Below are 55,575 nucleotides of genomic sequence, written 5' to 3' on the forward strand. Positions count from 1 at the left end.
GTCGTCGTCAAGCCGCAGAGGCCGGTAAGATGGTTCAATCTATTAGTGGTTTGATAAACAAGCGTGTGACTGACGCTTGGATTCGTCCGCCAAGTGCGCGTAATGGTATGAAAACAACTTTGCGGATCAATTTTTTGCCGAATGGCGAAGTGTCTAATGTGCAAGTGTTGAAGGGAAGTGGCGATGCTATTTTTGATAAGCGAGCCATGGATGCAGTTTACAAAGTAGGTCGTATCGAGGAGTTATCAGAGATTGAGTCTTATATCTTTGAGCGTAATTTCAGGCAAGTCGATTTGTTGTTTAACCCGCAAGATTTGAGAAACTGATGAAAAAAAATATTTTATTTGCCCTTTTTGTGGCGTGTATGACGATAGCATTGCCTGCAAGGGCTCAACTAGTGATCGAAATTACCAGCGGTGCTGATCAATTGCTGCCAATTGCAGTGGTTCCATTTGGCTATTCTGGTACGTCGCCATTACCAGAAGATGTGGCTGGAATTGTCGAATCAGATCTACAGCGTAGTGGGGTTTTTGAGTCTATTCCGCGTGAAAACATGCTGAGTTTACCTAACTCTTCACAAAATGTTTTTTACCGTGATTGGCGCTTGCTGCAAGCGGATTATGTATTGGTTGGTGGCATTGAAAATAATGGTAATGGCACGTTTCGTATATCTTACGAACTGTTAAATGTACTTACCCAAAGTCGTGTTGGTAAGCGCGAAGCGTTGGATGTAAAGCCTAGTAATTTTAGAGATGCGGCGCACTTTATTAGTGATAAAATCTATGAACAGCTGACAGGTATTCGTGGCGCTTTCAGCACACGAATTCTCTATGTAACGGCTGAAGGTGATCGTGCTGCTCCTACTTATAAACTACAAGTAGCGGACGCCGATGGGCATAGACCTCAAGTAATTGTAAGTTCTAAAGAGCCAATCTTATCGCCATCATGGAGTCGTGATGGCCGTAACATTGCGTATGTTATGTTTCGCAACCGTCGACCTAGTATATTTATTCAAGAGCTTGCTACTGGCAAACAGCAGCAATTGACTCAGTTTAGGGGGTTAAACGGTGCACCAGCTTGGTCGCCAGACGGTAAGAAATTGGCATTAGTCTTATCCAAAGATAATAACCCTGAAATCTACACCTTGGATATTGCGACTCGTCGACTAGAGCGGATGACAAATCATTATTCAATTGATACTGAGCCGACGTGGGAGCCAGATGGTCAAGGTATTATTTTTACTTCTGATCGCGGTGGTAACCCGCAAATTTATCGATTAGATGTTCGTACTAAAAATGTTGAGCGTGTGACGTTCGAAGGTAATTCAAATACGCGTGCTCGTATGACGCCAGATGGTCGTTACTTAGTGACTGTTCAGAAGAACGACGGTAACTACCATGTTGCTTTACAGGATATGAATACAGGGCGAGTGCAAATACTAACGGAAACCTACTTAGATGAGTCGCCAAGTATTGCGCCGAACGGCAGTATGGTAATGTATGCTACCTCTGATCGTGGAAAGGGCATCTTGTCAGTAGTTTCAGTTGATGGTCTTGTTAAATATAGGCTACCATCAGCTCAAGGAGATGTGCGCGAACCTGCTTGGTCTCCCTACTTTAAATAATAAAGCACTTTTAAGGAGCTAATAATGAGTGTAACAAAACTAGGTAAGTTTGCAGTGATTGGTTTGTCTGCAGCTTGGTTGGCGGGTTGTAGTACTACGGCGTCTGATTCAGACACTTCTTCTATGGCGAGTGAGGGTTCTGAAGCAGGCACAAACACTTCTGACTCAACTTATGCTGCTGGCGAAGACGGCTCACTATCAAGTGTTATTATGGATGATCAAGCGGCTGCGCAACAAAACGCTGATCTTCTGGCTGGTGTAGCGACTGTGTTCTACTTCGATTTCGATAAATCTATTGTTCGTCCAGAAGCTCGTGAAGCACTTGCTAAACACGCACAGTTTCTGATGGATAACCCAGATGCGCGTATCGTTCTTGAAGGTCATGCTGATGAGCGTGGTACTCGTGAATACAACATGGCTCTTGGTGAGCGTCGTGCGAAAGCAATCATGCGTTACCTAACTATTCAAGGTGTTCCAGCAGCACAAATTGAAACCGTTAGCTTTGGTGAAGAAGTTCCTGTTGCTTTTGGTCACGATGCTTCTTCTTGGCAGCTTAACCGTCGTGTAGAGGTTCGCTACGAGTAATGAATACTCGCTTTAAGATAAGCTCCCTTGCATTGGTGCTGACGTTGTCAGCACCAATTGCAATGGCCAACACGGCAAATGGTATTTCTGCAAATGTCGCGGCAGATCTTCTGTATCAATTAGAGATGTTGCAGCAAGAAGTTTCCCAGTTGCGTGGTCAAGTTGAGCAACAAAACTACGAATTAAGTAAGCTTAAGTCCTTATCAAAAGAACGCTATATTGATCTTGATAAGCGTTTATCAACGTTGTCTACTCAAGCTGCTCCAGCAATGCTCAATAACTCGACGCAAACCGCTGTTGCTTCAAGCAGTCCTGTATCGGGTCAGCAAACAGGTGGTAATCGTAATTCCTCTGTGAAGAGTTTGGCTACGGCGCCTATAAAGCTTGATGAACCGAGTGCAGAAGCTAAGGCTGCCTATAATTCTGCATATGCATTGGTTAGAGAGCGTAATTTTGAAGGTGCTCAAACGTCCCTACGCGCGTTTGCCGACAAGTATCCTAGTAATATATTAACGGGTAATGCCCATTATTGGTTGGGTGAACTCGCGCTAGTGTTGGGTAATCAGGGTGAAGCTTTAGTTCAATTTAAAACTGTTCAAGATTCCTTTTCGGGTCATTCAAAAGTGCCGGATGCGATTTATAAACTTGGTATAGTAAATGATCAGCTTGGTAATTCGACATTAGCCAAAGACAGTTTGAATCGTGTGATTGCAAACTATCCAGATTCGAATGCAGCGGCATTAGCAGCTAATTATTTGAATGATATGAAATAATTTCTTGCATTCACCAGTGAAAGCTGTAGTATACGCGGCCGTTGGGTCGTTAGCTCAGTTGGTAGAGCAGTTGACTTTTAATCAATTGGTCACTGGTTCGAATCCAGTACGACCCACCATATCACTCCAACAATGCCCATTTCCAAGGGGTTAATCAATGTCTGAATTAATCGATAAAGCCGCGTTACGCGATACAGTTCAGAAGTATCTGTCTGAAGCTGAAGAATCGCTTAAAAAGCCCGTCATTGATAATCAAGCTTTGCGTGATGAAATCAAAACGCTCTTGAAAGAAAAAGATGCCGCTTTAGTAGCCCACTATTATACCGAAGATGCTATTCAAGAGCTTGCCGAAGAAACCGGTGGTGTTATTGCAGATTCATTAGAAATGGCTCGTTTTGGCGCAGAGCATCCAGCTAAAACACTGGTGGTTGCTGGTGTAAAGTTCATGGGTGAAACGGCGAAAATCTTAAGTCCTGAAAAAACTATTTTGATGCCTACTTTAGAGGCAACGTGCTCTCTTGATATCGGTTGCCCAGAAGATGAATTTAACAAGTTCTGTGATCAACATCCTGATCGTACTGTTGTTGTTTATGCTAACACTTCAGCTGCGGTAAAAGCGCGTGCGGATTGGGTGGTTACTTCTGCAATAGCCTTAGATGTTGTGCAGTATTTGAGTGATAACGGCGAAAAAATAATTTGGGCGCCAGATCAGCATTTAGGTCACTATGTTCAGTCTCAAACGGGCGCTGATGTGTTGTTATGGGACGGTGCGTGTATTGTTCATGAAGAGTTTAAAGCGAAAGGTATTCTTGACCTTAAAGCTATTTATCCTGATGCTGCGATCTTGGTTCATCCTGAATCGCCTTCGTCAGTGGTGGAAATTGCTGATGTTGTTGGTTCAACGTCGCAGCTACTAAAAGCAACGAAAGAAATGTCTAACGACACCTTTATCGTGGCAACTGACCGTGGCATCTTCTACAAGATGAAGCAGGCATCACCTGATAAGCGTTTCGTTGAAGCCCCAACGGCAGGCTCTGGAGCGACATGTCGCAGTTGTGCACATTGTCCGTGGATGGCTTTGAATTCATTAGAGTTACTGCGTAATGCACTTCGCGATGGCACAGATGAAATCTTTGTTGATGAGACTGTTCGAGTGAAGGCATTAAAGCCGCTGCAACGTATGCTTGATTTCAAAAAGGGCTGAGTGCATTCGCTAATAATACTTAAAAGCAGCCAATCGGCTGCTTTTTTATGCGTTCTAATCAAGTCCTTCACGCTTCTGTGCTTCAAGTATTCGTTCAAGATGCAATTTCACCGTTTCCATGTGTTGCTTTCTTGTGCCGCTGGATTGTTTTATAGAGCGGTTTATTAGATTCATTGCGGGTAGCTCTTTACCATATTGAAATTCGAGTAATGCGTGGTTAAAAAGTGCGTAGGGTGTATCGTTCTGTTGCTGGGCTACAGCGATATTATGTCGGTATACCATACGGTTCTGGTAATTCAGTTGTGAATCACTCGTTTGCAGGTAATCTAGGTCACTATCTAACTGTCCTGCTAAATATTGGAACGTAAGGTCTTCAGGAGCAAATGACAGTCGATTTCGAGCAATAGATTGTGCTTCTTCTTTTTTGTCGACGGTAAGATAAGTGATGACTTTTAGGTAGTCGGTAAATTCATTTCGAGTTTTAATACGACGTAAGTTTTCTAAAGCTGACTCATTATAATGTAACAAAAGTTGAGTGAGCGTTAATGCATAATAATATTCATTATCTGCGTTTATATTTCTGCGTAAGAAGCTCTGATATCCTGTATTTTCTAATGCTGCTCGATAAGCCAGTAGGGTGGCTCTAAAAAATTGAAATGATGGTGATGATGGTTGAAATAATATTGATTGTTGCTCTTCACCGGTCAAGCTATCACTTAAACGGCTTTGTGGTAGAGGGTGGGTTGATAGGAATTCAATTCGATTTGAACCCATAGACTCTTTCATTAAGCCTGCTAAAAGATCATTCATGCCACTTGTTGGTAAACCGCTTTGCTGTAATAACTCGCGTCCACGTCGATCTGCTTCTTGCTCATGGGAGCGAGAATATCTCAGCATGTTTTCTTGTTGGTTGGCTAGGCCTCCAAGCCAAAGAGCAGAAGTAGTTTCGCCGTCACCTGCTGTCGCTGCAGCAGCCCCCGCAAGCAATAATAACAATGACTTTGCTTGTTCATTCCTTTGGTTTTCAAGCGAACGCTGGTAATGATGTAGCTCTAAATGGGATATTTCGTGAGCAAGCAGTCCCATAAACATGTTTTCATTGTTAATCAGTCTTAGTATATCGGAGTAAATGAAAAGGTGGCTACCTGGTATTACAAAAGCATTCATTTGGCTGCTATTTAATAGTGTGAGTTCAATTGTTTTATCGTTTAAGCCGGTATTTGGTATCAGATCAGCAATAGCTTGACGAAGGTAGTTATAGGCGGGAGGGAACTCTATAAGTCCTCTACTTCCATTGATTTTTCGAAACCAATACTGCCCAAGAACATAACTTGGGTTTGATAGGCTTCTCTCGTTCTCGTAACGCGCTAGATCGGGCAAATCATGGGAGTTGGCTAAAGAAAGAGGTATTGAAAATACAAGACTAATTGATATAAGTAGCTTGCTGATTTGTAAAAAAAAATGTCTCATAGTGGCCTGAGTTTAAAAGCGAGAAGAAAGATGCTTGATACACAGCAGTATGACGTAATCGTAGATGCAAAAGAAGATCGTTGTCCAATGCCTTTACTAAAACTTAAAATGGCATTGGCGAAAATGTCTGCCAATCAAACCGTGTGTGTTTATGCGAACGATGAAGGTTCTCTCAAAGATATTCCACATTTTCTTGCGTTAGTTGGATTGCCCTTAGTTGAACAGGGTGAGAGGGAGAGCACCTATTACTTTGTAACCTGTAAGCAAGAGTCGTAACTATGATTCGGATCCTTGATAATCTAATGACGCGCTATCTCAGTAATGAAGAAGTGGTCATTTTCATTCTTTTACTGATTTCAACGCTGCTAGTTGTAGCGTTCTGGGGCGGGATTTTAGCGCCCGTGTTCATTGCTGTTGTATTTGCTTTTCTTTTGCAGGGACTAATAAATCGCTGTAAACGTCTAGGATTGAGTCACAATGTTTCTGTCACGTTAGTTTTTATAGGTTTTCTTGCAGTGTGTGGCGCATTTATTGGTGTGATGGTGCCAATCATTTGGCGACAGGCTGTTCGATTTATTAATGATTTACCTCGTATGTTTGGCGATCTACAAGCCTTTGTACAGAGCTTGGCTCAAGAACACTCTAGCTATGTCAGTCAAGGTTCAGTAGATGAGGTTGTAAGCCTTGTGGCGGCTGAAGCGGCTACACTTGGGCAATGGTTGCTTTCGTATTCTTTGACTAGCATTCCGTCGTTGTTTTCACTGATGTTGTATTTGGTGTTGGTGCCGTTGGTCATGTTCTTTGTGTTGAAAGATCAAGTTAAAATAGTAGCTTACATGACGTCATGGTTACCGAAAGAGCGTCAAATGATGCAGAGCATTTCTCACGAGATGAATGACCAAATCGCTAATTATATACGCGGTAAAGTGATTGAAATGGTCGTGGTAGGCGTGGTGACCTTTGCTGTGTTCTGGTTTTTTGATTTGCGGTATTCTGCGTTGTTAGCGTTGTTAGTTGGCTTATCGGTACTAATTCCTTATATCGGAGCTGCTGCTGTCACTGTGCCGGTGGTCTTGGTTGCCTTCTATCAATTTGGTGCGTCCAATGAATTTTGGTATGTTTTTGCGGCATACTTTGTTGTTCAGGCTCTTGATGGTAACGTTTTAGTGCCTTTGCTATTTTCTGAGGCAGTTAACTTACATCCATTAGCCATTATTGTTGCAGTATTATTTTTTGGGGGCATTTGGGGTTTTTGGGGTGTGTTTTTTGCCATTCCACTGGCTACGCTTGTTAAGGCTATTATTAATGCTTGGCCGAGAGTTCAGGGCGATAAGTTGATTGCGCCATCAGGTCACTCCTAAAGAGTAACAAAATACTAAAAGCCGAGCCCCGTTCAAGGCTCGGCTTTTTTGGTTTTAAATAAGGTTAAATAATCTGTGCTGTATGCTCTTTTGTTTTGACTTTCTCGATGATGTTTTCAAGGTTGCCGTTTTCATCAATGATGAATGTTGTGCGTACAGTCCCCATAAACTCTTTTCCCATGAATTTTTTTAGTTTCCATGTGTCGTATAGATCATGAACAGATTTATCTTCATCTGAGATGAGAGTAAAGGGTAGCTCATTTTTAGCGATAAAGTTTTGATGGCGTTTTTCTGTGTCTGGGCTGATACCTAGCACCACGTAACCAGCATCAGTTAATTCTTTATGATTATCTCTTAGATTGCAGGCTTGCGCTGTACAGCCAGGTGTGGAGTCTTTTGGATAAAAATAAAGCACTACTTTCTTGCCACGGTAGTCACTCAGTTTGACTGGATTGCCGTCTTGATCTTTTGACGTAAAGTCTGGTGCTGGTTGACCTATTGTTAAGCTCATTTTCTGCTCCATGTATGGGTGATTTTCGTCTTTGAATACGTATAGAAATGACAAATTGGATGCTAAGTGTACTTGATATCCTCGTTCGACTAAATATTGCCTTTAAGTTGTGTTGTATAGGGGGTACGTGAGCGGTAGACTATGCACGCTTAATTCAATGTGGAGATGTATGAATGATTACTGGAAGCTTAGTTGCGCTTATCACACCAATGACACTGGATGGTAATATCGATAAGCAAAAGCTAGATGAGCTCGTAGAGTACCATATCGCTGCGGGTACCCACGGCATTGTTGCGGTTGGTACAACCGGTGAATCTGCCACATTAACCTACGATGAACACGCTAATGTTATTCGCCAAGTGGTTGAAAAGGTTAACGGTCGTGTACCTGTCATTGCTGGTACAGGGGCTAACTCAACTCATGAAGCGATTGATCTTACTCAGCGAGCAAAAGATGCAGGTGCCGATGCATGTTTGCTAGTCGTGCCTTATTACAATCGACCAACGCAAGAAGGCATGTTTCAGCATTTTAAAGCCATTGCAGAAGCAGTCGATATTCCTCAGATTTTGTACAATGTTCCAGGTCGCACTGTGGCCGATATGTCTAATGAGACCACTCTACGTCTTGCAGGTATCTCCAACATCGTTGGCATAAAGGACGCAACGGGTGACCTAGAGCGAGGAAAGCAGTTAATTGAAAATGCTCCCGAGGGCTTTGCAGTCTACTCTGGCGACGATCCTACTGCAGTTGGATTAATGTTGTTAGGTGGTAAAGGCAATATCTCGGTCACAGCAAACGTTGCACCTAAGCAAGTTGCTAAGGCCGCTGAATTAGCTATTTCGGGTGATGCGGAGCAAGCACATAAAGTTGATATTGGTATTAGTGCATTGCACAGTGCTCTATTTGTTGAACCGAATCCGATCCCTGTTAAATGGGCCGCTGCGCAACTTGGTCTCTGTGAATTAAGTATTCGACTGCCATTGACAGAGCTGTCTTCTCAATACCATGATGCGGTTAATGAAGCACTTATTGCTTCGGGTATTAAGGATAATTAATTATGAACAAACAGATCAAAAAACTGGCCATGCTGGGAAGCTTAGCTTCAGTTGTAACCTTGTCTGGCTGCTCTAATGTTGTTACTGATCATGGTTTGGATTACCAAGATGCGCGCAGCAGTGAGGTTGAGTTAAAATTGCCACCGGGTCGTCATGATGTGACTGATAAGCTGATCATCCCAAATGAAGATCGTATTGCAAATTTAGATGCGAAAGGTGAATTCGAAGCACCAAGAGCGCCAAAGCCTTATTTGCCAATGGCCTACGTATCGATGGTTTTAGGTCAGTATGATGTGACGTTTGAGATACCAACTAATTTATCGCAATCAAAGCTGTTGCTCAGCAATTACTTCGCGTCTTTCAGTGGTAAAACTGTTGTTTTTAATCAAGTGAGTGAAACTGAGTTAGTCAGTGCGCCTATCCAGTTTAAAGAGCAAGGTACTTTGTCGAAGCTCTGGAATAGCATTACACGCCTTGAGCCTGAAAAATATCGTTTAACGATTGATTTTGTGCCGAGAAAAAATGCAACCGAAGCAAGGATTCAACTGATTAAAATTTCAGAACAAGGCGAATCCTTAGTGGATCTTACTTTAGATGAAGCCAGCGCTAGTCAAATGGTTGATGCTTGGTCACATATCTCTAAAGACTTGACTACAGAGACAGCATTGTTATCGAAGCAAGGGCAAAAGCCGGTTCTTAAATCTCGTATCTGGACGAACCAAGACGGTAAGTTGGCACTTTTTCTTGGTAAAGAAGCAGATTTAGCCTCCTTAAATAACTACATTCGTAATACATCTGGTGTGCACATTACTAGTGAGACACCGCCAGAATTATCACTAGTCCCTCAAGATAAACTTGCTCGAGTTGGTGATATTGTAGATTTCAAAGTGCCGCTAGGGCCAATTGGTACGAATGAAGAAGTTGTTTTATTTAAAGTGCGTCGTCGAAATTTGGACGATGTCAGTTGGACTGAGCGTAGCTACCCTTACGACTTAAAACGCCAACAGGAAGGCTACTTTTTAACGATAGATGCAGGCGCAACGGAAACCCCAACGTTGACGACTTATCGAATTCTTTCGCTGTTAGCGAAGTAACTAATCCCCTCACAGTATTTATTGGAGATTCTCCACATGGAAAAACGACAAGAGCTATATGCAGGTAAAGCAAAATCGGTATTTCGTACCGATGACCCTGATAAAATGGTTCTAGTATTCCGTAACGACACGTCTGCGTTCGACGGTAAAAAAGTAGAGCAGCTTGATCGTAAAGGCATGGTAAATAACAAATTTAATGCCTTCATTATGAGTAAACTAGAAGCCGCCGGCATCCCGACACATTTTGAAGCACTATTAAGTGATACAGAATGTTTGGTTAAATGCCTTGATATGATGCCGATCGAATGCGTTGTACGTAATGTTGCTGCTGGTAGCTTGTGCCGTCGTTTAGGTGTGACAGAAGGTCAAGAGCTAGCGCCACCAACATTTGAATTGTTCTTAAAGAACGATGAGTTGGGTGACCCTATGATCAACGAATCTCACGTTGAGTCGTTTGGTTGGGCCGAGCCTGAGCATCTAGCTAAAGCAAAAGAGCTTACATACCAAGTCAATGATGTGCTTAAAGCATTATTTGCTGAAGGCGGCATGATCCTTGTGGATTATAAGCTTGAGTTTGGTTTGTTTAACGGTAAAGTCGTGTTGGGTGACGAGTTCTCTCCAGATGGTTGTCGTTTGTGGGATGCTGAAACCAAAGAAAAGCTAGACAAAGATCGTTTCCGTCAGGGTCTTGGCGGCGTGATTGAAGCTTATGAAGATGTTGGGCGTCGTATTGGCATCGATTTTGATGCGTAATATTCGCTAATCACAAGAAGGGGCTTTATGCCCCTTCTTTGTTATGGACCATTTTAAATGAACTTATTGCCTATCAAGATTGGTTTACGTTATGCCCGAGCAAAACGTGCTAACCATTTTATCTCTTTTATTAGTTTCTCTTCGATTGCTGGAATTGCCTTGGGTGTTGCCGTGTTGATAACGGTATTGTCGGTCATGAACGGTTTTGATCGAGAGTTAAGGCAAAGAATTCTTGGAATGGTACCTCATGCGACTGTTTGGGGTAACCCTACCTTAGTTGATTGGCAAACAATGGCTGCACAAGTTTCTACTATGCCTGGGGTTAAAGCGGTTGCGCCCCATATTCAAGCTCAAGTGATGTTTCAGTCTAATCGTGGCGTACATGGTGCTTTATTGAATGGCATTGAACCGATCCAAGAGGCGAATGTTTCTATCTTGCCGAATCATATGACAGCAGGCGACTTGGGTGCCCTTAAGTCAGGTGAGTTTGGAATTGTGCTTGGTGAGCAGCTTGCACGTATGTTGGGCGTTCGTCTAGGCGACAAAGTGACCGCTTTAATGCCAAAAGCCAATGTGTCAATTGCAGGTATAACGCCTACCCTAAAGCGATTTACGTTGGTAGGTACATTCAAAGTAGGTGCCGAGCTTGATTCAAGCTTGGCATACATTAATATTCATGATGCAGCTCGTTTAAAGCGTTACGACTCTGAGGCTGTTGAAGCATTGCGCATTTCTTTTGACGATTTATTTGAAGCTCCAAGTAAAATTTGGGATATCGCTCGTCTCATTCCAGGTCAAAATAAAGTCAGTGACTGGACTCGTACACATGGTAATTTGTTTCAGGCGATTAAGATGGAAAAAACCATGATTGGGTTACTCCTTCTTTTGATTGTAGCCGTTGCCGCATTTAACATCGTTTCAACTTTGGTAATGGTCGTGACGGATAAGCGTACTGATATTGCAATACTTCGAACCATGGGGTTAACCTCTGGTCAAGTCATGTGGGTATTTGTGGTTCAAGGTATATTTATTGGATTCTTGGGAACTCTAATTGGGTTGGCATTAGGTGTCACGGCCGCCTTGAATGTAAGTGATGTCATTGCTTGGTTAGAAGGAGTTTTGAATACTCAGTTCTTAAGTGGCGATGTATATTTCATTAATTATTTACCGTCACAGCTTGAGTGGACAGATGTTCAGTATATTGTAACCTCTGCCTTTAGTATGACGGTTTTAGCGACACTTTACCCTGCATGGCGAGCATCAAAAGTGGATCCTGCGGAGGCGTTGCGTTATGAGTAATGTAGTATTAAGTAGTCAGTCTTTAGGCAAGCAGTATCGTGATGGTAAGCGTGATGTCCAAGTGTTCGAAGATATTAACTTTGTACTCAATAAAGGTGAGGCGGTTGCTATTGTTGGCAGTTCAGGTTCTGGTAAAACGACATTACTAAATCTTTTGGCTGGGCTAGATAAGGCCACCACTGGTGCTGTTGAGATCGAAGGGCAGGCATGGGATGCGCTAAAGGATGCAAAGCGTTCAAAACTTAGAAATGAAAAGCTAGGGTTCGTATACCAGTTCCATCACTTGCTACCTGAGTTTAGCGCAGTTGAAAATGTTATGATGCCGTTGCTGATCGCTGGAGAGAAGAGTGTAAAGGCAAGGCTTATAGCCGCACAATTATTATCCGATGTTGGTTTATCTGAGCGTTTAGACCACCGTCCAGCTCAGCTGTCTGGAGGTGAACGCCAGCGTGTTGCCATTGCTCGTGCACTTGCTCACGATCCTGCTTGTGTACTGATGGATGAGCCGACAGGTAACTTAGATGAGACAACGTCTAAGGAAATTCAGGAATTAATAGTTCGTCTGAAACAAGAAAAGAATATGGCCTTCTTGATTGTTACTCATGATGAGAAAATGCTTGCTTGGATGGATCGTGCTTATCGGTTGAGTCAAAAGACACTAAATTTGATTTAACATTTCAGAAAGAAAAAGCATTGAGAGATCAATGCTTTTTTTATTTGATCTTACGGCGCCGATTTTTCCAGCGTTTGATAACGTGCAAACGCCATAGAAGTAAGATAGAAACATATGCAATACCGCCTGCTACAAAACCCGCTACAATAGATCCTACGTATAAGGGTATCCAGATATGTTCTAATTGGCTCCATACCCACTCGACTGACACTTGAAACTCAGAATCGATACCATTGCCAACTATCCATGTACCAATTAAATAATTCACGTAAAATACAAAAGGCATGGTAATAGGGTTTGTGACCCAAACCAACGCTATCGATAACGGGATGTTGGCGCGCAATGGAATGGCAAATAGCGCCGAAGCAACCATTTGAAAAGGCATAGGGATAGCAGCCCAAAATATTCCATTCCAGAAGGCCTTAGCGACAGAGCGGCGTGATAAATGCCAAAGGTCGGCTTCATAAATTTGTGCCCCTAAAATCCCTAATGCTTTACTCTGTTTAAGCTTTTCAGGATTCGGAACAAGTTTCTTAAGGTAACGCTTTGGCATAATCACTACTTAGGCTAGACATGGACAAGGAGGTCCTATGCTGCTTTTAAATATTTGCGTGCTGGTGGGCGCCGTGCTTACGCCTCCATCGCTCCGGTGGATGTATTCTACTCATATCGCCATGTTATGTCTCTATCAAATCCATCGTAAAGACTGGTGGGGGATGATATTTGTCTCTATTTCCATAGTTTCCCTGATTAGCAGTAATCCATGGAAAGATTGGGGAGTTGAGGATAAAGCAGATCTATATTATTGGAATGTCACGAAGCTGTGTTTATTGATACCTTCCTCTTCTGAAGTGAATTGGGTATACGTTAAATCTAAATCAGGCGAGTACAGGTCACGCAGTTGTGATGAGAACGATACCTCAGACACCCTTATTCCTATAAAGCCCTATTTTGCTGAATTATTTGGAAGTTATCCATCTCATAGAGCATTCATTAAGGGTGCTGATGTGATGGTTTATATTGATCACGGTATAAACCATCTAGATGAACCAAGTGACCTTGATCAATATCCTAGTTGGCGCTTTGCCTACTCGATTATACGTGGTGACAGAAGGGCATGGGATGAAAGGGACCATTGGCTGATAAACTATCTCGGTTTAACGCATCTTTTTGTTGTGTCTGGCTTGCACATCGGTTTCGTGAGCCTGTTAGTGGTGTGGGTGTGTCGCGTTATTTGGCGTCATCTAGGGGTTGTGCAAAGATTGTTTTATCAACGTGCTCGTCTTGAGTTTGTCGCGGTTGTTCCTTTTTGCTTGTTTTACGCATTGTGGAGTGGTGCAGGAGAGCCTGCTATACGTGCATGCTTAATGGCAGTCATGTTTTTTGCGCTACGAGCAAAGGCGCAACATGTTGCTTTACTTCCTATTTTGCTTTTCAGTGCTTGGCTAATGTTATTGCTTTGGCCTGGGCGTGCTTTAGACCCTTCCTTTTGGTTATCTTTCTCTTTTGTGGGCCTTATTTCCCTTTTGATATTGCGGCTTGAGCGGTACAGTAGGTTATTGATAATGCAATGTTTTCTATGCTTCTTCGCGCTAATTCTGACTCTTGGTTGGCAGCAAAGCGTGAGTGGTTTAACGATTTTGGCTAATATTATCATGGTGCCGTTTGTGGCTGTAATTTGGTTTCCTGCCTCCTTGGCGTCTTACGTCTTGAGTGAATGGTTCTCGTGGACTTGGTTATATGGGCAATTAGACAGATGCTTAGTTTGGTTTTTTGGAGCTATAGAGCCTTACCTATACGGAGAGTTGTTTTGGTTGCCAAGGGAAGATACTTCAGTTTGGGTGAAACTAACTCTCATTTCCATCACTGTTTTCGCCGTATACTGGTACCCATTACGGCGAAGTATTTTAGTTCTTGGCTTTCTTAGTATTACTGCAGTATCGCTCTCTGTTGAGGAAGTGCAGTGGCGTTACTTATGGCAAAAAGATCGTTACGGTGTCATTCAGTATCGTAACCATGGAGGTGGTGTACTATCGTACAACAGTAATTCGTTGGTTAAGGTAGGCGGGATTGATGTAGTGATCAATCTACCTAAGTCTCAAATTGCTCATAAGGCAATGAAAGAAGTGTGGCAGTTGGCGATCACAAACAGAGGTTCTGTTGCCTCGGATGTCTTGTATAAAATGAATGTTCCAACCATTGAAATGTTAGAAGGTGAGAAAATACGTTTCTATCTCGATAGCGGTAAATGGAGAGTGATATCTTCCACTTGCTATCATTTACTAAATGTTGTGAAAACAGTTGCTTGCGAGCATGCCGAATTGCTTGAGAGTGTGTTAAATTATTCGCAAATTGATACAGGAGGTCTCGGTGTTAGAGCTTTTTAAATCCGGCGGCGCATTTATGTGGCCGTTATTGTTGTGTTCTATTCTTACGCTCGCCATTGTTCTAGAAAGATTCTGGACACTGCGAAATAGCCGGGTTGCTCCACGCTCGCTTTTATCTGATGTTTTGGCTCGATTGCGTGAGGATCGAATGACCTTAGACTACATTCGCTCTATGCAAGCTAAGTCCGGCTTAAGCTTTATCTTTGCTTCAGGTTTGCTCAATTCAAAACATGGACGACGAGCTATGAAAGAGAGTATTCAGGAAGCAGCTAATCATGTGATTCATGAGCTTGAGCGTTTTATGAGTACGTTAGGTACGATTGCAGTTATTTCTCCCCTTATTGGTTTGCTAGGTACAGTCGTCGGTATGATTAAGGTCTTTAATGTATTGATGGAGCAGGGCGCAGGAAATACACAGTTATTGGCTGGTGGGATTTCTGAAGCGCTTTTGACAACTGCGGCAGGTTTAGCAGTCGCAATACCTGCATTGGTTTTTCATCGTTACTTTGCCCGTCGAATCGATGAATTGGTTGTCAACATGGAGCAACAGTCTACTAAGCTTATTGATGTTCTTAACGCCGATGGTAAAGAGTAGCAGGGGAACGATTTGAAATTTCGCCGACAAAAGATTGAAGACGTCCACATAAATTTAACGCCTCTAATTGACGTTGTATTTCTGTTACTTATCTTTTTTATGGTCAGCACGACATTTAAGCAAACCACTGACTTAACTATTGACCTCCCAACTGCTTCAAATGGCGCTGCTTCGGTTGTTTCGCAAAACCCAGTAGAAATTACGATTACGCAAGATGGCCAATTTGTCATTAATGGTCAAACTCTAATCAATGAGCGTACAGATACTTTGGTGCAAGGCTTGAAAGAGTCATTTCAAGATGATTTTGAACGCCCTCTGATTGTAACTGCTGACGCTAACGCTTCTTATGAGATGGTTATGCGGGTATATGATGCTGCTGCTCAGCTTGGAATTTCTAAGCTCGCTCATACCGCTCAGAAAGAGACGGGATTGTGAGTTTAGAGCAATCCCTAACACGCTCTTGGTATGGTTCATATGGTTGGACATGGGCTTTAACACCTCTTCTATTGCTAACAGTGCCAGTGATACAGTGCAAGCGTAAAAAATATCTTGCTCAACGACTATCAATAAGTTACCAGTCCAAATTGCCTGTGATTATTGTTGGTAACATTACGGTTGGGGGAACTGGAAAATCGCCTATGGTGATCGCCTTGGCTGACTGGCTCAAGCAGCAAGGGTATTCGCCAGGTATCGTAACGCGAGGCCATAAACGATCGTCAGATGAGGTAATGCTTGTCGGTCACTCTTCAAGTGCTGCAGACGTTGGTGATGAGCCGCTAATGTTGTTTCGCCGCTCAGATTGCCCTGTTGCAGTCTCTACTAAACGTGTTCAAGCCATACAAGCGTTAGAGCGGCTTGAGCATGTGGATGTCATCATCAGTGATGACGGTTTACAACATTATGCTATGGATCGAAATATCGAAATAGTGATGGTGGATGCCAAAAGAGGATTAGGAAATAATATGTTGCTTCCTGTTGGTCCCTTAAGGGAGCCTGCCTCTCGTTTGAACCATGCTGATTATATTTTTAGTATTGGTGATGAGCCTAAGCTGGATATTACGCAGCACTATTTTCATGGAAAGCTGGCTTTAAATCGACTCGTGCATATCAAAGATAAGGCACGCACAAGACCTTTAACGGACCTAGGCTGCAAATCTTGGACAGTGGTTGCAGGGATCGGTAATCCAGCACGCTTTCTAGAAACCTTAGAGGGTTATGGCTTGCCACACAATTCTACAAATCATTTTTTTTCAGATCATCACCATTTTATGCGTAGCGATTTATTGCCTTTTGAATCTGTCATAATGACTGAGAAAGATGCTGTAAAAGTTGAAGGCTTTGCCAACTCAGAGGATGATTGGTGGTTTGTCGCTGCAGAGCTTGAATTACCGCTCGAGTTCACTCGTCAACTAGATGAGCAAATCAAACAAGTCATTAAACAGAAGAAATAACATTATGAATAAAGCACTTTTAGAAATTTTAGTTTGTCCAGTAACTAAGGCACCATTAACTTTGAATGAAGAAGGTACTGAGCTGATTAGCAAAGTGGGCGGTATGGCATATCCGGTTCGAGATGGCATTCCAGTTTTGCTTGAAAGTGAAGCGCGTACTTTGAGCGCAGATGAGCGTTTAGACGATAAATAGTTACTATGATGAAAGTACTTGCTGTTTGTTTAGGTAATATTTGCCGCTCGCCAGCTGCGCAAGGCATTTTAGAGCATCTTGCTAGAGAAAAAGGATTGGATCTTCAAGTTGAGTCTTCTGGTACGGCGGCTTATCACGTCGGTAAACTACCGGATGCACGTTCAATTAAAATACTGAAATCTGTTGGTATAGATATAACCCAGCAACGCGCACGACAAGTTTGTGTTGAGGATTTCAATGAGTTTGATTGGATTGTTGCAATGGACAGCGAAAACTTGACTAATTTAAAGCATATCCAGCCCTTAAACAGTAAAGCGAAAGTGGTGATGTTTGGTCGCTATCGTAATGGAATTGATTTTGGTGAAGTGGATGATCCTTATTATGGCGGTGACTTAGGTTTTGAAGCCATGAAAGATCAGCTCTTTACTATTGCAGAAGATTTTTTGGCAAATGCTTATGAATGAGCAAAAGCTCTCGGACTCGCCAGAATGGATATCTCACAAGACTTCTCTGCAATCTTTCAATACCTTCGGCTTTGACTATCAAGCTGAGTTCTTGGCGGTTGCAGAAAGCATCGAGCAGCTTATTGCATCGGTAAAGTGGGCTAAGTGCCATGATTTGCCCGTTACGGTAATAGGGGGAGGCAGTAACTTACTTATTAAAGGTGATGTCGTTGGTCTGGTAATTGTGAACCAAATCAAGGGGGTTGCGGTTAAGTATTCTGATGATGCCTTCTCAGAAGTGATCTTTTCGGCAGGTGAAGCTTGGCATGACTGTGTTACTTGGTCGGTTGATCGTGGGCTTGGTGGTATTGAGAACCTAGCGTTAATTCCGGGCACCGCAGGTGCTGCTCCTGTTCAGAATATTGGTGCTTACGGTGTTGAAGTCAAAGATGTTTTACAGCGGGTTACTGCTTTAGATATAGAAACATTAGAGTTGGTTGAAATTGAGGCGAATCAATGTGGTTTTGCATATCGTGAATCTCGATTTAAACATGAGTGGAAATCTAAATACATCATTACGTCAATGACGGTTAGACTGAGTGCGGCGCCAACGTTAGTGCTTGAGTATGGTGGCTTATTGCAAGCTATGCCTTCGTCTCCGAGCATTAGGGATGTTTTTGAAACAGTATGTAATGTGCGTAAAGAAAAGCTTCCTGACCCTACTGAGGTAGCGAATTCAGGTAGTTTTTTCAAAAACCCGGTGGTCAGTGATGTTGTTTATCAGTCTATTCGAACTCAGTACCCTGAGGTCGTTGCGTTTGCGCAAGGTACACAATGGAAGCTTGCAGCAGGATGGCTAAATGATCGGGCAGGATGGAAGGGATACCAAGAAAATGGTGTGGGTGTATACCCAAAGCAAGCGTTAGTATTGGTTAATTACAATTGTCAAAAAGCGGATGCCTTGTTGGCTTTAGAAGCAAAGATCAAAGCATCAGTGTACAAGACATTTTGTGTTGAGTTGGAGCGTGAGCCTGTTCTATTAGGAGGGTCGGTGTGACCATCAGAATTGGTGTGATGGATTCTGGAGCGGGCGGACTAACCATTCTTCAGTCCATCCATGCCGCCATTCCTCAAGCGAATCTTATTTATTTTGCAGACCAGGCGAATGCGCCTTACGGTCAGCAAACATCGGTCTTTATTACGCGACGGCTCATAGAGATAGCAGATTATTTTATTGCTCAAGGGTGTCAAATGATGGTGATCGCTTGTAACACGGCCACAGTGGCCGGCATCACTGAGCTTAGACAATCTATTTCTATTCCTGTCGTTGGTGTGGAACCTGCTGTTAAGCCGGCATGCAGTTCCAGTATATGCAAACGCATCACAGTGCTTGCCACGCAAGGGACGAGTATCAGCAAGCGGTTAAACGATTTAATTGATACTTGGCGTTTTGATACAGATGTTGAGGTTTTGGCTAGCTCCAGCTTGGCCACCTTAATAGATAGTATGCCTACTAGTTTGAGTGAATTAAAAGAAGAGGTTGCTCGTATTGCGGAGCAGGTCCTTAGTAATAAGTCTGATACCTTGGTTTTGGCTTGTACACATTACCCATTAGTGAAAAACCTGTTTGATGAAATATTGCCATTAGTGTCGATTGTGGAGCCGAGTCGAGGTGTGACGGCTCAAGTACAGAGACTGATTGACATTCATGGTATGTCGTTAGAAAAAAATAACGAAGGAGGGGTTAGCATTTTGACCAATGGCTCAATTCATCTTCAAAGGTCTTTGTCTTATTGGATTAACTCTTTAATAACCCGCGTTACGTATATCCAAATCTGAAACTGGTTAAGTGCTGGGGCATTTTAAAGACCAGTCGCTTGTTTAATAATTCAAACAAAAAACGCCAGCTAATAGAATTAACTGGCGTTTTTTAGGGTCTGTAGAAATTGCTATTCAGAGGCGCTTTCTGTTTCCCCTTGACTAGCATTAGTAGACTCTTCACGAGCTAATCGAGGGTCATTCTTAACTCGACCGCTACGACGTTGACGACGTTGTTGCGCAGCTTGATCGCGCTTGTCTTGAAGTTCTTGCTTGGCTTTCTCTTGTTGTTCAAGCAGAGCTTTTGGCAACTGAACATCAGTTTTCTTCTCTTCAGAAGCAGGCTTGGCTGCCTTACGGCCGCGAATTGCACGAGGTTTACGTACCTTTCGCTCAGTATCTGCTTGTTCGGAAGAGTCAGCTTGAGTTGTTTCTTCGGTCGAAGTTGTTTCTTCGGTCGAAGTTTTTTCTTCGGTCGAAGTTTTGTCTTCGGTCGAAGTTTTGTCTTCAGGTTGACTGTCTTCAGGTTGACTGTCTTCAGATTTGACCGGATCAATGTACTCAGCTTTTTCTTTCACTGCTACAGGTACTGCTTGAGCTTGCTCAATAGTAACTGGTTTAGCTTCAGGCTTAGTGATTTGATCTGATGTGTCAGCTGATTCTGATACCTGTTCTGGTGCTACATCTTGAGTTGATTCAGTCTTTGTTGGAGCTATATTTGCTTCTACAGAAACTTCATTAACCGTGTTAGGTTGCTCTGTTGTTGCAGTCTGTTTAGGTACTGCTTCAGCGTTGTCAATCTTATTCATGTCAGCTTTAACAGTCATTTTAGGCTTTGTTGTTTTCTCATGGTTGTCAACAATGCTTTCATTAGACGCCGTTTCAGTAGTTTTTGGTGTGGCTGATTCTGACTTGGCCTTAGGTTGTGCTTCTTCCGTTAAATCTGATGCCGCTGCCGCTTCTTGTTGAGACGCTTTAGAATCATCCTGATTGGTTGGCTCAGTCGTTTTTACCGATTCATCAGTAGAAGTGGGTTCTGGGCTTTCAGTCGATTCAGTAGGGCTTGGAGCCTTATTGGTGTTAGCTTGTTCATCAATTGATTGCTCGTTGTTGCTCTGTACGTCGTCTTGCTTGTTGTTATTGCGGCGCGATCGACGTGAGCGACGAGGCTTGCGTTCGGCTTTGGTGTCAGAGCTTTCCGAGCTATTAGCGGCTGCTTGATCGGCTACTGCTTGTGCTTCTTTAGCATCTGATTCAACTTTAGCTTGTTGTTCTTGAGCTAGCTCAATTTCGTCTTTAAGCTTACCGTTACGACGTTTGTTGTCATTCGGTTCACGTTTACGTTCTTGGATCTCAGGTTCAGGGCGACGAGGTTTTAACTTAGTAGGAGCATCTTTCTGCTCTTGCTTGTTGTTAGGCTTGTCTTGTTTGGTTTGAGCCTGATCGCGCTTAGAGCGATTTGACGTATCTTTATTTGAATCTTTAAAAGACTCTTTGTTTGAGTTGTTACCATTTGTGTCTCTATTGGTGGGCTGCTGAGACTTCGCTTCAGCTTGAGCACGACGAGACTGACGTGTTGATTTGGCTTTTTCTTGAGCATCGTTTTGCTGCTCTGACGCCTCTTTTTCATGCTTACGTGCAGGACGACGATTACGCTGGCGGTCACGTGGTGGTTTGCGCTCTTCAGAAGAGTGCTTAGCATTACTTGTTGGTTTAACCGCTTCTTTCTTAGGCTCTACTTTTTCAGAGTTTTCTTCGGCACTGCCAAATAGAGCATCTAAAATACGTTTGAACAGGCTAGGTTTCTTAGTTTCTGCTTTAGCTTTAGGGACGGTCTCTGCAGGTGTTGGCGCAGGCGCAGGCGAAGCAGGCGCGATGCTGGTTACCGCTGCTTGAGGACGAGACTGCTCATTAGGCTGGCGAGGTTCGTAAGGCGGCTGCTCAGGCGTATCGACTAAATCGTAGCTGCTATCATCCTCTTCCATAACGGCATTGTCGTCACGAATACGTTCAACGTGGAAATGAGGTGTTTCCATGTGAGGGTTGGGTACAAGAATGATATGTACTTGATTACGCTTTTCGATTTTTGCGATGTTAGTGCGCTTCTCATTCAACAGGAATGTAGCAACAGAAACAGGAAGAATGGCACGAATCTGAGCGGTACGTTCTTTGGCACATTCTTCTTCGATTAAGCGAAGTACAGATAATGCTAAAGACTCTACGTCACGAATAAACCCTTGGCCATTACATCGCGGACAAACGATACCGCTGGTTTCGCCAAGCGATGGGCGTAGGCGTTGGCGCGACATTTCCAATAGGCCAAAGCGAGAGATGCGGCCAATTTGTACACGCGCACGATCGGCTTCTAGAGCCGCTTTCATGCGATTTTCAACCTCTTTCTGGTTGCGAACGGGTGTCATATCAATGAAGTCGATGACTACAAGTCCACCAATGTCTCGAAGGCGCAATTGACGAGCGATTTCGTCTGCTGCTTCAAGGTTGGTTTGAAGTGCTGTTTCTTCGATGTCGCCGCCTTTTGTTGCGCGGGCAGAGTTGATATCGATAGAAACCAGTGCTTCAGTTGGATCGATAACAATAGAGCCGCCTGAAGGAAGGCGTACTTCGCGTTGGAATGCCGTTTCAATTTGAGTTTCAATTTGGAAACGATTAAAGAGAGGTGTTGGCTCACTGTAAAGTTTAATACGGCTCTTAAAGTGAGGCATCACTTGCATGACAAAGTTCATCGCGTCTTGGTAGACGTTCTTTTCGTCGATCAAAACTTCACCAATGTCATCACGTAGGTAATCACGAATAGCGCGGATGACGATATTACTTTCTTGATAAATCAGGAAAGGAGCAGGGCGATCTGCAGCCGCTTTGGTGATCGAGTCCCAAAGTGTTTGTAGATAGTCTAAATCCCATTGAAGTTCTTCAGTAGAGCGGCCAACACCTGCAGTACGAACAATTAGTCCACCATTGTCAGGTACGTTAAGGCCAGACATCGCTTCTTTAAGCTGTGTGCGGTCATCGCCATCAATGCGACGAGAAATACCACCAGCACGAGGATTATTTGGCATAAGTACCAAATAACGACCCGCTAAGCTGACAAAAGTAGTCAGTGCAGCACCTTTGTTGCCACGCTCTTCTTTATCAACTTGAACAATGACTTCTTGACCTTCCGTCAAAACATCTTTGATGTTGAGGCGGCCATCTGAATTTGTTTTCTTAGAAAAATAAGTTTTAGAGATTTCTTTTAAGGGCAGGAAGCCGTGTCGCTCAGCACCGTAATCAACGAAAGCGGCTTCAAGGCTTGGCTCTATTCGAGTGATTTTACCTTTATAGATGTTTGCTTTCTTCTGCTCTCGAGATCCTGATTCGATATCTAGATCATACAGGCGTTGCCCATCTACTAACGCAACGCGCAACTCTTCTTGTTGAGTTGCGTTTATTAACATTCTAATCATTAACTGTGACTCTTTTTAATGATCAGGAAATTCTAAGTTCATGAAATGTAACGATTTTATGAATTCGTTCAGACGATTCAGTCACAATTTATAGGCGCGCCACAATGCCTTGATGTAAGGATGACGTCGCTCTTTTCTGTGTTGCTGTAATGCGTGTTTCAACTATCGGTCAACATGAAAGGTGCTGATCTAAATAACGGATTCAATAGTAAACTGTTACACCTATGAACCGATTCACTGATTCATGAGGTTTATTATATAAAAATTAACTTTTTGCCCAGAGGTAAGAAATGACCAAAGTGTCGCTTTGGTTATGGCTTCTCATTCGTTACAATTGATTCTTCGAGGCTTTCTGTTGCCTCTTACCCTCTGCGGATTTGAATATAACAGTAAAATCTAAGTGCTTCAATTACATAGGAAACCATTCTTTTGTCAGCAAGTGAAAATAATGGCGCTTCAGAGCGTCCACAGGTGCGTTTTGTTACTATTGACGAGAATAATCATGGTCAACGTATCGATAACTTCTTAGTAACTTTTTTAAAAGGAGTGCCTAAGGGGAAGATCTATAACTTACTGCGTAAAGGTGAGATCCGTGTCAACAAGAAGCGCATCAAGCCTGATTTCAAGCTCAGTAGTGGAGACAATATCCGCATCGCACCAATTTTTGTGGCGGAGCCGGGTGATAGGCCTGTCGTTGCTGAAGGGCTTAAAAAAGAAATTGAAAACCGTATTATATACGAAGATAAAGGTTTAATTGTCGTTAACAAACCCTCAGGCTTGGCGGTACATGGTGGTAGTGGTCTAAGTTTTGGTTTGGTAGAGGTTATTCGCCAAATGCGGCCGCAGGAAAAATTTATTGAGCTTGTTCATCGACTTGACCGTGATACATCTGGCTTAATTATGATTGCGAAAAAACGCAGTGTGTTAAAAATATTGCATGCAGCCTTACGAGAAAAAGAAGGGGTCCAAAAAACTTATCATGCACTAGTCTTTGGTTCATGGCCTAAGCGAAAGCTACAGGTCAATGCGCCGCTTCTTAAAAACGAGCTTAAATCAGGTGAGCGCGTTGTGAAAGTGCATACGGATGGCAAAGAATCGCTGACTCGCTTTAAGGTGCTGCGTAACTTTGAAGGATATACCTTTATTGAGTGCGAACCTGTGACAGGTCGCACGCATCAGATTCGTGTTCATGCGCAATTTGCTGGGTACTCGATTGTAGGTGATGATAAATACTCGCCAAATGAGGCTAACATACTAGCTAAGTCGTTAGGTTTTAAACGATTGTGTTTGCATGCAGCCCGACTTGATATTGATTATGAGGGTATTAAGTTGACCCTAGAGGCGCCTATTGAAGATGCTTGGAAGGACGCAATGTCGGGCTTGCCGAGCAAATACTAAGACCGTTTAATTGGTTATTACTTGTGGTGTGGTTTAAAGGGGCATGCGCCCCTTTTTTTATGGGATCATAATAGTAGCTTCGCCAGTAACGACTTTTTTGCCGTTAACTAAACAAGTGGTTTCAATGATGGCGCGACGGCGGCGCTCATTGAGTTCTTTAACGGTAACGGTAGTTGTGACTGTGGCTCCAATAAATACTGGTGCGCGAAATTTTAATGATTGCTCAAGGTAAATGCAGCCTGGTCCAGGTAGTTTCGTGCCAATAGCGGCCGATATAAAGCCGGCTGTTAGCATGCCGTGTGCGATCGGTTTTTCAAAGCTAGTTGTGGCTGCATAGTCTGCATCCAAATGAACTGGGTTTGTGTCGCCGGTAACTTGAGCAAATGTTTGAACGTCTTGTTCTGAAACTGTTTTTTCGATGCTTGCGCTTAAGCCAACGCTTAGTTCTTCAAATGAGTAGCTCACTATTAAGTCCTTATTCCTGTAAATATCGCTATGGTACACTCGCTGCAATGTTTACTTAAGCGTTCTGCCTATTAAATTCGACATCTCGCATGAAAATTTCAGTTGAGCAGAACATTTGCCGTTATACTGTTGAAATATGGAGCGTTAAATGGCTTGGAATGAAGAAGACGATGTAAATACAAAGTCAAAAGAACCTATGGCCGATAATAAACACATTGAAAAAGAGTCTACCGATTCAAAGTTAGTCGATGCCTTAAAGGAAGTGTTAGGTGCGCAGGTTGTTGAGCGTCGCAGACAAAGGCGTTGGAAGATTTTTTTCCGCTTTGTGTACTTGTTAGTATTTATCGGTATCGTCACTAGCATTTGGATGACTTCTGATGTGGATGATGTTACCTCAGGAGACAGTGTTGCCGTTTTGCGTATGCAAGGCACAATAGGTGCACAAAGTGAAGTAGACGCAAACGAGTATGCTCCTTTGCTTGATGAGATTTACGCTAATAGCTCCACTAAGGCTGTGCTTATTGAAATGAACAGTCCTGGTGGTAGTCCTGTACATTCTGGCATCTTACATGATGCTATTATGCAATATCGAACCTTATACCCTGCTATACCTGTTGTGGTTGCAGTTGAAGATATGGCCGCTTCAGGTGGCTATTATATTGCTTCAGCAGCCGATGAAATTGTTGTTGATAAAGCCAGTCTTGTGGGTTCTATCGGTGTGGTTTCTGGTGGATTTGAAGCCAGTGAGCTGATCAATAAGATTGGTGTGAAGCGTCGTTTGTTTACCGCAGGAGAAAACAAAGCCTTTATGGATCCGTTCTCTCCTATGAACGATGCGGCTATGCAAAGTTGGCAGAGAGTATTAGATGAAACGCATAAGCAATTTATAGCAGCGGTGAAACAGGGTCGTGGTGATAGGCTAGCGGATGAGCCGAATTTATTTACGGGTATGGTGTTTACCGGTTCTCAGGCAGTTGAGCTTGGTTTAGCGGATCAATTTGGATACTCTCAACAACTGTTGAATACGCAATTTTCTGACCTAACGCCGGTGTATTACACACCCTATAAAGAGCCTTGGGAGAAAGTTGCTAAGCAATTAGGGGTTGAGTTCTCTGCTGGCATTACAAGTTGGTTCTACAGTTTGCGCTAAACTTAGTTTTTTGTCGTGTTTATCTTAAAAGCAGGTACATCTTATATGTACCTGCTTTTTTATTTACGCTAGTGGGTTTAATCCGACTGCTCGTAAACTGTTGCATGTTTCGATCAATGGAAGGCCCTCTAGTGACGAGGGATCGCAACCTTCCATTTGTTCAAATAAGGCCACGCCTAATGATTCGCATTTGAAACTGCCAGCACAGTCTAATGGGGAGTCAATGTCTATGTAGTTCTGTATTTCGTGCTCAGTAAGATTTCGAAAAATCACAGAATAAGTTGAAAGACTATAACGGTTGAGCTGGTTGAATGTGTTGACTACATACAGGCCAGTAAGGAATTCGACCTTTTGACCGCTAAAGCGCCTTAGTTGCTCAATGGCATTATTGCGGGTATGGGGTTTGCCTATAATACTACCATTATAGGTGGCGCATTGATCTGATGTGATGAGAATACTGTTGTTGTCTAAAGTGCTATATAAAGCAAGCGCTTTTGCTTTGGTGATCCGCTCAATGTATTGTTCGGGTGCTTCGTTATCTAATCGACTTTCGTCAATGTTTGGTGTGAGTGTGGTGAATGCTAAGCCTAGTCGATTGAGTAGGTTTTGACGGTATTTGGAGGATGAGCCAAGGGTCAATTTTTGTGTCATAAAGGTCATCTAGTCTCTTGATTTGTCGAAAAAATAGGTAAATCACTTGTTGAGGCGAAATAATACGTAAAAAATGTCATTTATGCCTCAGTATTCTTTGACAAGGGTGGGACTTGGCAATATTATTCCCGCCATGTTGAATGACACATTACCCAAATACTTTGACCCTCGTAAATACGCTTTCAATGAAGTGAGTATTGAAGGGCGTTTATCACTCAGTCAATTTCCGGAGTTGAGCGCTACGCTAGCGTCAAATGAAGGGGATGCGTTTATTCATCTAGACTTTAGAGTGGATGAAGATAGGCGCTACATAGCGACTGGTTCAATTAAAGCAACTGTTCAAGTTGAGTGTCAACGATGCTTGGAGGCTGCTCCTGTTGATCTGGAGGTAGATCTTAGTCTGGCTTTTGTTTATGACGAAGACCATGCCAAGAATATACCTAGTGACTATGATCCCGTTGTCATGACCGATGGTGAGGTCGTTATCGCTAAAATGGTAGAGCAAGAATTGCTTCTTGCCTTGCCAATAGTTGCTTATCACCAAGAAAGTGGTTGCAACCCAGTAGCTCTAAAGTATGCATCGTCTACCGATGACGCACCGGATGACGAAATTAAACCGAATCCATTTAGTATATTGGCTGAATTAAAAGCTAAGAAAAATTAGGAGCTCCAAAAATGGCAGTACAAAAAAGTAAAGTGACTCGTTCACGTCGCGGCCAGCGCCGTTCACACGATGCACTAACTAACCCAACTTTATCTGTTGAACAGACAACTGGTGAACTTCACCGTCGTCACCACGTTTCTGCAGACGGTTTTTATCGTGGTCGTCAAGTAATCACCCCTAAAGGTGAGTAATTAGATACCCAATGATTAGGGTAGCTATTGACGCTATGGGCGGGGACTTAGGTCCCCGCATTGCATTTCAAGCAACAGAAAAAATTGTTGCCGCCTTCACTGATGTCGAGGCGCACTTCTACTATGATCGTCGGGAATTTGCTTTTCCTGAAGATTCGTCATCATCTCGAATTATTCCTGTCGCTTGTCAAGATTCCGTAACGTGTATGGAAGCTGTAGATCGTTCTTTATTTAAGCGGAATGAGTCGACAATTTATCGCTCTTTAGCAGATATGTCAGAAGCGAGCATAGATGTGGTCGTAACATTTGGTAATACTGCGGCGATGGTTGCATTGGCTCGTCACATTGTCGGTTTGCTAAGGCCAAAGTTGTATCCAGCTTTAATTCGAGAGATGCGACCTAATCCATTGAGGTGTTTGGTGGATTTGGGGGCGAATGTTCATTGCCCTGCAGAAATGCTGAATGGTTTTGCTTTGCTTGGTGCATCGTATGTAGAAGCGCTAAGTAATAATGCGGCGAATGTTGCATTGTTAAATGTTGGAGTCGAAACCAGTAAAGGTAGCTCGGTCATTAAAGAGTGCTATAAGCGACTTAGTGAGCAAGGCTGGCCAAATTTCTCGGGATTCGCTGAAGGATTTGAGCTGTTTTCAGGTGAAAAAAATGTCATCGTGTGTGATGGTATGGTTGGTAACGCAGTGCTTAAGGCCTCTGAAGGTTTGTTTGTATTTTTGCTGTCGCAACTGCCAAAGCATTCGGTCGATACGTCAGCCATTGAACGCTTGATTCAGGCTGAAAGTCGCCATGGCGCTTGCCTTGTTGGCATCAAAGGTAATTTAGTTAAAGGCCATGGTCGTTCTGATTTAGATGCCATGGTTGGTGCGATTGAGTACGGTATTGATATAGCTCGCACGAATTTATATAAAAAAATTGAAGCAAAGTTAACTCAACAGGGGGTGTTATGAATCCTTCATTAGCATTTGTGTTTCCTGGTCAAGGTTCACAACAGCAAGGTATGCTGTCTGACTTGGCAGAGAAATACGATATTATAAACGCTACTTTTGACGAAGCATCGGATGTGCTTGGTTACGACTTGTGGGATTTGGTTCAGAATGATGCTGAATCTTTGGGTCAGACAGATAAAACTCAGCCGGCTCTTTTAACGAGTAGCGTTGCGTTGTGGCGCCTTTGGGAGCAGCAAGGTGGTGAGCAACCTGCTTACGTTGCTGGGCACAGTTTGGGTGAATATTCTGCACTTGTCTGTGCTGGCGTTATTGCATTCAAAGATGCAGTGGAGCTTGTTAAATTACGTGGTGAATACATGCAACAAGCTGTGCCTTCCGGCACGGGAGCGATGGCTGCAATCATTGGTTTGTCTGATGAGCAGGTTGTTGCAGCGTGTGAGTCCGTTTCAGAAGGTGTAGTGAGTGCCGTCAATTTCAACTCTCCAGGCCAAGTGGTGATTGCGGGTGAAAAGGCTGCGGTTGAGATTGCTATGGTTAACGCTAAAGAAGCGGGTGCTAAGCGGGCATTGCCTCTTCCTGTAAGTGTTCCATCGCATTGCCAACTAATGGTGCCTGCTGGCGAGAAGCTTGCTGAGCGATTGAACGCCATCGAATTTAAAGAGCCATCAATTAAGCTGGTTCAAAATGTGTCTGCTGAAGCTGTGTCAGATGCGGCACAAATCAAAGCAAACCTTGTTTCGCAACTTAGTGAGCCCGTTTTATGGACCCAATCTATTGCCTTGTTGAACGAACTTGGTGTAGAAAAAACTGTTGAATGTGGTCCAGGTAAAGTTTTAACAGGTCTAAATAAGCGAATTGTTAAAGGTTTGGATGCCTTGGCAATCGGAGATGTGGCAAGCTTTGACGCTGCGACTGGAAATTAAAAAATTACTGGAGATAATTTGATGAGCAAAATTGCGCTAGTAACTGGTGCCACGCGAGGCATAGGTAAAGCCATCGCTCAAGCGCTAGTCGCTAATGGTGTTACTGTAGTCGGTACCGCAACTAGTGAAGCGGGTGCTAATAGCATTAGTGATTACTTAGGCGATAATGGTAAAGGTCTTGTGCTGGACGTTTCCAGCGATGAATCAGTAGAGGCTGTTATCAAGCAAATCAATGCAGAATTTGGTGCGCCGACGGTTTTAGTTAATAATGCAGGCATCACACGTGATAACCTTATGATGCGTATGAAGATGGATGAGTGGGATCAAGTGATCAACACTAACCTTACTTCTGTGTTTCGCGTCACAAAGGCTTGTCTTCGTGGTATGACGAAAGCTAAGTTTGGTCGTATTGTGACCATTAGTTCTGTTGTTGGCTCTATGGGTAACGCAGGCCAAGCAAACTATTCTGCAGCAAAAGCAGGACTTGAAGGCTTCAGTCGCTCTTTGGCAGCAGAGATAGGCTCTCGCGGCATTACTGTGAACTGTGTTGCGCCAGGCTTTATCGCGACAGATATGACAAAAGATTTACCTGAAGAGCACAAGGCAACTTTGGTTTCCAAAGTGCCGGCGGCGCGATTGGGTGAACCAGAAGAAATTGCAGCAGCTGTCGCCTTTTTGGCGTCTGATTCTGCGGGTTACATTACCGGTGAAACCCTACATGTCAATGGCGGCATGTACATGGCGTAATTTGAGTTGAATTTTGTAATGAATTCAACGAAAATACGTCTCCGGTTCATGATGAGAATCACGCCCAGTATGGGTGTCAAAAATTTATAAATATGCTCAAAGTGAGCTATTGACCAGTAGAGTAGGAACTTCTAATGAGTAGCATTGAAGAACGCGTTAAAAAAATCGTTTGCGAACAACTAGGTGTTAAAGAGGAAGAAGTGGTTGCATCTGCATCTTTCGTAGACGACTTGGGTGCTGATTCCCTAGACACAGTTGAGCTTGTTATGGCTCTAGAAGAGGAATTTGACACTGAGATTCCTGATGAAGAAGCTGAAAAAATCACCACTGTACAAGCAGCAATTGACTACATCAACGCTAACTTGTAATTCTCTGGTGTACTAAGTTTCCGAAAAGCCGCTTGTATTAGTTGTACAGCGGCTTTTCTTATTCTTACCCCTGTATTAAAGGGAGTTTTTCGGAGGAATCATATGTCTCGTCGTCGGGTCGTAATCACCGGTATGGGAATGGTGAGTCCCCTTGGCAATAACGTAAAAGATACTTGGGATAATATTATTGAAGGTAAAAGTGGTGTTTCTGAAATTGAGCACTTTGATGCCTCTCAATTCTCAACACGTTTTGCTGCTCAAGTAAAAGACTTCGATGCATCGCACTATATGAGCGTGAAAGAAGCTCGTAAAATGGACGTGTTTATTCAATATGGCATTGCAGCCTCCGTCCAAGCGATAGAAGATGCTGGTTTATCCCCTGATAGCGTTAATTTTAAGCGTATCGGGTGTGCTATTGGTTCAGGCATTGGTGGCCTGCCAATGATCGAAAAAAATGTAGAATTACTGAATGCATCGGGTCCTAAGCGTATTTCACCATTTTTTGTACCAGGTGCCATCATTAATATGATCTCTGGTCATGTGGCGATTAGATTTGGTTTTAAAGGTCCGAATATCTCCATCGTTACGGCATGTACTACCGGTACACATAATATTGGTATGGCAGGTCGTATGATTACTTATGGCGATGCGGACGTCATGATCGCAGGTGGTGCTGAGATGGCAATAACACCGCTAGGGATTGGTGGCTTTGGTGCAGCTCGAGCTTTATCTACCCGTAATGATGATCCTAAAACGGCTAGTCGACCGTGGGATAAAGATCGTGACGGGTTCGTTATGGGTGATGGGTCAGGTATTCTTGTATTAGAAGAATACGAACATGCTGTTGCCCGCGGTGCTAAGATTTACGCTGAGCTTGCTGGCTTTGGTATGAGTGATGACGCATTTCATATGACGGCTCCTCCTGAACAAGGAGAAGGGGCGTTGTCTGCAATGGTCGCAGCTCTTAATGATGCAGGTGCCCAGGCACAAGAAATTGATTACATCAATGCTCACGGGACATCGACACCGATCGGTGATTTGGCCGAAACGGAAGCGGTAAAATCGCTTATGGGGGCAGACGCTTCTGATGTAGCGATTAGTTCAACAAAGTCAATGACAGGGCATTTATTGGGCGCGGCTGGTGCAGTAGAGTCAATTTTTTCTGTGCTGGCAATCCGTGATCAGTTGGCTCCGCCAACGATTAACTTGTCAGAGCCTAGTGAGGGTTGTGACTTGAACTATGTTTCAATGACAGCTCAAAAGCGAAAAGTGGATCTTGTGCTAAATAACTCTTTTGGGTTTGGTGGTACAAATGGAACACTTGTGTTCCGTAAAGTATAAAAAAGCGGCATTAGCCGCTTTTTTATTAACTTAACTGTTTATTGCAAGGTTGTTCCTTGAGGCGCAGGTTGATTAGCCTCTATCATTTCGGCTATGTCCACGCTGTTCCCTGCTAGCTCTGCCTCGTAAAGTTGTTCATCAATATCTTGGTACAAGGCAAGTTCTTTATCTCCAAGAAAGTGTAAGCATTCACCGCCAATGAAATAGAGCAGCTCTCTATGCATTAATGGTACTAAATTAGGGTAGCAACGAATAAAACGACTGATTAAATCTTGTGCTTCAAATAAAAAGTTAGCGTTTCTCTGCTCTCCTTCATGGATAAGTGTGTTCCATTTATCCATGAAATCCAGCTCTTCTTCGGCCAATTCTGATCGGTTGAATGGGTCATGTTCTTGGATACGTTGATGAAGAGTTTGAAGGCGACTAATAATAAATTGAATTCTAGAACTCACGTATGCGAAACCTGTTTTGGTGGGTTTAAAGTGTATTAATACAAAGAAGGTTATTATGGCATATGCTATTGAAATAAAGGACCTCAAAAAGCGTTACGGTAATGGATTTGAGGCGCTGAAAGGGGTTGATCTAACCGTAGAGCAAGGCGATTTCTTTGCATTGTTAGGCCCTAATGGTGCCGGTAAGTCGACAACGATTGGGATATTGTGTTCTCTGGTTAATAAATCGTCGGGGCATGTTAGTATTTTTGGAGTCGATGTCGATAAGGATTTTGCGGGGGCAAAGCGTTATTTAGGCGTTGTTCCGCAAGAGTTTAACTTCAATGTTTTTGAGACAGTATTTAATGTTGTGGCAACACAAGCAGGGTTTTATGGTATCCCTGTCGATCTTGCAAAAGAGCGCGCTGAAAAGTATCTCAAGAAACTCGATTTATGGGACAAAAAAGACACGCAATCACGCATGTTATCTGGTGGTATGAAACGTCGATTAATGATTGCACGTGCGTTGATCCATGAGCCCAAGATACTGATTTTAGATGAGCCAACCGCCGGAGTTGATATTGAATTGCGTCGCTCTATGTGGGAGTTCATCAAAGAGCTAAACGAGCAGGGTACTACGATCATATTAACGACTCACTACTTAGAAGAAGCTGAACAGCTATGTCGTAATATTGCCATTATTAACAGTGGAGAGATCGTAGAAAACACCAGTGTTAAGGCGTTGTTGAAAACGATTAGTAGTGAAACATTTGTGCTGGATTTGGCTGATTCAATTGATTCCATTGAGCTACCAAATTATGACATTAGGATTGTTGCAGATGGTTCGACTATTGAGGTTGCGATAGATAAGGGACAAAACTTAAATGATGTGTTTGAGTATCTAAGTGCTAAACAAATTAAAGTATTAAGTATGCGCAATAAATCAAACCGTCTAGAAGAATTATTCGTCAAACTAATCAAAGGAAGTAACTAGCATGTCTTCAGGTGAGATTTGGATTGCCTTCTATACCATTCTGCGCCGGGAAATACGTCGTTTCATGCGTATCTGGCCTCAAACGCTGCTGCCTCCAGCAATTACGATGACTCTATACTTCGCTATTTTCGGAAATTTGATTGGTAGTAGAATTGGAGAAATGGGTGGTTTTAGCTATATGGAGTTTATTGTTCCAGGCTTAATTATGATGTCTGTGATTACAAACTCATATTCTAATGTTGCTTCATCTTTTTTTTCAGCAAAATTTCAACATAGTGTTCAAGAGCTACTAGTCTCCCCAACACCTAACTGGGTTATTTTGTTGGGGTATATTTTAGGAGGGGTTGCACGAGGCTTGTTTGTTGGGGCTGTTGTTACGGTACTGTCGCTATTTTTCACTCACATGCAGTTACATAATGTATTCCTAACCATACTGATAGTCTTTTTAACATCGGTTATGTTTGCTCTTGGCGGCTTTGTAAATGCGTTGTTTGCTCGAAGTTTTGATGATATATCGATTGTTCCCACTTTCATCTTAACTCCTCTTACCTATCTTGGTGGGGTATTTTACTCCATTAGTTTGTTGCCTGATTTCTGGCAAGGTGTTTCGATGCTTAACCCCGTGTTGTATATGGTAAATGCCTTTCGTTATGGCGTTTTAGGTGTATCAGACATTGACGTTACGTGGGCGTTAGTTATCATCACTGCTTTCATTTTAGGCTTGTTTTATATTGGACTTACTCTGCTGAATCGCGGCAGAGGCATTAGAAATTGAGGTGTTTTGCATGGGTTTTTTGCCCCTAGGACAGAAAACGGATTATGTTTCTGAATACGATCCAGGATTATTGTTTCCAATTCCACGTGTAGATAAGTGGCGTGATATGGGAATAGAATCTGAGCGTTTACCCTTCCATGGAGAGGATATTTGGAACGCATATGAGTTGTCTTGGTTAAATAAAAAGGGGAAGCCTATTGTAGCGATGGCGGAATTTCGTTTGCCTTGTTCATCGCCAAATATCATTGAGTCAAAATCTTTCAAATTATATCTGAACTCGCTAAATCAAATGCATTATGAGGATGTATTTGAAGTTCAGGAGCTACTTGAAAGCGATTTATCAAAGGCTGCTGGTGCGCCAGTTGGCGTGATAATTCGTGATGTCGACGCAATGGAGTCGTTGGTTGTTTTAACGCCAGATTACTGTATTGATGAACTTGATGTTGAAGTAGTAGAGTACCATCCTAATGCTTCATTGTTGACCAATAAGTTCGGTGGAGAGCAAGTTGAAGAACGTTTAGTGAGTCACTTGTTGAAGTCCAATTGCCCTGTAACAAATCAGCCAGATTGGGGGTCTGTTTTCATTGATTATCGTGGTAGCCAAATTGACCATGCTGGTTTGTTAAAGTATATCGCTTCATTCAGAGAACACACAGACTTTCATGAGCAATGTGTAGAGAGAATCTTCATAGATATCATGACTCAATGTAGGCCTGATAGTCTCGTTGTATATGCGCGTTATGTTCGTCGAGGGGGCTTGGATATAAACCCGTATCGATCAACTGAATCAATTGTGCTTGGCAACGACCGTTTGTCTCGCCAATAAGTGATTGGCACGTTACGTTTACTGTATTTAGCGTAACGTGCCTAAATATTTTTTCTCTAGATCTGAATAAGCTAATTGTAAGCGATCCATTTCTAAGCTTTTTTTGTTGTATTCTTTACGTAATGCCTTTTCATTAGATTCTGATATTTCATTTAGCAAGCTGTCTTTCATTTGCTGAATTTGGCTGATTAGATCTCTATTTTCTTCCCTTAGTGCTCCTAACTCACTTAATTCATTAGGCAAAGTGCTTGCGTCTGGATGACTTCTTGCATCTAATGCTCGCTGTTCAATTTGTGCTCTAAGCGAAGTATTATAAGCTTCAGCACTTTCAAGTTCTTGGGCAAGAAGTTGAACGCAGGTTTCAGACTCTTTAAGCACTTGCTCTAGCTTGCGTGCTTCTTGTTCTTGGACTTCAAAAGTATCGCTATTGTTGTCCTCTTTGAATAAAACAAATTCGCCAAGTAAGGATTCGAGTGCATCTCGTTTATCTGAGTTAATGCTTTGGAATTCAGTGTATGCAGAGCCCTCTATATCCGCCAATTTGGCATCAATCTCTTGTAGCAGTCGATCTTTTTCAGAAATGTCTTCTTTGAGGTTTTCAATAGATAGATTTGCATTATCAAGTTCAGATTGAAGCTGCCCAATCAAGGAGCCTGACTCGGAAGAGAGACGTTCCATTCTTTCAAGTGCCATTTTTTGAACTTGTTCCTTTTTATCATGCTGATCGTCTGAAGTATCATTTAGTTGCGCTTGTAGGTTTTCAATGATGGCTTGTTGGCGTTTAGATAATCGCTCTAGTTGATGGAGGTGCTTTGTTGACTTATGTTGTGGGGCGTCACTTTGGGAGCTTTCCGTATTGCCTGTGTAATATTGATCATCGTAATCGAAGTGTTGTTCGAGCTTAGAAACTTGCTCATGTTGTTTTTTGAGTTCTTGTTGCAAACGCAGTAACTCGTTGTGTTTAACACCAAGCTTTTTGAGTTTTTGCTCTGATCTTTCGATGCTTTTATGAAGCTCTTGATGCAGTTCTTTCTGATTGGTAAGCAATGCTTCTTTGGAAATTAAAAGCTCGCTTGCTTGGTTAAACTCTTCGTCAATGTCTTTAAGGGATTGAGTTAATGAGTTTTTGTTGATTTTCTTGTTTTTAATTTGCTCAAGGCTACTGATAATGCTCGCCATGAAACGAATCAATATAGGCTTTGGTTCGTTACTTTGGTCATTTAATAAAATAGCACGCTCAGCCTTAAGGAGAGTTCCCCATACTTTAAAGCGAGTCACGGTGTCAAGGTCATCGGAAGAACGTAAATCTTTTAAGGTATCCGCTGCGATAGTAGCCTGTCGCTCTAGCTCTTGAGCAAAGGCCTTAAAAGGAGCTTCTTGTTCAATGCTTTGTGTACTACCCCCACTATTATTTTGAGAGGGTTGTGCCTCGATCTCTTTATTTTCATTATTATGCTCTTGGTCAATTTTATTACGCAGTACGATTGATCGCCATATGAGCCACAGCGATGCAACTGTCATAATAGTGGCAGCTTCTAATAAAAGCCAAAGAATCCATTTTTCCATAATGCTGTCCAATAAATGAGAGTCGTTTAGATTTACATATGAAAATACATTCGTTATGTTTAGGTATATTTATGATCTTAACGGAAATTATATAGTTATGAGTAAAGATTTTTTACGTTTCATACGTGATCGTGTATCCAACAATCAACTTGTAGAGCCTGCACCCAGTCATGAGGAGTGGTTGGAGATTTTAGATGCCGCCAGTCGTGCAGCAGACCATGGCAATTTAAAGCCGTGGCGTTTCAAAATATTTGAAGGTGAGGGGCGTCGAAAAGTAGGTGAAGTATACTGGCGTCACGCTAAGTCTGAGGTGGAGCAATTATCTGATGATAAGGCTGAGGTATTTATTAAAAAGGCCTTCCGTGCTCCCACTGTTTTGCTTGTTTACGCTGATATTGTAGATCACCCCAAGGTTCCTGAGTTTGAGCAATTAATGGCCGTAGCAGCTTCTGCTCAGCAGGTGTTGTTAGGGGTTGAGGCTTTGGATTACGCTGGTATTTGGCGAACGGGACCAGCTGTTTTTACTGATGATGCGAAAGAACAACTTGGTTTAGAGCCAAATCAACAAGTAGTAGGTTTGATTTATGTGGGCACAGCAAGTGTTCAAGCGAAACGAGTTGAAGATACAGGTATCACTGAAAGAATTACTTTTGTAAGTGAATAAAGGCTTGCAATTCAATAACTTCAAACTTATCATACGCGCCATAATTCACAACGAGTGAATTGAAAAGTTTAGGTGAGCTGTCCGAGTGGCCGAAGGAGCACGCCTGGAAAGCGTGTATGTCGAAAGGCATCAAGAGTTCGAATCTCTTGCTCACCGCCATCTTTACAGAAAAGACGTCCAAGGACGTCTTTTTTTGTGTCTAAAATTCAATAAAATCAATGGTTTATGTTCAATGGCGTCCATATTGAACGATTACGTCCAAGAAAAAAGTGTAGTGCAAAAAGTATGACTAATTTTCATCTAATTAGAGTCATACACTTTTCGATTAAACGTAATATGCCTATCTCAAATCTTAAAATCAGTATTTCAACGTTAATAGCTTTTAAGTCATTGTAATTAAAAAGAAAAATTGGTTTTTAGTAGGACGGTATTTTTCGTGATTTTCCTCGTTAAATCAGTCATACACTAAGGAACATGCGATTAAGTCGGTAACATGAGATAATTTCGTCGACTTAAGACAACTACGACGCCTACCGATACTGAACCAGCTTTCCTTCGCCGACACCGAATTTACCAGCAAACGCCGCAAAACTCGCAAAGAAATCTTACTTGCTCGAATGGATGAATTGATTCCTTGGCAGCAGCTTGAAGCCCAAATTGAGCCCTTCTATCCAAAAGCAGGCAACGGACGTCGCCCCTAGCCTTTGTCTACCATGCTACGCATTCACTTTATGCAGAACTGGTACAACATGCCATGAAGGACGCTCTTTATGAGATGACCTCTACGCGGCTGTTTGCTCGGTTATCCTTAGAAGGTGAGATACATGATCACACAACTATTATGAACTTCAGGCACTTACTGGAGAAGTATAAACTTGGACGAAAATTATTTAAAGAAGTCCAAAAATGGCTATCAGACTCAGGTATTTACTTCAAAGAAGGCACCATCGTTGACGCGACTAGCTCGACCAAAAATAAAGCCAAGTCACGTGACCCAGAAAGGCATCAAACCAAGAAAGGAAAACAATGGTTCTTTGGGTTGAAGGCAATTATTGGAGTCGATGCTAAGCGTGGCGTAGAAAAACGTGAGGCAACCAAAGATAAGGATTTGGACTGGTTAATTGCGGAGATGCCAAGCAAGGTGTGGGAATGGAAGAAGCATCCCCGTATTAATAAAAAGCCTATCAATACTGAGTATATATAAGCCAGTATTAGAGCAAAAGTAGAGCATCCGTTTCGGATACTGAAGTGCCAGTTTGGCTTCCGCAAAGTGGTCTATAAAGGTCTATCAAAAAATGACAATAAGCTCGCGGTGCTGTTTGCACTGGGAAACATACTGCGAGTGGATCAGATGATCAGGTCTGCACGGGGTTAATCCGTCTTGATAACGGCAGTTGGAGCATTTAAGCCTCCAACTAGGGAATAGACACACTAAAAACCGAGGTTTTTAGTAAATTAAAGAGCGAATCAAGCCAGCTGCGACTTAGTGCTAGCTAGCTGACTTAATCGCACGTTCCCTAATAACTGAAACATCAAAACCGGTTCATAATTCCCAGCTTTGCTGGTCTCAAAGACTTTTAATGTTTTAACTTAGGCAGCTCTAGTTGGCCACCATAGCGGCCCTACCGCAGCCAATAAAACAAGAACATTAAACAAAACATTAGAATATGCACCCACAGATGCTGACCCGATGGAATCCATTACAAACCAAGCAACTAGACTAACCACAATGGCTTTTCGTGTAGGTTCCGGTGCTAGGTCATAAACCCACTGTCTTAAGAAGAAAATCATTACCCCCAACCCAAATAAAAATCCGCCAGTAAGTGCAGTTAAAAATCGCATTGTTCCACCTGTATAGGTTTGAACGCCATCTATAGGCCAATGCAACAAATCGAGTGTCAACTGCGCTGCATGATCGAATTGATTTTGCGTTGCTAGTGAAAAAATTGGACCAAATGACCCGACAACACATGCCGTGATCAATAACCAGCGCTTGTGGCCTTTTTGAGATGTAATATGCATCTCAAACTCCCAGTTTCATGCCTACTTCTTTTCAGTTACTACATAAAGAAGTGGGCCGAAAGACCCTACAACACAGGTTACGGCGACCCATATCCAAGGGTTACGGCCTTTCGCCTTCGCGTCTGGAATTAGCCACATGAACAGCAATACAAGGGCCACTATTAGATCGAAAAGTACTTGCCAGCCAGCTGGGCTGCTGAGCTGAAATCGGAAAATTCCAATAAAGCCGACGTCCGCCACTGCGTAAACTGTCACAAGGGTAAGGAGAACTAGAAGCAAGATTGCCAATTTGCGTTGTAAAGTCATGACTCATTCCTGTTAGATTTTCTTCCATCCTTTGCTAAAATCAACACAGGTGCAATTACCTCAGAAGTAATAGACTTAATCTGGCCCAGAAAGCACTATAGAATCGACTGGAGGGATTTATGACAGAAACTGTTACATCTGATTTCAGAACGAAGTTCCGAGCGTGGCGCTTATATCGTAATAAGTCTCAATTAGACTTAGCGTTGTTTGCTAATATCTCTCAAAGGCACCTGAGTTTTCTCGAGACAGGTCGAAGTTTGCCGAGTCGAGAGATGGTATTGAAGTTATCGGAAGCACTGGATATTCCTTTGCGGGAAAGAAATGGACTGCTGTTATCAGCTGGTTATAGCCCAATCTATGCTGAAAATTCTTTGGACTCGCCGTCCATGTTACCTGTTCTAAATGCTGTCGAAAAAGCCTTGCAGCACCACAACCCACTGCCTGCGTTTGTTGTTGATCGCTTTTGGAATATTGTTCGCAAAAATAGTGCTGCTGAAAAACTGTTAATGCTTTTGTCGTCGACCTCGATACCTGTGAATGATGAAAGTGAATCTACAAATAGCTCAGTAGAAATTTCGACAAACCTAGCGCTGATGTCCTTACACCCTCTTGGACTTAGACAATTTATTACGAACTGGGATGACGTTGCACCATTGCTTGTGCAGCGCTTACGCAGTGAAGCCATGGCGTCGGGCGACCAAAAAGTCATAGAAAAACTGCAGAGTTACGTAGAAGTTTCTGAACTATACATACAAGACACTGTGCCTAATTTAGGCTTGCTGCCTGTCATGCCCATTAATATTAAAGTCGATAACATAGAGCTGAGCCTATTTACCATGGTAGCCACATTGGGCACGCCACAGGACGTAATAGCGGATGAATTGAGGCTTGAGTTCTTTTACTCAATAGATGACCAGACAGAGGACTTTTTTCGGAGTATCAGCTCTTAATCTACTGGCTTCGCCTTTCGTCCAGTCTTACCATTAATGTCACCACTTCAGAGATGAGCCATCGATATTCAAAAATGCTCCTGAATTATCTGATAGTTTATTTGACTCATAAAGGACTCTATATGAGCTTTGTTTAGCCTTCAATAATTGAAAACTAAAGACTAAGCCTAAAACGAATTATTCCTTATGCCTTTTTGCCAAAATAGAACAAAACATCAATGGTAATTTTTAGTCTGCTTCTAGGAGTCATCTGGCCTTAATCCGTCAATGTCTAATGTTGCGCTTGTACATTTTAGTGACCAATCTGAATTTAAAGTGACGATTTCTCACCCCTAATGTCCCTTTTTTCAGAAAAGCGGCCGTTAGAGGTTAATTGACTTGTTGGCATAAAAGGCTAAGAGCGGACGTTTCAACGTTGTCATAAGCTGCGCAGCTTAAGTAGATATTTTTTTGGGCTATTCAAACACTAAATTAAGTTACGGAAAACGCGTCTGCTTGATCGCGTTGTATTGTCGATTTTCTGACTTTACTCAATGTTGTTTTTGGAATCTATAATTGCTTGACATAGGTAGTTAGGCTCGTCAGTGCCGAGACGAACCAATGAGCCGCCTTTAAGCTCTATTTCTACGCCCCAAAGGCCAGAAATATTGTAAACCCAGCCCGTGCCAAAAGCATGAATACCAAACCCCATCCATGTTAGTATGCTGAATTTTGCGTTCAACTTGAACACAAAAACTTGAGTCTCTAATGCAAATCAATTTGATCCTCTTACAATAATCTAGCGTACCATATTAGCACGTTGATAAACTCGTTAGTTCGGTGATGAAGAAGATGATGAAGACGTTGAAAGCACAACATCGCGTCGCTCGGCGGTGCTTCTCTACAGGCCCCGTTTCAGCGGCTTATGAACTCAAGTTGGACGCGGGGGAGGTGCGACGAGATGAGGCGCAAGTCGCTCTGGCGGCAAAATTCGATGTCCTGCACGAGTCTCTTGCATGGCTCCCACCAGTGCGCGTGTGCACCGACGATCCGACAGAGAGCAGTTGTACAAGCAGCGGTCCAGTGTTACTGGCGCGATCCCTGGCATCCGTCCAGTCCTTTTTTCGAAAGAAGTTCCATTTGTTGTTTTTTGGTCCACCACCGCGAGGCATGTACATTCATGGACCGGTCGGGGTCGGCAAGAGCTTTCTAATGGATCTCTTTTACGCGTCGGTTGCTGCTCCTGATGATGATTCTTGCTGTAATAATGACAGCCACAAACAAGCAAAAATTACCAAACGCCGCGCTCACTTTCATGAATTCATGCTAGACGTCCATCATCGAATCTTTGTATACAAACAGAAGCACCCGCGAGGAGATGCCATTCCCATTATTGCGCAACAATTGGCACAAGAAGCCCAACTCCTCTGTTTCGATGAATTTCAAGTGACAGACATTGCCGATGCCATGATTATGAAGCGACTGTTTTCACTATTATTGGATTGGAATGTCGTGGTGGTGGCCACCTCGAATAGATCTCCCGATTCCTTGTATAAGGGAGGCATTAACCGATCCCTCTTTTTGCCATTCATCGACATGCTGAAACACACGTCCGACATTATTTCCATGGAGGATTCCCGCAAGGATTATCGACTCGAAAAACGAGCGTGTGGTCAATCCTATTTTTGGTCAAACGAGAATGTTCATGGCGATAATAATAGTAATAAGAACATGCAGGCGCAGTTGGAAGAAATATTTGGTGACACTGCATCCGGAACTCAGGCCGAAATCATCCCCGTCCTCTTTGGTCGCTCCGTCCAGGTTGCTCGATTAAATGATCGGTGCGCTTGGTTTGACTTTTCCGAGTTGTGCTACCAACCGCTCGGCGCGGCCGATTATATTTCACTCTGCGACCGATTTCCGGTCATCATCATGGAACGCGTCCCCCAACTGGACGCCAATCACCTCAACGAAGCGCGACGATTCGTGACCCTCATTGACGCGTGTTATGAATCTCGTACCCGCTTGGTGCTGGCGGCACAAGTCCCGCTCGACGAATTGTTTGTTGATTTTGAAGCGCAAGTCGAAAGCAGTGACGGAGATGAAGAGTTGTTTGTCAATGAGAAGGGGGGAAACTCGAGTTCTTTTGCGACGACCATGATTCGCACCAAAGAGGGGAAATATGTCGAGTGGTCGGCGACGGGTCGAATTGGCGTGTCACTGGCACAATTTTCGTCCGCCAATGATCTCGCCTTTTCCTTTCGACGAGCCGCGTCTCGGTTGGTAGAAATGGGTGGGAAGGAATGGGGACGGCAATAGTAATAGCCAATGATGACCCCTGTAAAATGTTACTTTTGCCTAAGGTTTTGACGCGAGCCTCCATGTGTCAAAAGCTTGCGCAATATAAGTTCAATACCAATCCAGATGAAGCATTTATTATGGGGCTACTTTCCATGGCTGATCTGATGCTCAATCAAGACATCGATGTTCTCTGTGAGCAACTCCCTATTAGCGGCACTATCAAAGAGGCATTATTAAGTCATAGTGGAAAGCAGGGCACTCTTTTGTTGTTAGCAATGAAGTTTGAAAAAACTGAGTTGTTGGGAGCTAGTGATTCTACTATTGATGCTCTTAATAAGTTTTATTTGGAGAGCCGAAGCTGGGTAACCGATGCATTACATGGGCTTGATTGTATTTCTCAGCATAATTATAGAAAAACCGCTACTTATTATAAGTAGCGGTTTTTTTTGGTTTGTGAAAATTGCTTTATAAGCTAAAAAGCTTGTTTATGTCTTTGTAAACAGCAGGGCGTCCATTGTCGCTTATTGAGGCGATGATGAAGACAGCATGAGCACTCAGCTGGCTTGTTTCATTAATATAAATAGACTGAGTAAATTTAGTTTTAAATTTACTTATGGGTTCACAGTGGCTTTCTACTCTAGCGGTCATGCCACTTTTTAAAGGTCGTTTGTAATCGACTTCAGCTCGCATAACCACTAAATGAATGCCATCTCTAGTTATGTCGGCGAAGTTGAGGCCTTTGTCTTTGATGAAGGTGTGACGAGCGTGTTCTAGATAATTTTGATAGACCGCGTTATTGACGATGCCTTGCATGTCACATTCGTAATCGCGCACCTCAATAAAAGTGGTGTGTGGCAGGTTTTCCATGTTAAAAATATCTTCCTAAATTAACGACTGGCCGTCCGGTTTCGACCTTGTCGCTTTGCATTATCCAGATAGCCACTTGCTCGAGCAATAAGGTTAGCGGGAGTTTCTTGTCCTATGACTGTTGCAACGCCAATGGATACGCAAATTTTTTCAATAATGCCTTCTCCAGAACGGTTCTTTAATCGTTGCTTATTAAGGTGCATGCGGAGTATTTCGGCGTACTCAATGGCGTAGTCAAGCGTGGCCTCATGCAGAACGATGGCAAATGTACCGCCATTCAATCTAGCAATTGTCGCATTTTCAAGTTTCTTACTGTGTAATATTCGACTGATGTGACAGATAAGTGCTGTACCAGCGCGCCGGCCATTTTTAAGGTTAATTTCTTTTAAATAATCAATATCCAGTATCAGCAGAGACAGATCGTCCTCAGAAGGTGGAATCAATGAATAAAGCTGACGCTCTAGGCCCTTTTGGTTAAACAATTGTGTTAAAGGATCTAGATCAACATTATTTTTCATCTCATCCAATTCTGCTTTCAGTTGCAAAACCTCTTCATTTACTTTGTGTAAAGAGGTTGAGAAGTACTCGGCTTCTTCTAGTGCTTTCTTGGTGCCTTGGTCGAGATAGCGTACAACTTTCTCAAGGTGTTGCTGTCTATCGGCGCGAGACAATACTCGACGGCTTTTTTCAATGACTGAGCCAAGCTCTTGAAGACTCTCTGACATGGTGTAAGTGCTGGTTGAGACAGAGTTGACCAGTTCTTCAAGTCGATCTTTATGATCGCTGTTATAACGCGCTTCTTCTGCAACAAGAAATTGATGAAACAGTTCTTTTGAAATAAAGCTGGGTAGGCTGCCTATACGGCCAATAGTGGAGTCAACTAATTGGTTAAGTTTGGGCGAGGTTTGGCGCACATATTCATACCAAATGCCATAGTTATATGGCGTTGGCGCGATGTCCATTTTGCGCATCAGTGGAACTGCTTTATGTAATAGAGCATTGGCCTGACGTGGACTGTCGGAGTGCATTCAAACCTCTTTTAATGAATTACTATTCAGTTAAATTTAGCAAGATAACATTGAAAATCAAAACAAAAATGCTTGATTTTCTAGGCTTTTTTTTAGGTCTTCGTAAGCTAAGTTTACATTAAAGCTCTTTTGTAACGAAATGTAAATTACCCGCCTGCGATTTTTGCTTTGATGTTTTGGCTGTCTAAGTAGACCTTAATCTTATCCCGCTGGTCACCTTGAATCTCGATAACACCTTCTTTTACAGAGCCGCCAACGCCACAGTGATTTTTGAGCTTTTTGCTCAGAGTCTTTAGTTCATCGGCATTCAATGCCAGTTCTTTAATCAATGTTACGCCTTTGCCCTTACGGCCTTTGGTTTCGAGCTGAATTTTAACGTTGCCAGAGCCAAGAACTTTTGAAGTGTCATGACACTGACAATCGTTTAAATTGTGTTCACATTCAGGGCATAATCGACCTTGGTCAGTTGAGTAAACAAGTTTAGTTTTCATAGTGCGGCTCTAATTACAGGTTTGTTGTCTGAGTGATTCAATTAATTGCTGCATATCATCTGGAACAGGAGCATCAATTGACATGTGCATTTGAGTGGTTGGGTGTGTGAAGCTTAATTGCTTGGCGTGTAACATCAATCGTAAATCTTCAGACCAAAAGTCGCGCATGACTTGATTGTGGTGACGACAGCCATAGCGCGTGTCTCCTAGAAGGGGGTGAAACACATGCTTAAAATGACGGCGAATTTGATGGGTGCGACCATGTTCTGGTTGAACGCTTACAAGACTTAAACGCATTTGATTGTAGCGGCTTACAGGCACCGGAATTTCAAAGGTTTCTAACGTCTGAAAGTGACTGACAGCTTCTTTTTCAGTGCCTTCGATTTTAAAACGAGAGCGGCCTTTTTCTTCATTAAGCTTTGCCAGAGGGTAATCGATTGTTCCGTGATCTGCTGTGTGGCCACGGACAATGGCAAGATAGTGTTTCCCTGTAGTTCGCGCCATAAACTGCTCGCCGAGTTTTCGTGCGGCGGTTTCATTTAATGCCATGATCAAAACTCCGGAAGTCGCACGATCAAGGCGATGTATTGGGAAGACCCAACGACCTAGTTGTTCGTTAAGACGTTGAACAACGGCATCTTGTTCATGTTTGGCTAAGTCCGTACGGTGGACCAGTAGTCCACTGGGTTTATTGACGACGACTAAGTCGTCATCAATATGAAGAATTTCTAAGGTCATGAAGTCTGTTGCTTAATAAAAGTATTCATATTATCACATGCGATCTGTAGTAAGCGTGAAATTGCAGATTCGCTAGCCCAAGCAACATGGGGCGTGAGTATGAAGTTGGGTAAATCGCAAATGGTCTGTAAAACATGATCTTGCGGCATGGGTTCAGTAGTCGCGACATCAAATCCAGCACCCGCAATTTTGCCTTGCTTCAAAGCATTAACCAACGCATGCTCATCGACTAGTCCGCCTCGACCGTTATTAATTAATAGAGCGTTCGGCTTCATAAGTTTGAAAGCATCTTCATCAATCATATGATGTGTTTGATCTGTAAGAGGACAATGCAAGCTAATGATATCAGCGGCTTTTATAGCTTCATCAAATGCCACATAACCGTCGCGTACGGAGTCAGTATGCTTATGTTCTGCGAAGATGACCTGCATGCCAAATGCGGTAGCAATTGCTTCAACCTGCTTACCAAGTGTGCCTTTACCAATGATGCATAAAGTACTGTTGGCCAAGTCGGTGATAGGGTAATCCATAAAACAGAAGAATTCAGACTGGCTCCAACGCCCTTGCTTAATCGCTTCGCGGTAGCGAGTCAGATTGCGTCTTAGCTCCAGAATCATAGCAAAGGTATGCTCTGGTACACTCACAGTGGAATACCCAGCCACATTTTGGACGGTAATACCAAGTTCTTTGCAGGCGTCTAAATCGACATTGTTCATACCTGTAGCCATCACTTGTACAAGCTTCAGATTTGAGGCTTGCTCTAATAAAGCACGTGTTAAAACGGCCTTGTTAGTCATTACAATGTCGGCCGATTGAATGCGTTCAAGCGTATTAGTATCATTTGAATTATGAAAAAAATGTGTTTCTTTCACACCCTCTGGGACTGGAATAAATACTTCTTCTGGGAAAGATCCGCGATCCAAAAATACAGCTTTCATCGTAACTCCTTTTAGTCGTTCAACATGGGTAGTAACGCAGGTGCAACATTATCAAGTACAACGGGCTGACCAGCGGCGTTCGGGTGCAATCCATCATTTTGCATCAGGGTCTTATTAAGTGCCACATTTTCAAGCATAAAAGGCACGTACTGAGTGTTGTATTGATCTGATAAGTCTTTGTATATATTAAAAAATTGGTCGGTATATGTGCGTCCATAATTACTCGGTAAATGATTGCCTAACAGCAGGATTTCAGCATTAGCTTGCTGTGATTGCTCAATCATTTTAGCGAGATTTTGTTGCACTTGTTCCAAGGGATATCCTCGCAAGCCATCGTTGGCACCTAGTTCAATAACGACCCAATTTGGGGTGTGGGTGTCTAGCAGTTTAGAAAGACGCGCTAAACCACCTTGAGTGGTTTCCCCACTGACAGAGGCATTGATCACTTGGATCTCTGGGTGGCTACTTTTTAATTGTTGACTGAGTAAACTAACCCAACCTTGCTGTTGTCTGAGGTTATAGGCAGCGCTTAAGCTGTCACCAAACACTAACAGCGTTTTGGCTTGGGCCGTTGCAGCAAACAGCGAACAAAAACATAGTAACGCAACACACAATTTTAAAAACATAGGCAACCTATTTATGCAAGACACGGAAACATTGTCGGCTTTGACAATAGAAAAGCTTAACCATTCCGTCACAACAAGCAATGGTGAATTGGACATACTCAAAGGAATTAATCTTGATATCAAGGACGGTGAGTCCGTTGCCATCGTTGGTGCATCAGGTTCAGGTAAGTCTACCTTGCTGGGGTTAATGGCCGGTTTGGATCAGCATACGCAAGGTACTATTAAGTTATATGGCGAAGCACTAGAAACCCTGGATGAAGAAGGTAGGGCGATTTTACGAGGCAAGTATGTGGGCTTTATTTTTCAGTCATTTCATTTATTACCAAGCTTAACAGCGTTGGAAAATGTGATGCTACCTAATGAGCTGAAAGGCAATGGTAAGGCGGATGATCGCGCCCGTGAATTGCTTGAAAAAGTCGGTTTGTCGCATCGAATTACCCATTATCCAAGGCAGTTGTCCGGCGGAGAGCAGCAACGTGTTGCCATTGCTCGCGCGTTTGCATCGGCCCCTAAAATATTGTTTGCCGATGAACCGACAGGAAACTTAGACAGTAAGAATGGCGCGTTAGTTGAAGACCTATTGTTTGATTTAAACCGTGAACAGGGCACTACGTTGGTTGTGGTAACGCATGATCCTGAATTATCGCAACGCTGTGACCGTCGTATTGAAATATACGACGGCGAGCTTAAGGAGTCCTAATGTTTGCTTGGCGCTTACTCCTAAGGGAATTTAAAACGGGCGACGTTCTGACATTACTTGTCGCTTTAGCCTTATCTGTTGCGACGGTGACAGGAATTGGATTATTCGTGGATCGATTGCAACAATCATTTGAAGTGCAATCTGCCAATTTGCTGGGAGCCGATCGAAGTGTTCGTAGAGATGAGCCGATACCACAGAAGTGGATCGACGATGCGCAGCAAGCAGGACTAGAGACAGCCCAAACGGCTTCCTTCTCCTCCATGGTGTTTGGTGGCGATGGACTGCAGTTAGCTCAAGTAACAGCAGTAGCTGACAATTACCCGCTACGTGGAGAATTTTTAGTTGATGAGACATTGTTTGGTGTGGGCAAAGCCTTACAGGAAGCCCCCAAGGCCGGAAAAATTTGGTTGTCATCACGATTAGCCAGTTTACTGGGTGTTAAGTTAGGGGATTCCGTACGAGTAGGAGAGGCGCCATTAATGGTGACTCGTTTTCTAGTAAGAGATCCCGGTAGTGCTACGTCAGCATTCTCGATCGCTCCCAGAGCTATTATTAACCGATCGGATTTAGCTTCCACACAAGTGATTATTCCAGGCGCACGTGTCCGTTATGCCTTTCTTTACGCTGGAGACCCTGAGGTATTGGAGCAATTTGATTCTGCACTGGCGCGCAAGTTAGGTGAGGGCGAGCGCATACGTACACCAATTGAACGTGGAGAACGGATTGGTAGTACGGTCAACCGAGCTGAATCGTTTCTATTGCTGGCGGGAACGTTGGCGGTTGTCATGTCGGGTGTCGCTATGGCACTGGCATCAGCGCGTTATGTGAAACGCCATTTAACGCAATTTGCCGTTATGAAAACCATGGGTGCTACGCCGAAGCGACTCGTTCGTTTAATGGTGTTTCAAGTGTCGATGATTACGCTGCTTGGGATTATTCTCGGTTCTGGATTAGGGCTTTTGATACAGGCTCTTATCGCAGATTTATTATCATCCCTGATGAACAGCTCCCTGCCATCGCCCAGCTTAAATAAACTGTGGCTTGGCGCTGCGACTGCGATCATTTCGGTTTTGGCGTTCTGCGCGCCGTTGTTGGCGCGTCTTGTCAATGTGCCACCACTACGTGTCTTACAGCCTAATGCTGGGTTGCAAGTAAGTTCGACGTCGTTGTTTGCCTTTGGCTTAGTCGGTATGTACGGCCTAATGGTGATATATGCCGGTGGTTGGCGTTTGCCAAGTATCGTGATGATCGGTCTAGCGGTGGTGACGGGCTTAGTATTTTTAGTCGGTTGGGGCTTGTTTGCGGTCAGCCGAAAATTATCCAAACAATCGACTACTGGCTGGCAGCTAGGTTTGGCCGCATTACATCGGCGTCTTGTGTCAAACTTGTTTCAACTTCTCGTTTTTACATTGATCATCATGCTAAGCCTTGTTTTGGTGGGCGTACAAAGTAATTTGATTCAAGATTGGCAAGCACAAGTCCCTGAAAACACGCCAAACCATTACTTATTTAATGTTCAAGAAACGCAGTTGGAGGGTATCAGGGGCTATACCCAAGACAATCAAATTACCGCGTCTGATTGGTTTCCTATGGTTCGAGGTCGAGTGATTGAAATAAACGGAGAAGCCGTAGATGTTTTATTTCCAGATCGTCGCAACGAACCTGAGATTGTAGAGCGGGAACTAAACCTAACGTGGGCCGATCAAATCGGTGAAGGCTCAACGCTGGTCGATGGGGACTTTAATGCTGCGGGCGTGTCTATTGAGCAAGAGGCGGCTATTGAGGCGAATGTGGGGCTTGGAGATGAATTGACCATTAATGTCGGGGGGATAGATTATTCTTTACCCATTACTTCGATACGAACGGTCGACTGGCAAAGTATGCAACCCAATTTTTATTTAATCTTGCCCCACTCGGTGCTCTCGGATTATCAAGCTAATTATGTCAGCAGTGTCTTTTTAGACGACACCAGCGCCGCAGGGTTTTATCGCTTTATGGCAAATTACCCAACCGTTTCTATGTTGAATATTGGTGAATTATTAAAGCAGGTGCAGGACATTATTGCGCAATTGGCAAATGCATTAAAAATCGTACTGACCTTTATTTTAGGGGCTGGCGCGTTAGTGTTGATTGCAAGCGTTCGTTCAACACTTGATGAGAGGCTGGAAGAAGGAGCGTTGTTGCGAACCTTAGGTGCCACTAAAAAAATTGTTCGGCAGGCTTTGTTGATCGAATTTGGAGCATTAGGCTTGTTTGCCGGTTTAATCGGCGCGGCGGGTGCAGAGCTTGCTCTAGTGGGCTTACAGCACTTTGTGTTTGAAATGGAAGTGACCTTTCATCCGTTATTATGGGTGGTTGGCCCACTAGCTGGCTGGGGGATTGTCACAATTATTGGTGTATTTGCGAGTCGAGCTGTGCTAAAAGTGCCGCCCATTCGATTATTGAGATCCATCTAAGTACCCATAACCATGTTTGAATCACAGCAAGGATACATCGTCAGTCGTCACAGTCAGGATGAAAAAGGTCGTTTAGACATTCATTACTATGTGAAGACTGACGAAGGCACGGTCAAAGTTGCCATCGCCAACCCTGAAACATTGTTTTTCACCAATGCACCTTTGGAGGCTCTGGCTACCGATGTGCCTGGTATTCAGTCTGAAGAGACGCGGCTGAAGTCTTTTTCCCATGATACGGTCAATGTTGTTCGCTGTCAGAGCTTGTTGCTGCAGCAGCAAATGGTTGCGTTGGTAAAAAAACAGGGCTATTTGGTTTACGAAGAAGATATTAAGCCAGAAGATCGCTACTTAATGGAGCGACATATTCGGGGCCAAGTTGCTTTTGTTGGTGTGCCCGATGCTTCTGGAGCCACTTATACTCAAGCAAAATTAAAAGCCGGAGACTACCAACCTGATTGGCGGGTATGGTCTTTAGACATCGAGACGTCTGTGTCGCGCAATGAATTATTATCTATAGGTGTCACCAGTGGTGATCGTAAGGTAGTGCTCGTTGTCACCACCGAACCGGCTCAAATAGAAAACGTTTATACGTTTACAGATGAACGTAAGTTATTGATGGCGTTTATTAAGTTTGTACGTAAGCATGCGCCAGATATTATTATTGGCTGGAATGTCATCGGCTTTGATTTAATGTTTCTGGATCAGCGTTTTCGAGCGCTTGGCATTAAGCCAACACTGGGCGTACAAGGTGAGCCTTGGCGCGTACGTGAAGCAAAAGAAAGCGGCAAAGTGTTCGCATCCATTGCTGGTCGTGTGGTGTTAGACGGTATTACCATGCTCAAGGTTGGTGGCTACCACTTTAATTCGTACAGCCTGAACAACGTCAGTAATGAACTACTGGATGAAAGTAAGCTAATTACGGGTGGTGATCGTTGGCAAGAGATCGAACGATTACATCGCGAAGAGTTGGCCAATTTTGCTGCTTATAACCTACAAGATTGTGTATTGGTTGAGCGTATCTTTGCAAAATTAAAGCTGATCGAATTACAGCAGACACGAGTCGATTTGACGGGTATTCCAATGTCACAACCCGGTGGCTCTGTTGCGTCATTTGAAAATTTGTATTTACCACGGCTTCATCGCTCGGGGTGGGTTGGTCCTGCTTGGAGTGAAGACAAGTTTGTTCCAAGCCCTGGCGGCTTTGTGATGAATTCAGTGCCTGGTTTATACAAAAACGTGTTGGTGTTTGATTTTAAGAGTCTATACCCGAGTATTATTCGTACATTCTTTGTTGACCCATTAGCCCGAGTTGTGGCGCAAGCTTTGGCGCAAGATGAAGGTCTTGTGCCTGGTTATCGAGGGGCCTCGTTCCAGCGACAATTTGCTATTTTGCCGGAGCTGGTAGCTGAGCTTGCTCAATCACGTGAAACTGCAAAACGGGATGGTAATGAAATTCTAAGCTATGCGATCAAAATTATCATGAACTCATTTTATGGTGTGCTTGGCTCGTCAGTGTGTCGCTTTTATCATGCAGAATTAGCCAGTTCGATTACGATGCGCGGCCATGAATTACTGGGTCGTAGCAAGCAATGGATGGAAGAGCGTGGTGCGAAAGTTATTTACGGTGATACCGACTCGCTGTTCATTACCTTGTCGGATGATTTATCTGAAGAACAGGCATGGCAAGCAGGTAAAGACTTGCGTGACGTTGTGAATCAGTGTCTAAGCGAATGGTGTGGCGAGTACGCTGATATTGACTCACATCTAGAGCTAGAGTTTGAAACGCTTTATACCCGTTTTTATATGCCAACCATTCGTGGACAAGAAGAAGGGTCAAAAAAACGCTATGCAGGCTTGACCAATGGGGAGCTCGTGTTTAAAGGGCTGGAGGCAGCCCGAAGTGACTGGACACCGTTAGCAAAACGCTTTCAAGTTGAGCTCTTTGAGCATGTATTCTTTGATAAAGACATGGATCGTTACGTGGCGGATTTTGTCAGTGATCTACTGGCGGGTAAATTCGACCATGAGTTGATCTATTCGAAACAATTGACACGTCCACTGGCAAAGTACACCAAAACTCAGCCGCCTCACGTACGTGCAGCAAAAATGGCGGATGAAATTCGACACAATCAAGGATTGCCACCGGAATATGAGCGTGGACGTAAAAGGGTACAATACGTTTACAGTTTAGCTGGCGTCGTTCCATATTTAAGCGATGAAGACTTAAGCGGTTTGGATTATCAGCACTATATTGATAAACAAATTCTCCCGATTGCGGAAGGCGTTTTTCATATGCTTAATTTGAACGTTGTTGATATACTGACACCGCAGTTTAATTTGCTATAAGCATATGGTCTTATAGAGTATATCCACTGTAAAATGCTTTAACTTGGCAGCATGATGTGCCGAAAAGGCACATCACAACTTTTATGGATTGACAGTTGAGACAAACATGGCACTAGCACCTAAAAGAGTTTTAACCCTAGATCGTTTACGCAATGCCGTTCAGGAGCTTTTGTTAGAAACAGATTGGAGTGAAATTACAGTGCAGCATGTCGCTGCTTCTGCGGGTGTTAGCATTGGTACGTTTTATAATTATTATGATAGCAAAGACGAAGCGTTAGCCGATGTACGAGCTAGTCTATCTCTCATGGTTATTAAAGACATAAATAGTCTGACCTTCACACAGACTAGCATCGAATGCCGCATCTCCTTATTGATCAAATATTTTGTCAACATTCTCAATGCTAAGCCTGATTGGGCGAATTATTTCTTTAAAGCGGAAGGTTTTTCTGAACGATTAGAGGGTGGATTAGTTTCTTTGTTAGAGCCGATGGTATTAGAGGGCTCCATGTCACATAGACGCCACAATAACCCTAAGATTACCGCCTCTTTTATTGAGAATGGCGTGTTTCCTTTGCTTAAAGAATATCATCTGGCGCATAAAACCCTACCAGAACAAGAGGCGACACAAATTGTCGTACTGGCATTGTCTTGCATGGGGATTTACGGTGATGAGCTTTTAAGTGCAGCCAATCTTGTCTGTCCTGTAACGCCCTTGGCATGTTTGCCGCAATCCATTTTAGAATTAGAGAAAACACAAGCGGGTTATGTCTAACGTCTTGTTATACGGCACTTTAGGGTGTCATTTATGTGAAGAAGCAGAAGTATGGCTACGTCACTTCTTTGGTGATGTTGAACTAATGCATGTTGATATTGCTGCTGACCAGCAGTTAGTTGATCAATACGGTTTGCGTATCCCAGTTCTTTCGAATGGAATGGTCGAAGCAGATTGGCCGTTTGATGTGGCTAGAGTTGATGAAGTGCTGTCGACGCGATCAACAAGCCCGGCCGTTCCTGTAATTAACTCAAAATCTGCGGACGTTCCAGCCCATAAGCCTCGGCGTATCTTTTTAGTAGGTTCTTCGAAGTAACTAGGTCAACGCGCATTAGAAAAACAACGCTTGGGTATTGTGTTTGGTTGCAATGATCACATCCTCCACTGAAACGTTTTTAGCTTCAGCCACCCCTTGAGCGATGTACGGCAAAAACTTTGGGTGATTTCGTTTCGGTCTAGGTCGTATGTTACGTGGCAACAAGTACGGTGCATCGGTTTCCAGCATGATTCTGTCTAACGGCAGATATTTTATAGCATCAACAAGCGTTTGGTTGCGACGCTCGTCTAAAAGCCAACCAGTGATACCCACATACAATCCAAGATCAAGATATTTTTTTAGTTGATCTTTATCTCCGGTAAAGCAATGAATTACCCCTTGCTTGGGTAATTGAGCTTGAGCAAGCCGTTGGGTGAGTTCAATAAATGCGTCCCGCTCATGTAAATAGACAGGTTTATTGCTTTGGCTAGCTATATTAAGCTGCGCCTCGAAAGCGAAGATTTGCTCGTCTGGTGTAGAGTAGTTGCGGTTAAAATCAAGTCCCATTTCACCTACTGCGATGGCTTTTGAATCAGTTTTGAAGGTTTCTAGTAGAACTTGAGTATGGTTATCCTGCCAAGTTGAGGCGTGGTGTGGATGGCAGCCAAATGTATAGTGCATGTCAGGGTAGGGCGAACAGATTGTTATTAACTTTTGAGCTTCTTCTAAGCTTGAAGCGATACAAATAATACCGTCAACCCCAGCTTGTTGGTATTCCTCTCGAAAAGCGTTTAGGTCTTCAAGGTAAGATGAGTGATCTAAGTTAACGCCAATGTCTAGCATACTATCTCCAAAGTAGTCGTTGGTAACAGTTTACCAGCCAATGGTGAGGGAACAGAATCCTTTGCAATAGTTGTGTATTAAAATTGTATGAATTTCTTTGTAGATCATGACTTAACAGTTTTAAACTGCAAAAAATTACTGTTATGTTAGTTAGAATTAACTATCATTATTAAAGTTGTACCTTAAGTATAAAACTTATGTTTCGGAGTATGTTATGGCGGGAATGTTAGATGCAGTAGACCAGAGAACTCAACTGGTTGGTGAAAACCGACTAGAGCTGTTGATGTTTCGTCTGGGTGGCATGCAGCTATTTGCTATCAACGTATTTAAAGTGCAGGAAGTGGTTCAGCTGCCTCGCCTTAATTTAATGCCGCATCGTCACCCATCTGTTGCAGGCGTAACCCACTTTCGTGGGCGTACCGTTCCTGTCATTGATTTATCTGAATCGATTGGTCTTCGTCCAATTGATAAAGATAAGCCTTGTAATTTAATCGTGACAGAATATAACAACACAGTTCAAGGTTTCATGGTTGGTGAAGTAGACCGAATCATTAATATGAACTGGAGCGAAATTCTTCCTCCACCGGATGGCACCGGCCGCACCCATTACCTAACTGCAATTACTCGTGTGAATGAGCGTATTGTAGAGATAATAGATGTAGAAAAAGTGCTTGCGGAGATATCGCCCTATGATTCTAGTGTATCAGAAGACGTCATCGACAAAGATCTATTGAGTTTGGCGGATGGGCTAGAGGTGCTGGTGGTAGATGATTCTTCCGTTGGTCTGGCTCAGTGTCGCTCAACATTAGATCACTTAGGTATCGCTGTGCATACTGCCACTGATGGTAAGCGAGGCTTAGATCTACTTAAGAAATGGGCGGCGGATGGTGAGGATGTTCCTAATAAGCTACTTATGATGATTACTGATGCAGAAATGCCCGAAATGGATGGTTATCGTCTGACTCGAGAAATCCGCGAAGATCCTCGCTTGAAGGATCTATACATTGTGTTGCATACCTCTTTGAGTGGTAGCTTTAACAAAGCTATGGTTCAAAAAGTAGGGTGTGATGATTTTTTATCTAAATTC

Annotated in this window: 60 protein-coding genes, 2 tRNA genes and 1 pseudogene (2 of these 63 running past the window's edge); 45 read left to right on the plus strand and 18 right to left on the minus strand. The window is 43.1% G+C overall.

Going from position 1 to position 55,575, the window contains the following annotated elements:
* The 6 genes from tolA to nadA all read left to right on the plus strand — a co-directional run.
* Positions 1-326, plus strand: partial view of a cell envelope integrity protein TolA gene (gene tolA / locus AYW75_RS13985; RefSeq protein WP_067100565.1) — the end only. It extends 649 nt beyond the left edge of the window; the window shows 326 of its 975 coding nt (coding positions 650-975); its start codon lies off the left edge, out of view; its stop codon occupies positions 324-326.
* Positions 326-1,624: a Tol-Pal system beta propeller repeat protein TolB gene (tolB, locus tag AYW75_RS13990; protein ID WP_067100567.1), complete on the plus strand. Its 1,299-nt coding sequence runs from the start codon at positions 326-328 to the stop codon at positions 1,622-1,624. The genes tolA and tolB overlap by 1 nt, the downstream gene beginning before the upstream one ends.
* A gap of 24 nt (positions 1,625-1,648) precedes the next feature.
* Positions 1,649-2,209 (plus strand): peptidoglycan-associated lipoprotein Pal, encoded by a 561-nt coding sequence (pal, locus tag AYW75_RS13995; RefSeq protein WP_067100570.1) that lies wholly within the window; start codon positions 1,649-1,651, stop codon positions 2,207-2,209.
* Positions 2,209-2,982: a tol-pal system protein YbgF gene (gene ybgF / locus AYW75_RS14000; protein WP_067100573.1), complete on the plus strand. Its 774-nt coding sequence runs from the start codon at positions 2,209-2,211 to the stop codon at positions 2,980-2,982. Before pal ends, ybgF begins: the two co-directional genes overlap by 1 nt.
* Positions 2,983-3,025: 43 nt before the next feature.
* Positions 3,026-3,101: transfer RNA gene (locus AYW75_RS14005), tRNA-Lys, on the plus strand.
* A 38-nt stretch (positions 3,102-3,139) separates the two neighbouring features.
* Entirely contained in the window at positions 3,140-4,186 is a 1,047-nt protein-coding gene (gene nadA, locus AYW75_RS14010) for a quinolinate synthase NadA (protein ID WP_082856537.1), read from the plus strand.
* A 54-nt stretch (positions 4,187-4,240) separates the two neighbouring features.
* Here nadA and AYW75_RS14015 read toward each other — a convergent pair whose 3' ends face one another.
* Positions 4,241-5,656 carry a M48 family metallopeptidase gene (locus tag AYW75_RS14015; protein WP_067100576.1) on the minus strand — a complete coding sequence of 472 codons (1,416 nt, stop codon included), beginning with the start codon at positions 5,654-5,656 and terminating at the stop codon, positions 4,241-4,243.
* 30 nt (positions 5,657-5,686) lie between these two features.
* On the opposite strand from AYW75_RS14015, the gene AYW75_RS14020 reads away from it, so the two are divergent.
* Both AYW75_RS14020 and AYW75_RS14025 read left to right on the plus strand, forming a co-directional pair.
* Positions 5,687-5,932, plus strand: a complete 246-nt coding sequence (locus tag AYW75_RS14020) for a sulfurtransferase TusA family protein (protein WP_067100579.1) — start codon at positions 5,687-5,689, stop codon at positions 5,930-5,932.
* Positions 5,933-5,934: 2 nt separating this feature from the next.
* Positions 5,935-7,017, plus strand: a complete 1,083-nt coding sequence (locus tag AYW75_RS14025; protein ID WP_067100581.1) for an AI-2E family transporter — start codon at positions 5,935-5,937, stop codon at positions 7,015-7,017.
* 64 nt (positions 7,018-7,081) lie between these two features.
* Here the strand turns inward: AYW75_RS14025 and bcp are convergent, their stop codons facing one another.
* Entirely contained in the window at positions 7,082-7,528 is a 447-nt protein-coding gene (gene bcp / locus AYW75_RS14030) for a thioredoxin-dependent thiol peroxidase (RefSeq protein WP_067100584.1), read from the minus strand.
* A 173-nt stretch (positions 7,529-7,701) separates the two neighbouring features.
* Here bcp and dapA point away from each other — a divergent pair, with 173 nt between their 5' ends.
* From dapA to AYW75_RS14055, 5 genes are read left to right on the plus strand one after another with little or no spacing between them, the layout of a single operon-like run.
* Positions 7,702-8,583 (plus strand): 4-hydroxy-tetrahydrodipicolinate synthase, encoded by an 882-nt coding sequence (gene dapA / locus AYW75_RS14035; RefSeq protein ID WP_067100587.1) that lies wholly within the window; start codon positions 7,702-7,704, stop codon positions 8,581-8,583.
* Between the two features lie 2 nt (positions 8,584-8,585).
* Positions 8,586-9,677 carry a hypothetical protein gene (locus tag AYW75_RS14040; protein WP_067100590.1) on the plus strand — a complete coding sequence of 364 codons (1,092 nt, stop codon included), beginning with the start codon at positions 8,586-8,588 and terminating at the stop codon, positions 9,675-9,677.
* 36 nt (positions 9,678-9,713) lie between these two features.
* Positions 9,714-10,430, plus strand: a complete 717-nt coding sequence (gene purC / locus AYW75_RS14045) for a phosphoribosylaminoimidazolesuccinocarboxamide synthase (RefSeq protein ID WP_067100593.1) — start codon at positions 9,714-9,716, stop codon at positions 10,428-10,430.
* 57 nt (positions 10,431-10,487) lie between these two features.
* Positions 10,488-11,729: a lipoprotein-releasing ABC transporter permease subunit gene (locus AYW75_RS14050; protein ID WP_067100596.1), complete on the plus strand. Its 1,242-nt coding sequence runs from the start codon at positions 10,488-10,490 to the stop codon at positions 11,727-11,729.
* Positions 11,722-12,402, plus strand: a complete 681-nt coding sequence (locus AYW75_RS14055) for an ABC transporter ATP-binding protein (RefSeq protein WP_067100599.1) — start codon at positions 11,722-11,724, stop codon at positions 12,400-12,402. Before AYW75_RS14050 ends, AYW75_RS14055 begins: the two co-directional genes overlap by 8 nt.
* Positions 12,403-12,442: 40 nt before the next feature.
* Here AYW75_RS14055 and AYW75_RS14060 read toward each other — a convergent pair whose 3' ends face one another.
* Complete coding sequence (locus tag AYW75_RS14060; RefSeq protein ID WP_067100602.1) at positions 12,443-12,955, minus strand: DUF2062 domain-containing protein; 513 nt, start codon at positions 12,953-12,955, stop codon at positions 12,443-12,445.
* 37 nt (positions 12,956-12,992) lie between these two features.
* On the opposite strand from AYW75_RS14060, the gene AYW75_RS14065 reads away from it, so the two are divergent.
* The 8 genes from AYW75_RS14065 to murI are packed head-to-tail and all read left to right on the plus strand — an operon-like array spanning position 12,993 to position 19,310.
* Positions 12,993-14,789: a ComEC/Rec2 family competence protein gene (locus AYW75_RS14065; protein WP_067100605.1), complete on the plus strand. Its 1,797-nt coding sequence runs from the start codon at positions 12,993-12,995 to the stop codon at positions 14,787-14,789.
* Entirely contained in the window at positions 14,773-15,384 is a 612-nt protein-coding gene (locus AYW75_RS14070) for a MotA/TolQ/ExbB proton channel family protein (RefSeq protein WP_067100608.1), read from the plus strand. Before AYW75_RS14065 ends, AYW75_RS14070 begins: the two co-directional genes overlap by 17 nt.
* A gap of 12 nt (positions 15,385-15,396) precedes the next feature.
* Positions 15,397-15,819 carry an ExbD/TolR family protein gene (locus AYW75_RS14075; protein ID WP_067100611.1) on the plus strand — a complete coding sequence of 141 codons (423 nt, stop codon included), beginning with the start codon at positions 15,397-15,399 and terminating at the stop codon, positions 15,817-15,819.
* Positions 15,816-16,835 carry a tetraacyldisaccharide 4'-kinase gene (lpxK, locus tag AYW75_RS14080; protein ID WP_067100614.1) on the plus strand — a complete coding sequence of 340 codons (1,020 nt, stop codon included), beginning with the start codon at positions 15,816-15,818 and terminating at the stop codon, positions 16,833-16,835. Before AYW75_RS14075 ends, lpxK begins: the two co-directional genes overlap by 4 nt.
* A gap of 4 nt (positions 16,836-16,839) precedes the next feature.
* Positions 16,840-17,028 (plus strand): Trm112 family protein, encoded by a 189-nt coding sequence (locus tag AYW75_RS14085; RefSeq protein WP_067100616.1) that lies wholly within the window; start codon positions 16,840-16,842, stop codon positions 17,026-17,028.
* Between the two features lie 5 nt (positions 17,029-17,033).
* Entirely contained in the window at positions 17,034-17,492 is a 459-nt protein-coding gene (locus tag AYW75_RS14090) for a low molecular weight protein-tyrosine-phosphatase (protein WP_331709529.1), read from the plus strand.
* A complete protein-coding gene (gene murB / locus AYW75_RS14095) occupies positions 17,485-18,528 on the plus strand; it encodes a UDP-N-acetylmuramate dehydrogenase (RefSeq protein ID WP_067100622.1) in 1,044 nt (347 codons plus the stop codon). The genes AYW75_RS14090 and murB overlap by 8 nt, the downstream gene beginning before the upstream one ends.
* Positions 18,525-19,310, plus strand: a complete 786-nt coding sequence (gene murI / locus AYW75_RS14100) for a glutamate racemase (protein WP_067100624.1) — start codon at positions 18,525-18,527, stop codon at positions 19,308-19,310. The genes murB and murI overlap by 4 nt, the downstream gene beginning before the upstream one ends.
* A gap of 110 nt (positions 19,311-19,420) precedes the next feature.
* On the opposite strand, the gene rne is transcribed toward murI, so the two are convergent.
* On the minus strand, positions 19,421-22,753 hold the full coding sequence (gene rne, locus AYW75_RS14105; protein ID WP_067100627.1) for a ribonuclease E: 3,333 nt from the start codon (positions 22,751-22,753) through the stop codon (positions 19,421-19,423).
* A 429-nt stretch (positions 22,754-23,182) separates the two neighbouring features.
* Between rne and rluC the strand changes: the two genes are divergently transcribed.
* Complete coding sequence (gene rluC / locus AYW75_RS14110; protein WP_067100630.1) at positions 23,183-24,151, plus strand: 23S rRNA pseudouridine(955/2504/2580) synthase RluC; 969 nt, start codon at positions 23,183-23,185, stop codon at positions 24,149-24,151.
* Between the two features lie 57 nt (positions 24,152-24,208).
* Here rluC and AYW75_RS14115 read toward each other — a convergent pair whose 3' ends face one another.
* On the minus strand, positions 24,209-24,616 hold the full coding sequence (locus AYW75_RS14115; protein WP_082856539.1) for a MaoC family dehydratase: 408 nt from the start codon (positions 24,614-24,616) through the stop codon (positions 24,209-24,211).
* Between the two features lie 148 nt (positions 24,617-24,764).
* On the opposite strand from AYW75_RS14115, the gene AYW75_RS14120 reads away from it, so the two are divergent.
* Positions 24,765-25,766: a S49 family peptidase gene (locus tag AYW75_RS14120; RefSeq protein ID WP_067100633.1), complete on the plus strand. Its 1,002-nt coding sequence runs from the start codon at positions 24,765-24,767 to the stop codon at positions 25,764-25,766.
* 63 nt (positions 25,767-25,829) lie between these two features.
* Here the strand turns inward: AYW75_RS14120 and AYW75_RS14125 are convergent, their stop codons facing one another.
* On the minus strand, positions 25,830-26,417 hold the full coding sequence (locus AYW75_RS14125) for a Maf family protein (protein ID WP_067100801.1): 588 nt from the start codon (positions 26,415-26,417) through the stop codon (positions 25,830-25,832).
* A gap of 82 nt (positions 26,418-26,499) precedes the next feature.
* Here AYW75_RS14125 and AYW75_RS14130 point away from each other — a divergent pair, with 82 nt between their 5' ends.
* The 7 genes from AYW75_RS14130 (at position 26,500) to fabF (ending at position 31,613) form a co-directional block, all read left to right on the plus strand.
* Entirely contained in the window at positions 26,500-27,081 is a 582-nt protein-coding gene (locus AYW75_RS14130; RefSeq protein ID WP_231886221.1) for a YceD family protein, read from the plus strand.
* Between the two features lie 11 nt (positions 27,082-27,092).
* Positions 27,093-27,272 carry a 50S ribosomal protein L32 gene (rpmF, locus tag AYW75_RS14135; RefSeq protein WP_055462888.1) on the plus strand — a complete coding sequence of 60 codons (180 nt, stop codon included), beginning with the start codon at positions 27,093-27,095 and terminating at the stop codon, positions 27,270-27,272.
* 11 nt (positions 27,273-27,283) lie between these two features.
* Positions 27,284-28,234, plus strand: coding sequence for a fatty acid synthesis protein (locus AYW75_RS14140; protein ID WP_067100639.1), 951 nt, complete (start codon positions 27,284-27,286; stop codon positions 28,232-28,234).
* Complete coding sequence (fabD, locus tag AYW75_RS14145; RefSeq protein ID WP_067100642.1) at positions 28,231-29,157, plus strand: ACP S-malonyltransferase; 927 nt, start codon at positions 28,231-28,233, stop codon at positions 29,155-29,157. The genes AYW75_RS14140 and fabD overlap by 4 nt, the downstream gene beginning before the upstream one ends.
* 21 nt (positions 29,158-29,178) lie before the next feature.
* Entirely contained in the window at positions 29,179-29,904 is a 726-nt protein-coding gene (gene fabG, locus AYW75_RS14150; RefSeq protein ID WP_067100644.1) for a 3-oxoacyl-ACP reductase FabG, read from the plus strand.
* A gap of 134 nt (positions 29,905-30,038) precedes the next feature.
* Positions 30,039-30,272, plus strand: a complete 234-nt coding sequence (gene acpP / locus AYW75_RS14155) for an acyl carrier protein (RefSeq protein WP_067037804.1) — start codon at positions 30,039-30,041, stop codon at positions 30,270-30,272.
* Positions 30,273-30,374: 102 nt separating this feature from the next.
* Positions 30,375-31,613, plus strand: a complete 1,239-nt coding sequence (fabF, locus tag AYW75_RS14160) for a beta-ketoacyl-ACP synthase II (RefSeq protein ID WP_067100647.1) — start codon at positions 30,375-30,377, stop codon at positions 31,611-31,613.
* Between the two features lie 38 nt (positions 31,614-31,651).
* On the opposite strand, the gene AYW75_RS14165 is transcribed toward fabF, so the two are convergent.
* Positions 31,652-32,065, minus strand: a complete 414-nt coding sequence (locus AYW75_RS14165) for a PA2817 family protein (RefSeq protein WP_067100650.1) — start codon at positions 32,063-32,065, stop codon at positions 31,652-31,654.
* 55 nt (positions 32,066-32,120) lie between these two features.
* Here AYW75_RS14165 and AYW75_RS14170 point away from each other — a divergent pair, with 55 nt between their 5' ends.
* The 3 genes from AYW75_RS14170 to queF are packed head-to-tail and all read left to right on the plus strand — an operon-like array spanning position 32,121 to position 34,639.
* Positions 32,121-33,038 carry an ABC transporter ATP-binding protein gene (locus AYW75_RS14170; RefSeq protein ID WP_067100653.1) on the plus strand — a complete coding sequence of 306 codons (918 nt, stop codon included), beginning with the start codon at positions 32,121-32,123 and terminating at the stop codon, positions 33,036-33,038.
* 1 nt (position 33,039) lies between these two features.
* Entirely contained in the window at positions 33,040-33,813 is a 774-nt protein-coding gene (locus AYW75_RS14175; protein ID WP_067100656.1) for an ABC transporter permease, read from the plus strand.
* Positions 33,814-33,823: 10 nt separating this feature from the next.
* Entirely contained in the window at positions 33,824-34,639 is an 816-nt protein-coding gene (gene queF / locus AYW75_RS14180; protein ID WP_067100659.1) for an NADPH-dependent 7-cyano-7-deazaguanine reductase QueF, read from the plus strand.
* Between the two features lie 27 nt (positions 34,640-34,666).
* Here the strand turns inward: queF and AYW75_RS14185 are convergent, their stop codons facing one another.
* Positions 34,667-36,205: a coiled-coil domain-containing protein gene (locus AYW75_RS14185; protein WP_067100662.1), complete on the minus strand. Its 1,539-nt coding sequence runs from the start codon at positions 36,203-36,205 to the stop codon at positions 34,667-34,669.
* 97 nt (positions 36,206-36,302) lie between these two features.
* On the opposite strand from AYW75_RS14185, the gene AYW75_RS14190 reads away from it, so the two are divergent.
* The 3 genes and pseudogenes from AYW75_RS14190 (at position 36,303) to AYW75_RS18660 (ending at position 38,244) form a co-directional block, all read left to right on the plus strand.
* Positions 36,303-36,869 carry a nitroreductase family protein gene (locus AYW75_RS14190; RefSeq protein WP_067100665.1) on the plus strand — a complete coding sequence of 189 codons (567 nt, stop codon included), beginning with the start codon at positions 36,303-36,305 and terminating at the stop codon, positions 36,867-36,869.
* Positions 36,870-36,940: 71 nt separating this feature from the next.
* Positions 36,941-37,028 (plus strand) — tRNA-Ser (locus AYW75_RS14195).
* Between the two features lie 377 nt (positions 37,029-37,405).
* Positions 37,406-38,244, plus strand: a pseudogene (locus AYW75_RS18660) (IS5 family transposase).
* Between the two features lie 215 nt (positions 38,245-38,459).
* Here the strand turns inward: AYW75_RS18660 and AYW75_RS14210 are convergent.
* The gene (locus AYW75_RS14210; protein ID WP_067100672.1) at positions 38,460-38,891 is read right to left on the minus strand and encodes a hypothetical protein; all 432 of its coding nucleotides are present in this window, start codon (positions 38,889-38,891) and stop codon (positions 38,460-38,462) included.
* A gap of 21 nt (positions 38,892-38,912) precedes the next feature.
* Complete coding sequence (locus AYW75_RS14215; protein ID WP_067100675.1) at positions 38,913-39,197, minus strand: DUF2834 domain-containing protein; 285 nt, start codon at positions 39,195-39,197, stop codon at positions 38,913-38,915.
* Between the two features lie 119 nt (positions 39,198-39,316).
* Here AYW75_RS14215 and AYW75_RS14220 point away from each other — a divergent pair, with 119 nt between their 5' ends.
* A complete protein-coding gene (locus tag AYW75_RS14220) occupies positions 39,317-40,147 on the plus strand; it encodes a helix-turn-helix domain-containing protein (RefSeq protein ID WP_067100678.1) in 831 nt (276 codons plus the stop codon).
* Positions 40,148-40,673: 526 nt separating this feature from the next.
* Here AYW75_RS14220 and AYW75_RS14225 read toward each other — a convergent pair.
* Positions 40,674-40,877 carry a hypothetical protein gene (locus tag AYW75_RS14225; RefSeq protein WP_067100681.1) on the minus strand — a complete coding sequence of 68 codons (204 nt, stop codon included), beginning with the start codon at positions 40,875-40,877 and terminating at the stop codon, positions 40,674-40,676.
* A 101-nt stretch (positions 40,878-40,978) separates the two neighbouring features.
* On the opposite strand from AYW75_RS14225, the gene zapE reads away from it, so the two are divergent.
* Both zapE and AYW75_RS14235 read left to right on the plus strand, forming a co-directional pair.
* Entirely contained in the window at positions 40,979-42,445 is a 1,467-nt protein-coding gene (gene zapE / locus AYW75_RS14230; protein ID WP_067100804.1) for a cell division protein ZapE, read from the plus strand.
* Entirely contained in the window at positions 42,430-42,864 is a 435-nt protein-coding gene (locus tag AYW75_RS14235) for a YuxH family protein (protein ID WP_067100683.1), read from the plus strand. The genes zapE and AYW75_RS14235 overlap by 16 nt, the downstream gene beginning before the upstream one ends.
* 28 nt (positions 42,865-42,892) lie before the next feature.
* Here the strand turns inward: AYW75_RS14235 and AYW75_RS14240 are convergent, their stop codons facing one another.
* The 6 genes from AYW75_RS14240 to AYW75_RS14265 all read right to left on the minus strand — a co-directional run bounded on the left by AYW75_RS14240 (position 42,893) and on the right by AYW75_RS14265 (position 47,115).
* Entirely contained in the window at positions 42,893-43,294 is a 402-nt protein-coding gene (locus AYW75_RS14240; RefSeq protein ID WP_067100686.1) for an acyl-CoA thioesterase, read from the minus strand.
* Between the two features lie 20 nt (positions 43,295-43,314).
* The gene (locus AYW75_RS14245) at positions 43,315-44,322 is read right to left on the minus strand and encodes a GGDEF domain-containing protein (RefSeq protein WP_067100689.1); all 1,008 of its coding nucleotides are present in this window, start codon (positions 44,320-44,322) and stop codon (positions 43,315-43,317) included.
* Positions 44,323-44,468: 146 nt separating this feature from the next.
* Positions 44,469-44,813: a translation initiation factor gene (locus tag AYW75_RS14250; RefSeq protein ID WP_067100692.1), complete on the minus strand. Its 345-nt coding sequence runs from the start codon at positions 44,811-44,813 to the stop codon at positions 44,469-44,471.
* A 9-nt stretch (positions 44,814-44,822) separates the two neighbouring features.
* A complete protein-coding gene (locus AYW75_RS14255; RefSeq protein ID WP_067100695.1) occupies positions 44,823-45,551 on the minus strand; it encodes an RluA family pseudouridine synthase in 729 nt (242 codons plus the stop codon).
* The gene (locus tag AYW75_RS14260) at positions 45,548-46,489 is read right to left on the minus strand and encodes a D-2-hydroxyacid dehydrogenase (protein ID WP_067100698.1); all 942 of its coding nucleotides are present in this window, start codon (positions 46,487-46,489) and stop codon (positions 45,548-45,550) included. Before AYW75_RS14260 ends, AYW75_RS14255 begins: the two co-directional genes overlap by 4 nt.
* An 11-nt stretch (positions 46,490-46,500) precedes the next feature.
* Positions 46,501-47,115: an arylesterase gene (locus AYW75_RS14265; protein ID WP_067100700.1), complete on the minus strand. Its 615-nt coding sequence runs from the start codon at positions 47,113-47,115 to the stop codon at positions 46,501-46,503.
* A gap of 13 nt (positions 47,116-47,128) precedes the next feature.
* Here AYW75_RS14265 and AYW75_RS14270 point away from each other — a divergent pair, with 13 nt between their 5' ends.
* The 5 genes from AYW75_RS14270 to AYW75_RS14290 all read left to right on the plus strand — a co-directional run bounded on the left by AYW75_RS14270 (position 47,129) and on the right by AYW75_RS14290 (position 53,705).
* The gene (locus tag AYW75_RS14270) at positions 47,129-47,815 is read left to right on the plus strand and encodes an ABC transporter ATP-binding protein (protein ID WP_067100703.1); all 687 of its coding nucleotides are present in this window, start codon (positions 47,129-47,131) and stop codon (positions 47,813-47,815) included.
* Complete coding sequence (locus AYW75_RS14275) at positions 47,815-50,271, plus strand: ABC transporter permease (RefSeq protein ID WP_067100706.1); 2,457 nt, start codon at positions 47,815-47,817, stop codon at positions 50,269-50,271. The genes AYW75_RS14270 and AYW75_RS14275 overlap by 1 nt, the downstream gene beginning before the upstream one ends.
* 12 nt (positions 50,272-50,283) lie before the next feature.
* Entirely contained in the window at positions 50,284-52,617 is a 2,334-nt protein-coding gene (locus tag AYW75_RS14280) for a DNA polymerase II (RefSeq protein WP_067100709.1), read from the plus strand.
* A gap of 106 nt (positions 52,618-52,723) precedes the next feature.
* Entirely contained in the window at positions 52,724-53,389 is a 666-nt protein-coding gene (locus tag AYW75_RS14285; protein WP_067100712.1) for a TetR/AcrR family transcriptional regulator, read from the plus strand.
* Entirely contained in the window at positions 53,382-53,705 is a 324-nt protein-coding gene (locus AYW75_RS14290; protein ID WP_067100715.1) for a glutaredoxin family protein, read from the plus strand. Before AYW75_RS14285 ends, AYW75_RS14290 begins: the two co-directional genes overlap by 8 nt.
* Positions 53,706-53,720: 15 nt before the next feature.
* Here AYW75_RS14290 and AYW75_RS14295 read toward each other — a convergent pair whose 3' ends face one another.
* Positions 53,721-54,488 (minus strand): TatD family hydrolase, encoded by a 768-nt coding sequence (locus AYW75_RS14295; RefSeq protein WP_067100717.1) that lies wholly within the window; start codon positions 54,486-54,488, stop codon positions 53,721-53,723.
* Between the two features lie 214 nt (positions 54,489-54,702).
* Between AYW75_RS14295 and AYW75_RS14300 the strand changes: the two genes are divergently transcribed.
* Positions 54,703-55,575: the 5' portion of a chemotaxis protein CheV gene (locus AYW75_RS14300; RefSeq protein ID WP_067100720.1), read on the plus strand. 63 nt of this gene lie beyond the right edge of the window; the window shows 873 of its 936 coding nt (coding positions 1-873); the start codon lies at positions 54,703-54,705; its stop codon lies off the right edge, out of view.

Origin of the sequence: Marinomonas atlantica, from assembly GCF_001639725.1 — a bacterium.
In the GTDB taxonomy this organism is placed as follows: domain Bacteria; phylum Pseudomonadota; class Gammaproteobacteria; order Pseudomonadales; family Marinomonadaceae; genus Marinomonas; species Marinomonas atlantica.

What these genes read in the sequence shown, in the direction of transcription:
- AYW75_RS14060 (WP_067100602.1), bottom strand. Translation starts at nt 12,955, where the DNA reads ATGCCAAAGCGTTACCTTAAGAAACTTGTTCCGAATCCTGAAAAGCTT.
- pal (WP_067100570.1), top strand. Translation starts at nt 1,649, where the DNA reads ATGAGTGTAACAAAACTAGGTAAGTTTGCAGTGATTGGTTTGTCTGCA.
- AYW75_RS14260 (WP_067100698.1), bottom strand. Translation starts at nt 46,489, where the DNA reads ATGAAAGCTGTATTTTTGGATCGCGGATCTTTCCCAGAAGAAGTATTT.
- ybgF (WP_067100573.1), top strand. Translation starts at nt 2,209, where the DNA reads ATGAATACTCGCTTTAAGATAAGCTCCCTTGCATTGGTGCTGACGTTG.
- bcp (WP_067100584.1), bottom strand. Translation starts at nt 7,528, where the DNA reads ATGAGCTTAACAATAGGTCAACCAGCACCAGACTTTACGTCAAAAGAT.
- AYW75_RS14015 (WP_067100576.1), bottom strand. Translation starts at nt 5,656, where the DNA reads ATGAGACATTTTTTTTTACAAATCAGCAAGCTACTTATATCAATTAGT.
- AYW75_RS14050 (WP_067100596.1), top strand. Translation starts at nt 10,488, where the DNA reads ATGAACTTATTGCCTATCAAGATTGGTTTACGTTATGCCCGAGCAAAA.
- queF (WP_067100659.1), top strand. Translation starts at nt 33,824, where the DNA reads ATGGGTTTTTTGCCCCTAGGACAGAAAACGGATTATGTTTCTGAATAC.
- AYW75_RS14250 (WP_067100692.1), bottom strand. Translation starts at nt 44,813, where the DNA reads ATGAAAACTAAACTTGTTTACTCAACTGACCAAGGTCGATTATGCCCT.
- AYW75_RS14040 (WP_067100590.1), top strand. Translation starts at nt 8,586, where the DNA reads ATGAACAAACAGATCAAAAAACTGGCCATGCTGGGAAGCTTAGCTTCA.
- AYW75_RS14025 (WP_067100581.1), top strand. Translation starts at nt 5,935, where the DNA reads ATGATTCGGATCCTTGATAATCTAATGACGCGCTATCTCAGTAATGAA.
- fabF (WP_067100647.1), top strand. Translation starts at nt 30,375, where the DNA reads ATGTCTCGTCGTCGGGTCGTAATCACCGGTATGGGAATGGTGAGTCCC.
- AYW75_RS14120 (WP_067100633.1), top strand. Translation starts at nt 24,765, where the DNA reads ATGGCTTGGAATGAAGAAGACGATGTAAATACAAAGTCAAAAGAACCT.
- AYW75_RS14020 (WP_067100579.1), top strand. Translation starts at nt 5,687, where the DNA reads ATGCTTGATACACAGCAGTATGACGTAATCGTAGATGCAAAAGAAGAT.
- purC (WP_067100593.1), top strand. Translation starts at nt 9,714, where the DNA reads ATGGAAAAACGACAAGAGCTATATGCAGGTAAAGCAAAATCGGTATTT.
- AYW75_RS14190 (WP_067100665.1), top strand. Translation starts at nt 36,303, where the DNA reads ATGAGTAAAGATTTTTTACGTTTCATACGTGATCGTGTATCCAACAAT.
- AYW75_RS14235 (WP_067100683.1), top strand. Translation starts at nt 42,430, where the DNA reads ATGGGGACGGCAATAGTAATAGCCAATGATGACCCCTGTAAAATGTTA.
- zapE (WP_067100804.1), top strand. Translation starts at nt 40,979, where the DNA reads ATGATGAAGACGTTGAAAGCACAACATCGCGTCGCTCGGCGGTGCTTC.
- fabG (WP_067100644.1), top strand. Translation starts at nt 29,179, where the DNA reads ATGAGCAAAATTGCGCTAGTAACTGGTGCCACGCGAGGCATAGGTAAA.
- nadA (WP_082856537.1), top strand. Translation starts at nt 3,140, where the DNA reads ATGTCTGAATTAATCGATAAAGCCGCGTTACGCGATACAGTTCAGAAG.
- AYW75_RS14055 (WP_067100599.1), top strand. Translation starts at nt 11,722, where the DNA reads ATGAGTAATGTAGTATTAAGTAGTCAGTCTTTAGGCAAGCAGTATCGT.
- AYW75_RS14290 (WP_067100715.1), top strand. Translation starts at nt 53,382, where the DNA reads ATGTCTAACGTCTTGTTATACGGCACTTTAGGGTGTCATTTATGTGAA.
- AYW75_RS14210 (WP_067100672.1), bottom strand. Translation starts at nt 38,891, where the DNA reads ATGCATATTACATCTCAAAAAGGCCACAAGCGCTGGTTATTGATCACG.
- AYW75_RS14270 (WP_067100703.1), top strand. Translation starts at nt 47,129, where the DNA reads ATGCAAGACACGGAAACATTGTCGGCTTTGACAATAGAAAAGCTTAAC.
- acpP (WP_067037804.1), top strand. Translation starts at nt 30,039, where the DNA reads ATGAGTAGCATTGAAGAACGCGTTAAAAAAATCGTTTGCGAACAACTA.
- rne (WP_067100627.1), bottom strand. Translation starts at nt 22,753, where the DNA reads ATGATTAGAATGTTAATAAACGCAACTCAACAAGAAGAGTTGCGCGTT.
- rpmF (WP_055462888.1), top strand. Translation starts at nt 27,093, where the DNA reads ATGGCAGTACAAAAAAGTAAAGTGACTCGTTCACGTCGCGGCCAGCGC.
- AYW75_RS14185 (WP_067100662.1), bottom strand. Translation starts at nt 36,205, where the DNA reads ATGGAAAAATGGATTCTTTGGCTTTTATTAGAAGCTGCCACTATTATG.
- AYW75_RS14090 (WP_331709529.1), top strand. Translation starts at nt 17,034, where the DNA reads ATGATGAAAGTACTTGCTGTTTGTTTAGGTAATATTTGCCGCTCGCCA.
- fabD (WP_067100642.1), top strand. Translation starts at nt 28,231, where the DNA reads ATGAATCCTTCATTAGCATTTGTGTTTCCTGGTCAAGGTTCACAACAG.
- tolB (WP_067100567.1), top strand. Translation starts at nt 326, where the DNA reads ATGAAAAAAAATATTTTATTTGCCCTTTTTGTGGCGTGTATGACGATA.
- AYW75_RS14065 (WP_067100605.1), top strand. Translation starts at nt 12,993, where the DNA reads ATGCTGCTTTTAAATATTTGCGTGCTGGTGGGCGCCGTGCTTACGCCT.
- AYW75_RS14125 (WP_067100801.1), bottom strand. Translation starts at nt 26,417, where the DNA reads ATGACACAAAAATTGACCCTTGGCTCATCCTCCAAATACCGTCAAAAC.
- AYW75_RS14280 (WP_067100709.1), top strand. Translation starts at nt 50,284, where the DNA reads ATGTTTGAATCACAGCAAGGATACATCGTCAGTCGTCACAGTCAGGAT.
- AYW75_RS14285 (WP_067100712.1), top strand. Translation starts at nt 52,724, where the DNA reads ATGGCACTAGCACCTAAAAGAGTTTTAACCCTAGATCGTTTACGCAAT.
- AYW75_RS14085 (WP_067100616.1), top strand. Translation starts at nt 16,840, where the DNA reads ATGAATAAAGCACTTTTAGAAATTTTAGTTTGTCCAGTAACTAAGGCA.
- AYW75_RS14215 (WP_067100675.1), bottom strand. Translation starts at nt 39,197, where the DNA reads ATGACTTTACAACGCAAATTGGCAATCTTGCTTCTAGTTCTCCTTACC.
- AYW75_RS14130 (WP_231886221.1), top strand. Translation starts at nt 26,500, where the DNA reads ATGCCTCAGTATTCTTTGACAAGGGTGGGACTTGGCAATATTATTCCC.
- AYW75_RS14170 (WP_067100653.1), top strand. Translation starts at nt 32,121, where the DNA reads ATGGCATATGCTATTGAAATAAAGGACCTCAAAAAGCGTTACGGTAAT.
- murB (WP_067100622.1), top strand. Translation starts at nt 17,485, where the DNA reads ATGAATGAGCAAAAGCTCTCGGACTCGCCAGAATGGATATCTCACAAG.
- AYW75_RS14220 (WP_067100678.1), top strand. Translation starts at nt 39,317, where the DNA reads ATGACAGAAACTGTTACATCTGATTTCAGAACGAAGTTCCGAGCGTGG.
- AYW75_RS14295 (WP_067100717.1), bottom strand. Translation starts at nt 54,488, where the DNA reads ATGCTAGACATTGGCGTTAACTTAGATCACTCATCTTACCTTGAAGAC.
- AYW75_RS14255 (WP_067100695.1), bottom strand. Translation starts at nt 45,551, where the DNA reads ATGACCTTAGAAATTCTTCATATTGATGACGACTTAGTCGTCGTCAAT.
- AYW75_RS14240 (WP_067100686.1), bottom strand. Translation starts at nt 43,294, where the DNA reads ATGGAAAACCTGCCACACACCACTTTTATTGAGGTGCGCGATTACGAA.
- AYW75_RS14175 (WP_067100656.1), top strand. Translation starts at nt 33,040, where the DNA reads ATGTCTTCAGGTGAGATTTGGATTGCCTTCTATACCATTCTGCGCCGG.
- AYW75_RS14245 (WP_067100689.1), bottom strand. Translation starts at nt 44,322, where the DNA reads ATGCACTCCGACAGTCCACGTCAGGCCAATGCTCTATTACATAAAGCA.
- AYW75_RS14275 (WP_067100706.1), top strand. Translation starts at nt 47,815, where the DNA reads ATGTTTGCTTGGCGCTTACTCCTAAGGGAATTTAAAACGGGCGACGTT.
- AYW75_RS14265 (WP_067100700.1), bottom strand. Translation starts at nt 47,115, where the DNA reads ATGTTTTTAAAATTGTGTGTTGCGTTACTATGTTTTTGTTCGCTGTTT.
- AYW75_RS14140 (WP_067100639.1), top strand. Translation starts at nt 27,284, where the DNA reads ATGATTAGGGTAGCTATTGACGCTATGGGCGGGGACTTAGGTCCCCGC.
- dapA (WP_067100587.1), top strand. Translation starts at nt 7,702, where the DNA reads ATGATTACTGGAAGCTTAGTTGCGCTTATCACACCAATGACACTGGAT.